Genomic DNA, 57,671 nt, shown 5'->3' with positions numbered 1-57,671 from the left:
TCAGGAGTTGCCCATGCAAGCCATTCGTCTTCGCCATCCGGCCGCCATCGCATCGCTGCAGTCGGTTGCATTGCCCGATCCGGGGCAACCTGCACGCGGTCAGATCCGCGTGCGCCTGCATGCCAGTTCGCTCAATTTTCATGATCTAGGCGTTGCGCTCGGGCAGATGCCGACCGCAGACGGGCGTATTCCGATGTCCGATGGCGCAGGTGTGGTGGAAGCGGTGGGGCCGGAGGTGGACGAGTTCGCGGTGGGCGATCATGTGGTCTCTACCTTCTTCCCGCAGTGGCTGGACGGCGAGCCGTTGCATGCCGGTTTTGCCACCACCCCGGGCGACGGCGTCGACGGCTATGCGCGCTCGGCGGTCGTCGCCGATGCGCAGGCATTCACCCATGCACCCCGCGGTTACAGCCACGCCGAGGCTGCGACGCTGACCACTGCCGGTGTCACCGCATGGCGGGCGCTTGCGGTCAATGGCCGGCTCAAGGCCGGCGACAGCGTGCTGGTTCTGGGCACCGGCGGCGTGTCGATCTTCGCGCTGCAATTTGCCAAGGCGATGGGAGCGCGCGTGATCGCCACATCCTCATCCGATGAGAAACTGGAGAAGGTGCGAGCGCTCGGTGCCGACCATCTCATCAACTATCGGCAGCATCCCGAATGGTCGGCGCAGGTCTTGGACATCACCGACGGGCGCGGGGTGGACCATGTGGTCGAGGTCGGCGGTCCGGGCACGTTGACGCAATCGATCCGTGCAGCGCGCGTGGGCGGGCACATCGCCTTGATCGGCGTTTTGACCGGTGCCGCTGGGCCGGTTCCGACTGCCGAAATGATGGGGCGCCAGCAACGCTTGCAAGGACTGGTCGTTGGCAGCCGCAGGCATCAACAGGACCTGGTGCGTGCACTCGACAGCTTGCCGCTGCGGCCGGTGATCGATCGCAGTTTTGCGCTGGATGAGATCGGTGACGCCTTCGCACTGCAGAAGGCCGGTAGGCATCTGGGCAAGATCACGCTGGAGTTCTGATCCAGCCTGCTGCACCGCGCGTCGGCGAAGCATTCGCACCGCCGACGCGCCAATTCACTCATCGACGTGTGCAAGGGCTGCCGCCTGCATGGCGCTGCTGGCGAGCACAACCAATGCTCCTCGGGTTCGTTCGCTGCTCGCCGTGACCAGTACGCGTGCACGCGCACTATTCCAGGAAACTGCTTGGCTGGCCCGTCCGACTCCAACGTCATCGGCGCATGGGCCGGTCCTCGCAGTGTTCATAGGCGTACGCAGCAACCATCGCCAATGCCGGTAAAGGCGGGCATTAGGATCCGGCCATACGCCGCTTCACGCCCACCCCCGCGGCCGCGCACTCACGCGCTTGTGACCGGCAGCGCTGCACATTTGTTGAGAACTGTAAAAGCCAGCATTGTTGGAGATGCCAGCCATGAGAGACATCAAGATGACCCGTCGCGAGGTATTGATCGCAGGAACGGCATCCGCAGCCAGCGTTGCCGCAACCCAATCGAGGGCGGCCACTGCGGCCACTGCGATGTCGCAGCGGCCGGCAGCCGAGCCTGCCAATGCATCCAGCCAGGTTGCTTTCGAGGTGAACGGCAAGCCGGTCACGCTGGACATTGGATAACCGCACCACCTTGCTGGATGCGCTGCGCGAACATCTGCATCTCACCGGCACCAAGAAGGGCTGCGATCATGGCCAGTGCGGCGCATGTACGGTGATCGTCGACGGGCAACGCATGAACGCGTGCCTGTCGCTGGCAGTGATGCACGAGGGCGCCAAGGTCACCACCATCGAAGGGCTGGGCACGCCGGACAAGCTGCACCCCATGCAGGCGGCGTTCGTCAAGCACGATGGCTACCAATGCGGCTACTGCACGCCCGGGCAGATCTGTTCGGCAGTGGCCGTGCTGGACGAGGTGAAACGCGGGATCCCCAGCCATGTCACCGAAGACCTCACCGGCAAGACCAGACTCACCACGCCCGAATTGCAGGAGCGCATGAGTGGCAATATCTGCCGTTGCGGTGCGTACTCCAACATCGTCGAAGCCATCAACGATGTTGCCGGGGGCCGCGCATGAAAGCCTTCAGCTACGAGCGGGCCAGCTCACCAGCCGATGCCGCGGCCAAGGCCGCGCGCCAGCCCGGTGCCAAGTTCATCGCAGGCGGGACCAATCTGCTCGATCTGATGAAGCTGCAGATCGAAACACCGTCGCATCTGATCGATGTCAACGGCCTGAGCCTGGATACCATCGACGCCACGCCGGAAGGTGGCCTGCGCATCGGTGCGCTGGTGCGCAATACCGACCTTGCGGCCGACCAGCGCGTGCGCCGCGATTACGCCGTGTTGTCGCGCGCATTGCTGGCCGGTGCCTCGGGACAACTGCGCAACCGGGCCACCACGGCAGGCAACCTGCTGCAACGGACGCGTTGTCCCTATTTCTACGACACCAACCAGCCGTGCAACAAGCGACTGCCTGGCAGCGGCTGCGCGGCCATCGGTGGCTATAACCGTCAACTGGCAGTGATTGGTGCCAGCGAGGCGTGCATCGCCACCCATCCCAGCGATATGGCCATTGCGATGCGCCTGCTCGATGCGGTGGTGGAAACGGTGCGCCCGGATGGCCAGACACGCGCCGTGGCCTTGTCCGAGTTCTATCGCGCACAGGGAACGACGCCACATGTGGAAACCGTGCTGGAGCGCGGCGAATTGATCACTGCCGTCACCTTGCCCAAGCCGCTCGGTGGCACGCATGTGTACCGCAAGGTGCGCGACCGTGCCTCGTACGCCTTCGCCCTGGTGTCGGTGGCCACCGTCGTCCAGCGCGATGGCAGCGCACGCGTCGCAGTCGGCGGCGTCGCGCACAAGCCATGGCGCAGCGAAGCCGCCGAAGCCAGATCGAAAGAGGGTGCCCGCGCCATTGCGTCCGTGCTGCTCGATGGTGCACGGCCCACCGAACACAACGCGTTCAAGGTGCCGCTGGTTGAGCGCACCTTGACCGCGATCCTGGCCGACACGAGGGCCTGATATGAAATTCGACACTCCCGCCGGTACCAATCCCATCGATCAGCTCACCGTCGTCGGCAAGCCTGTCGACCGTATCGACGGGCCACTCAAGACCACCGGGCAGGCGCCGTATGCCTACGAACATCACGACTTGCCGGGCCAAGCGGCTTACGGGCATGTGGTGGGCGCAGGCATCGCCAAGGGCACCATCCGCAGCATGGACCTGAGTGCGGCACGCAAGGCGCCGGGCGTGCTGGGCATCGTGACTGCGCAGAATGCCGGCAAGCTGCAAAAGGGCAAGTTCAACACCGCCAAGCTCTTGGGCGGTCCAGAGATCGCGCATTACCACCAGGCCATTGCAGTGGTGGTGGCGGAGACGTTCGAGCAGGCACGTGCGGCCGGGCAGTTGATCAAGGTCGATTACGGCCGTCACGTTGGCGCCTACGACCTGGAAAAGGCCCGCGCCGGCGCCACGGTGACCAAGAAGGACGACGCGCCCAACAGCAATGTCGGCAACTTCGACGCTGCCTTCGCTACGGCGCCAGTGCAACTGGATGCCGAATACCGCACGCCCGATCATTCGCACGCGATGATGGAGCCGCACGCTTCCATCGCGATGTGGGATGGCGACAAGCTCAGCGTGTGGACCTCCAATCAGATGATCAATTGGGGAGCCGGCGATCTGGCCAGGACGCTGGGCATTGCGCGCGAGAACGTGCGGATCATGTCGCCCTATGTCGGCGGTGGTTTCGGCGGCAAGCTGTTCCTGCGTGCCGATGCAGTGCTGGCATCGCTGGCCGCGCGTCAGGTTGGGCGTCCGGTCAAGGTGATGTTGCCGCGGCCGCTGATCGCCAATAACACCACCCACCGTCCGGCCACGCTGCAACGCATCCGGCTTGGTGCCGGGCGCGACGGCAAGCTGACGGCGATTGCGCATGAAAGCTGGTCGGGCGACTTGCCCGACGGCAGCCCGGAAATTGCCGCCGCGCAGACGCAATTGCTGTACGCCGGTGCTAACCGCCTGATCACGACCCGCCTGGCCGTGCTCGATCTGCCCGAAGGCAACGCCATGCGCGCGCCGGGCGAGGCACCGGGATTGATGGCGTTGGAAATCGCCATGGACGAGATGGCTGAAAAGCTCGACATGGACCCGGTCAAGTTTCGCATCGTCAACGACACCCAGGTGGACCCGGAAAATCCGCAGCGACCGTTCTCGCAGCGTCAGCTGGTCAAGTGCCTCGAAGATGGCGCAAGGCGATTCGAATGGTCCAAGCGCAAGGTCAAGCCGGCCAGCACGCGCGATGGTCGTTGGCTGGTCGGCATGGGCGTTGCGGCGGCATTTCGCAACGCGCCGGTCATGACCTCCGGCGCACGCATGCGGCTGGAACAGGGCGGCCGCGTGGTAGTGGAAACCGACATGACCGATATCGGAACCGGCTCCTACACCATCATTGCGCAGACCGCTGCGGAAATGCTTGGCGTCCCGCTCAACTGGGTCGATGTGCGCCTGGGCGATTCGAGCTTTCCGGCATCTGCAGGCTCCGGTGGGCAGTGGGGCGCGAACAGTTCTACCGCAGTCGTCTATGCAGCCGCAGTCAAATTGCGCGAAGCGGTGGCCAAGCAACTGGGCCTGGATCCGGCCAGTGCCGAATTTGCCGATGGCTATGTGCGTGCCGGCGGCACGCGCGTTGCGCTCGGCGATGCCGCGGCCAATGGCGCGCTGGTGGTGGAAGACAAGATCGAATTCGGCGACCTCAGCAAGACGCATCAGCTCTCCACGTTCGGCGCGCATTTCGTCGAAGTGGGCGTGGATATCGCAACCGCCGAAGTGCGCATCCGGCGTATGCTTGCCGTGTGCGCCGCGGGGCGCATCCTCAATCCCAAATCCGCACGCAGCCAGGTCATCGGCGGCATGACCATGGGCGCCGGCGCGGCACTGATGGAAGAGTTGGCAGTGGACAAACGCCTGGGCTTTTTCGTCAACCACGACCTGGCCGGCTATGAAGTGCCGGTGCATGCGGACATCCCGCATCAGGAGGTAGTGTTCCTGGAAGAAAGCGACCCGCTGTCGTCGCCGATGAAGGCCAAGGGCGTGGGTGAGCTGGGCATCTGCGGCGTGGCAGCAGCGATCGCCAATGCGGTCTACAACGCAACCGGCGTGCGTGTGCGCGACTACCCGGTGACCCTCGACAAACTGCTGCCGCATCTGCCCGAGATGCTGCGCGCGTGAGCGCAGTCGTTGCCCCGGTCACGCATGCACTGCCGGCGTGGCCGGCATGGCCGGGCTACGCGTTGCTCGACGATTTGCTGCCAACGCTGAGCGCATGGCAGCGCGCCGGGCAGCGCGTGGCGATGGCGACCTTGATCGATGTGCAGGGCTCCTCCCCACGGCCGTTGGGGAGCGAGATGGCCATCAGTGCCCACGGGAGCGTGGCAGGCTATGTCTCGGGCGGCTGCGTCGAAGCGGCGGTGGCGCATGAAGCCATGGCAGCGCTGCGCGATGGTCAGCCGCGCTGGCTGGATTATGGCGAAGGCAGCCAAGTGCTGGACATCCAACTCAGCTGCGGCGGGCGCATCGGCGTGTTGGTGTGGCCGGTGCCGGATCTAGGCGAGCACCTCGCACGTTGGCGTAACGCGCGCCAGCATCGGCGCGCATTTCATGTGGCCCTGGATCGTGCATCCGGCACGGTGCGGTACCTGGCACATGCACAGGACGCGCGTGCGGGCGAATTCGTACGCACCCATCGTCCGCCGCTACGGCTGGTGCTGGTTGGCGCCGACCCATCGCTACTGGCGCTGGTGTCGTTGGCCAGCCAGATGGGCATCGAAGTGCGCGTGTTGCGGCCGCATGGCCCGGGGGAACCGCCGCCGGGACTGGCGCCTGAGCACTACGACCGACGTGCGCTGGGCGATGCGCTGCAGGATCTGCATCTGGATGCCGACACCGCGCTGTACAGCCTGGCCCACGATGCCGAGATCGACCTACAGGTTGCGCGGCGCGGCTTGGCATCTCCCATAGCCTGCATCGGCATCCTCGGCAGCCGGCAGAAGCGCGAAGGTCGTCTACAGGCGCTGCTTGCGCTAGGGTATAGCGATGCCTCGCTCGCACGTCTGCGTTTGCCGGCGGGCTGGCGCATGGGACGCTCCTCGCCGCATACCATTGCGCTCGGCATCATCGCCGAAGCCACGCAAGCGGTGGCAGATCTGCAGGCCGTTACGGCAACCCGATAAGTCGCTGGCTGCTTCTGCCGCGTGCGTGAGTCACCAAGGCGCATTGCAGCCGGTCGAGTGAAACACGGCTGATGTCGAGCGCTATCGTTGCTGGCCCCCGACAGCACGCCGCAATCTGCATCGCCATTGACAGGCTTCGCCGATGTATGGACAGCGCACGCAAGGGGTAGTCACCCTGCACGCACAGCCGGCGCTCTAGGCTGCAGCTGTCTTCCATTCAAGCAGCACGTCGCCATGCCCCCTGTTCCGGATCGCCACGTCGACGCATCGGGTGATGCTGTGCGCCTTAGCTTCGTCGCCACCAGCCATTCCGCACGTGGTGACTACGTCGGAAAGCGCAACGCTCCCACCGTCTCGCAACCAGCACCGCACGCCGCTGCCGCCATGCCAGCAGCGTGCAGCACATGAGTGGCAATCACGCGGCACTGGTGCTGGGCGCCGGGGCAGGGCGCCGGCTTGGCCGCTCGAAGCAATTGCTGATGCGCGATGGCGAGCCGTTGCTGCGTCGCGCCGCACGCATTGCATTACTGACTGCGCCACGCCGCTGCGTGGTCGTGCTGGGTGCCGACGCCGACGCGTTGAGCGAAGTGTTGCAGGATCTGGATGTCGAAATACTCCGGCATCCCGATTGGTCCGAGGGCATGGGCTCCAGCCTGGCCGCGTTGCGCAGGCATGTGCAGGGCGACCCGGCGTTGCGACGCAGCCTGATCCTGGGGTGCGATCAGCCTGCGCTGGATGCCCCGCATTTGCGCTCCCTGCTGGAAGAAGCCGATCGCGCCGTCTCCGGATGCGCAACCAGTGGCTACAGCGGCGTGCGCGGCATTCCCGCGGTGGTCACGCATGCGGCCTGGGCGGATGTGCCATTGCAGGCCGATAGCGGCCTGCGCGGCCTGTTCGCCAGCCTGGACATGCAGAGCCTTGGGTGCGTCAGCGCCCCGGCGTTGGCGCTGGATATCGACACGCCGGCCGATCTGGCCACCGCGCGGCAGCGCGGCTGGGTCGATGCCGAGTGAGACGCCATGACGGGTACGCGCGCAAATCTCTGGCAGCCTGGCTCCCGACACGAGAACGCGGCGGCCGCACCGTAAGCGGCGGGCACTGTCACTGCAGGCACGCTGGCGTCATCGGTGCCGATCACTGACACCGCTCCAGGCGCGTTACCTGTGCTTTGCAGGCCGCAATCGACTTGCCCGGCCACCGCGTTCAACTCTGCAGCAGCCTTACGACCACAACACAACCGCCTCCCTGATCACCAACACATAGCCGATCACCATGGCGGTCTTGACCGAGAACTGGAATTTCCTGAGCAGATGCATGCAACCCCTCCCCAGAGGCCGTCTTCAAGAGCGACTGATCACCCACTGCGCATCGTCCACGCTCGTCTGACGATGACTGATGACGCGGTGTTCACCGGTCCTGACCGAATGTAGCGCTGGACGTGATGTGTGTCACGTAAGAATTTTCCTACCGCCCTGCCAGTGTCAGCCCGACGGCATTGGCATGCGTAAAAGAACATCCTGGCTATGCCGGACGCGGGGCCATTGGCTACTCTCCCGCGGCCCCTTGAGTAAGGGCACGCCGGCATACCGGACGAGAGAAGGCGTTCCCATTCCACGCGCACTGCGGCCATGCGCCCCGTGCGCCTCGCTCGACCGCTATGCGCACTGGCCGGAGGCCTGATGGACGAGTCTCGTTATGTCGTTCGCATCCATCCCACACAGGGCGGCTGGTGGGTGACCCGCCCGCACTGGTCGCCATTGCGGTATCTGCGCGAACAGGGCGCCCTGGACTTTGCCGAATTGATGGCAAAGCTGCACTGCCTGACCACCGGCCAGCCCAGCGGCGTGGTGGTCAACACCGGCGGCGGCGATCGGGTGGTGCGGCGCTACGGCTGAGGCCGTAAGGAACGCGGCCGCTGCTGCAGTACGTCATTGCCGACAGTGGCGGCTGTCCGCCGCTGTGCCGGGTTTGCGCAGAGGGCCGGGTCGGCTAGATTCAAGGCATCGGCCACCTTGGTCCGGTCCGCGCTCTGGCGGCTACTTTTCTGGATATCCGCCTGTCGTGAATGCTGCCGGTGCTGCGCTGATTCAAAACGATATTGTCGTGTTCGGCCTGATCGCCACCACCCTGGGCGCGGTGTTCTGGACATCCGCGCGCGAACAAGGGTTCTGGCGGCGTTTCTACGCGTTGGTACCGGCCTTGTTGCTGTGTTATTTGCTGCCAGGCATCTACAGCACGGCCGGTTTGATCGACGGTGCCAACACCCGGTTGTACAACCCGATCGCCCGTGACGTGCTGCTGCCTGCCGCGTTGATCCTGCTGACCCTGAGCATCGACCTGCGCGCGATCCTGCGGCTCGGCCCCAAGCTGGTAGCGATGTATCTGGCTGCATCGCTGAGCATCATGCTGGGTGCGGTGGTGGCGTTCTGGGTGATGCACTGGCTGCATCCGGCCACCGTGGCCGGCGATACCTGGGCCGGCATGGCAGCGCTGGCGGGCAGCTGGATCGGCGGCGGCGCCAACATGCTGGCGATGCGCGAAGTGTTCGATGTGGACGCAACCACGTTCGGTCAGTTCGCGGTGGTCGATGTCGGCGTGGGCTATGTGTGGATGGCGGCGCTGATCTTCCTGGCCGGCCGCGCGCGCAAGATCGACGCTCGCAGCGGTGCCGACACCCGGGCGCTGGATGCCTTGCGCGAGCGCATGGCGCGCTTCCAGGCCGAACATGCGCGTATTCCCAGCTTGGCCTACCTGATGGCGATCGTGGCGGTGGCATTCGGCGGTGTCGGCCTTGCACATGCCCTGGCCAATCCTCTCGCCGCGTGGTGCAAGGCGCAGTGGCATTGGGCCAGCCAGTTCAGTCTGGACACACCGTTCGTGTGGGTGGTGGTGCTGGCGACCAGCCTGGGCCTGCTGCTGAGCTTCACCCGCGCACGCACGCTGGAAGGCGCAGGCGCGTCCAAAATCGGCACCTTGCTGCTGTATTTCCTGATCGCCTGCATCGGCATGCAGATGGACCTGCTGGCGCTGCTGGACCGGCCATGGTTGTTGCTGCTCGGCCTGATCTGGATTGCCGTGCACATTGCCGTGTTATGGGGTCTTGGCCGGTTGTTGCGGGTGCCATTCTTCTACTTTGCGATCGGCTCGCAATCCAATATCGGCGGCCCAGCCTCCGCGCCGGTGGTCGCCTCGGCGTTTCACCCGGCACTGGCGCCGGTAGGTGTGTTGCTGGGCACGATGGGCTACGCCACCGGCACCTATCTGGCATATCTGGTCGGCATCACCTTGCGGGCGATGGCGGGCGCTGGATAACGCGCGTCGCGATCTGCAGCGCCACGATTAAGCGGCTGGGTGCGGTATCGCGCTGCCGCGCCATCGCCAGCGCGGCTGGGCGATGCTCGGCGTTGCGCTATGTCCCGCGCCAGGCACGCGGCTTCTGCGCACCGTTCGCAATTGGCTGACGATTCCTGTGACGCGGTGTCGGTGACGTCGCGCCGTGGTTCAAATGCGCGCGCCATTTCCCCAAACACCGTCCGCGGCGCGACGCCGACAGCGATCATGCGCAAGCCTTGACGCGCTGTCGCCAGCCGCGTGCGTTGACAAAGAGTGGCCCGCGGCACTGCACGGGCCACCGGAGCCTTACTGCTGAATCGCCCGACGCTGCTCTTCCTGCTGTTGCGGCGGCTGCTGGGTGTGTTGCTGATTGTGCTGTTGCAACTGGCTGACATTGGTCTGGGCCGGCTCGTTGGCTGCGGACGCCGTCTGCACGTGACTGCGCAGATGGGCTGGGTCGTCCATGCGGCCCTGCACCGCGATCAAGCTGTCGCCATCACGGTTGGGCACCAGGTGATCGATGCGCTGCAGGCCATCGTTGCCTGCACGCGCGGCCACGCTGGCAGCGGTATTGAGAAACGCGGTGTCGTCGCGCAGCCCCAGGCGGTCGCGTTGTCCATCCAGTTTCACTACCGCGTCGTTGAACAGCTGGCTGCCGGGCTGCAATGCGTTGCCGCGCGCCTGGTCCTGCAACTGCATGTCCTGCGCCTTCATCACCGAATCGATGCCGTGCAGATCCAGCCGATGCTTGAGCATCATGCCCGGCACCAGGCGCTGGCCGAAGGACAACGGGTCCGGCTCCGGCAGTTCGATCTGATGACCGGCCGCATTGGGCATGGCCCATTTGAGCGGGATGCTGTCTTCCTGCAGATGGGTCAGGATTTCGTTCTTGACGTGGTAGCCGCGAATCAATTCGCTATTGGCGTAGTCCTTGGCCGCCGATGCATCCAGACCTTGGCGCTCCAGCGTGCGGTCGTTGACGCCGGCGGCGTTATAGGTCACCGCCGGAATGTCGTTGACCATTGCCGATGCCGCGGCCAGGCCGCCACCCAGCGAATGCCCGCTGATCACCACCTGGTCGCCGAACGCCTGTTTGGCCTGGCTGCCGAGCTGGATCGCCGAAGCGTATTGCGCATCGTCCAAGCCCAGGCCCTGGCCGATGTTGTGCTTCCAGTCCTTGCCTTCGTCGGTGCCGCAGAAGCCCAGCACCACCTGCCCCTGATCATTGCGATAGAACGCGGCATCGAAGCCGCTCTTGGCGTCGTGCAGCAGGGCAGGGTCGATGCCTGCTTGCTGCAGCGCGCGGTCGTCCATGCGCGACCAGCCGTTGGGCAAGGCGGCAAAGGTTTCGGCGCCGCCTTCGCGCCGTTGGGCGGCGGTGGCGTAGAGGTCTTGCAGCATCGCGGGGAACTGGCGGTCCTCCGGGTGCGGTTGTTGCCCGCGCATCGATTCTGCGAACGGGGTGGAAGAAGAAGAGGATACTGACGGGCTCATGCGCGGCTCCTTGCGTTCGTCATGCGAAAAGCGCGCTTAGCGGCTGCTTTCCACGGGAATGTTGTGGGCGTTCAACCACGCGCGCACTTCCGACCTCACCTGCTGGCCGCTGGCATTGAGCAGGCGATCCGGCGTGGTGAAGAAATACGCCTGGAAAGTCTTCTGCTGGGAATTGCGCACCTCGGGATCGACACCGGCCTTGAGCAAGCTGAGCACTGCAGCGCTAGCTGCACCACTTTGCGCTGCAAGGTGCAGCAGGCTGTTGCCGGTGTGGTCCACGCGCTGTACATCCGCACCGGCCTTGATCAGCAAGTCGATCTGCGCATCGCGCTTGCTCTGCACCGCGCGAAACAGTGGCGTCCAGCCCGCACGCGCGCTGACGACATCGATCGGCGCCTTGTGCTGCAACAGGATCTGCAGATATTCCGGGTCCTGGGCCATGGCGGCCATGTGCACGACCGTTTCCTGGTCCATGCCGGGTAATGATGGATCTGCGCCTGCATCGAGCAATGCCGCCAAGGCGCGCGGCTGTTCGTTCCAGATGGCCCATTCGAGCAAGGTGACGTTTTGATCGCCATGCGCGGCGAGATCGACGGTAGGGGCGAGCGCCTTGATCTGGGCAACATCACCGTGCGCAATGGCTTTGGCGATATCGGTCAGGGCGGGGTCGCGGAAGGCGACGGTGTGGTCCTGCAGCGTAGCTGACATGGTGGTTTGCTCCTTGGCACCGGGCGAGGCGGTGCATGAGACCGCGAAGAACGAGGTCGCAAGAACGAGCAGGGTGGGGAATCGCGGTTGCATCGAAATCTCCTTCTCCTGATCGCATTCCTGATGACGCTGCGGCAAGTCCCGCCGTAGCGGGGCAGATCCTAGCAGCTGCAAACATCGCTTGCGGTAAGATTTCGTGACATGACGGCAGGGCGGGACGCATGTTCGGTGCCGCCCGTCCTGGCAGCGCGCATGCCGCGAGCGCCGACGGATCCATCGCCACAGCCGACGGTCCACCAGGGCCGGCATAATGGTGCTTTGCGAGCAGATGGGTGCAATGGCGTACGAGCTACTGATCAGTGACTGTGATGGCGTTCTTGTCGACAGCGAGATATTGGCCGACCGGGTAATGCGTGAGGCGCTGGCGTCTTTCGTGCCAAGCGAGCCGCTGGAACATCTGCTGGAAACCACCTTCGGTCAGACCACACGCGAGGTGTTGCGGCGGGTGGAAGAGCGCTTTGCGCTACGGTTGCCGGATACCTTGCTGGCGCAGATCCAGGTACGCAGCGAGGCATTGATCCAGGCGCAGGTGCAGCCAATCGCAGGCGTACGCGAGGCGTTGGAGCAGATTCCGCTGCCGTTGGCGGTCGCCTCCAACAGCCGGCGCCACAATGTGATTGCCTCGGTGGAACGGGCCGGGCTCACCGCACGTGCGGCGGGGCGTATCTTCAGTGCCGACATGGTGGAGCGGCCCAAGCCGGCGCCGGACGTGTATCTGCTGGCGGCACGTACCGCCGGGGTCGCACCGGAGCGTTGCCTGGTCATCGAAGACAGCCCGACCGGTGCAACGGCGGCCGTGACGGTCGGCATGCAGGTGTTGGGGTTTACCGGTGCAAGCCACATTCCACCGGGGCATGGCGATACCTTGCGCCGCATCGGTGTGCTCGAGGTGTTCGACAATATGCATGATTTGCCTGCGTTGTTTGCGCTGCTGGCACAAAAGCGCGCTGGGTAAGTCGATAGCTTGGTGAGTGGAGTGTGCGGTGTCCTCACCGCTTGCGCGACACGGAGTGGATCCGTCCATGGACGTTCCCGCGTGTCATTCATGCCGCCAAGGGCGCTGCAGGAAGCGCACAGAGCCGTAACGCAGCTGTGGATCTGCTGCACTGTCCGATCGCTTCAGGTAACAGTGATTCGAATCATGGTCCGGTTTAGATGCAGCCGAAAGCTGGCTAGTCGAATGTGCGGTGCCCTCACCGCTCGCGGGACACGCCGTTAACCCGTCCCTGGGAGCTCGATGGCGGCATCCATGCCGCCAACGGTCCCGCAATCGGCAAGGGCACCGCGCTGGATAGTCGGCTGGCGGCTAACTAAAAGCAGGCTCGCTGCGACGAACGGATCGCTGCACGTGTCGATTGATTGCTACTGCGAATCGCTTGGTCGTGACAGCAGATAATCGCTGCGACAGGACAACAAATGAGCTGACAGGTGATTCGGTCAATGGATCGCGCATGTATCGCTTGCGCCATGCACACCGACCAACTTGACGGGTCCTTGCCCGCCCACCGTCGCGGGAGCCTTGGCGGCATGGATGCCGCCACGGAGCTTACAGGGACGTACTTGCAGCATGTCCTGCGATGGTGGGCGGGCAAGGGCCCTGCAGCCAAACCGCAGATCGGTCGCTTTGCCCTAGATCAAGCACATCATCCATTCGCATAAAGAAAGCCGCACTATTGCATCCACATCAACGCAACAGGGCGCGATTCGCATCGCGCCCTGTTGCGTTTGTACTTCATTGATCAGCCAATCACTAATCACTAATCGCCAATCCGCCATTCAACAACACCGAAACCCACTCTTGCCGCCATACCGCGCATCCTGGCGCTCGCGAAAGAAGGCGGGGTAGTCCATCACCGGTTTGTCGGGATGTTTTTCCAGCATGTGGCGCACGTAGTTGTCGTAGTCGGGAATGCCGCAACACAGCCGCGCGGTCTGGATCAGGCGCCGCCAGATGCGGCGATGTGCCTGATAGTGACTGGCCAGGACGAGTTGCGTGCCCATTACAGGTCTGCCATCTGATGCGGCTGCAACGCCACGTACGGGGTTTCGCGGTCAGTGCGCTGCGGGTTGCGGCGTGCCGCCACGATCGTCTTGATCGAATAGATCAGGATCGAGCCGACCACGAACAGGAACAGCACGGTCAGCCCGGTGTTGACGTAGGCATTGGTGACGATCTGCTGCATTTGCGGCACCGTCTTGGCCGGCGCGGTAATGGTGTTGCTGGCGATGGCCGCCTGGAACTTGTGGGCCTGTGCCAGGAAGCCCTGCGCCGGGTTGCTGTCGAAGATCTTGATCAGCCCCGCATAGGTGGTGCACAGCAACAGCCACAGCGCCGGCACGATGGTGACCCACGCGTAGCGGTCGCGCTTCATCTTGAACAGCACCACCGTGCCCAGCATCAACGCGATCCCGGCCAGCATCTGGTTGGAGATGCCGAACAATGGCCACAAGGTCTGGATGCCGCCGAACGGATCGATCACGCCGGTGTAGAGCAGATAGCCCCACAGCGCCACGCAGCCGGCGGTGGCGATGATATTGGCGGTCCACGACTCGGTCTTCTTCAACGCCGGGATGAAGTTGCCCAGCAGGTCCTGCAGCATGAAGCGGCCGGCGCGCGTGCCGGCGTCCACTGCGGTCAGGATGAACAGTGCTTCGAACAGGATGGCGAAGTGATACCAGAACGCCATGGTGTCTTCGCCCGGCAGCAACTGGTGCAGGATCTGCGCGATGCCCACCGCCAGCGTAGGTGCACCGCCAGCGCGCGCCAGGATGCTGTGCTCGCCGATATCGCGTGCCGTGGCCTCGAGCACCTGCGGTGTGATCGAAAAGCCCCACTCGCTGATCTTGGCAGCGACTGCGACAGTGTCGGTGCCGACCAGCGAGGCGGGACTGTTCATGGCGAAGTAGATGCCCGGCTCGATGATCGACGCGGCCACCAGCGCCATGATCGCCACGAACGATTCCATCAGCATGCCGCCATAGCCGATGTAGCGCATGTGGCCTTCATTGGCGAGCAGCTTGGGCGTGGTGCCGGAAGCGATCAACGCATGGAAGCCGGAGACCGCGCCGCAGGCGATGGTGATGAACAGGAACGGGAAGATGCCGCCTTTCCACACCGGGCCATCGCCGGTGGAGGCGAATTGCGTGAGCGCCGGCATCTTCAGGTCCGGCATGACCACCAGGATGCCGATCGCCAGCGCCAGGATGGTGCCGATCTTGAGGAAGGTGGACAGGTAATCGCGCGGCGCCAGCAGCAGCCACACCGGCAATACCGAGGCGACGAAGCCGTAGCCGATCAGCATCCAGGTGATCTGCTTGGCGGTGAAGGTGAAGGCCGGACCCCAGGTCGGGTCAGCGGCGACCTTGCCGCCCAGCCAGATCGCGCCCAGCAGCAGGATCAACCCCACCACCGAGATCTCGCCGATCTTGCCGACGCGGATGTAGCGCATGTACACGCCCATCATGAGCGCGATGGGCATTGTCGCGATGACGGTGAACATGCCCCACGGGCTTTCTGCCAGCGCCTTGACCACCACCATCGCCAGCACGGCCAGGATGATGATCATGATCAGGAAGGCGCCGAACAGGGCGATGGTGCCGGGTACCTGGCCCATCTCCTCGCGCACCAGGTCGCCTAGCGAGCGGCCGTTGCGACGGCTGGACAGGAACAGCACCACGAAGTCCTGCACCGCACCGGCGAACACCACGCCGACCAACAGCCACAGCAGGCCGGGCAGGTAGCCCATCTGCGCGGCGAGCACCGGGCCGACCAGGGGGCCGGCGCCGGCGATGGCAGCAAAGTGGTGGCCGAACAGCACGTGCTTGTTGGTGGGCACGTAATCCAGGCCGTCGTTGTTGGCGACTGCCGGGGTGGCGCGGGTGATGTCCAGCTGCATCACCTTGTCGGCGATGAACAGGCTGTAGAACCGGTAGGCGATCAGGTAGATCGACACCGCCGCCACCACGATCCACAACGCGTTGATGTGTTCGCCACGCCGCAGCGCAACGGTGCCCAGGCAGAACGCGGCCAGCAGCGCCAACGCGCCCCAGGCCAGCTTCGAGAACCCTTTCATGCATGCCCCTCAGGAACGATTCGTTCAAGGGTCCACCCACGCCCGGCCGCGGTCAATGCCAGCCGGACGCAAGGGGGTAAAACTTTGGTCGTAGGGTGCCACGGTCACGGATCGGTTAGGGGCGCTGCCGCGCTGGCGGCGTTTGGAACGATCGGTTGCAATGGTTGCGGTTGGGCGGCGGCCCGCGCGCACCCATCATTGGCGCTTCGCCACAAAGCACAGGGACAAGCGATGAGCACCACGACCACCACAGCAGCGCACGTGCTGCGCACCATTCGCGGCATGCCGACCTCCGACGGGGCCGGGGTCAAGCTGACCCGCGTCATCGGCACGCAGCAGCTGCCGGAGCTGGACCCGTTTCTGATGCTGGACGAATTCGGCACCGACAAGGCCGAAGACTATCTGGCCGGTTTTCCCAGCCACCCGCATCGCGGTTTCGAGACCGTGACCTACATGCTCGACGGGCGCATGCGCCACAAGGACAACCACGGCAACGAAGGCCTGCTGACCCCGGGCAGCGTGCAGTGGATGACCGCCGGGCGCGGGCTGATCCATTCGGAAATGCCGGAGCAGGAATCCGGGCGCATGCGCGGCTTTCAGTTGTGGGTGAACCTGCCGGCGCGCGACAAGATGACCGACCCCAAATATCAGGAGTACGCACCCGACCACATTCCGGTGGCGCATCCGGCACCCGGCGTCACGGTCAAGGTGATTGCCGGTGCGGTGGGCGAGGTGGTCGGGCCGATCGTGCAACCTGCAACCAGCCCGGTGTACCTGGATATCGCGTTGGAACCGAACGTGGAATGGGAATATCAGCTGCCGAGCGGGCATAACGCGTTCGCGTATGCCTTCGAGGGCGCACTGACGGTGGGCGAGAGCGACACCGCGCGCGTGTTGCCGGCGCAGCAGCTGGCCGTGCTGGGCGGTGGGCAGCGCCTGCGCCTGCACGCCGGTGCCGACGGCGCGCAACTGATCCTGGTCGCGGGGCGCCCGCTCAACGAGCCGGTGATGCGGCATGGCCCGTTCGTGATGAACACCAAGCAGGAGCTGATGCAGGCCTTCGTCGATTTCCAGGAAGGCCGGTTTTGAACTGGCTCGCGCCCGACAGCAGGAGCCGGCAATGAGTGACCGGCCTGTCAGCGTGCGCACCGGCGCGGTGCCGTACACGGTCAGCATCCACGACGGACTGCACACCTGGAGCGGCGATACGCAGCTGGCCAATGGTGGCGGCGACGCCGGGCCGGATCCCGAGTCGCAGGTGTTGGGCGCACTGGGAGCGTGCACTGCCATCACGGTGTCGATGGTGGCCGCGCGCAAGCAGTGGCCGCTGACGGCGGTGCACGTGCATCTGCATTACACGCAGTGCGGCGCTGCCGGCACGGCGATCGCCCGCGAGGTGGTGCTTGACGGGGCGCTGGACGACGAGCAACGCGCACGGTTGATGGAAGTGGCCGACAAATGCCCGATCCATCGCCTGCTTACCGGCGAGGTGCGCATCCAGACTCGGTTGCAGGCGGCTGGCGGCGGTGGAGACACGGCGATTGGCGCGACTGACAGACGCTTGCCGGCGGTCCTTGAGTATGGTGAATGCGAAATCGGAATCGGAACGGGCGATCGGTCCGCGCCGATTCCGGGCGTACGCCGAGGGGAGCCGCTGCTCCAACGTGCGCAACCGTGAGCGTTCTCCCACGCGTCGCCGCCGCACGTGGTGTCCGCCAGAATCAAAACCGTTGAGCCGATGGACGTATCCGGCGCGCCTGGTGCACGTGCACGCCGCTGGTCGTCGCATTACGCGCGTCGGCGTGACACGCGTGGGGCACACGCATCGAGCGCGCAATGGTGATCTGCGGCGACACGCAAGCGGCAGATGTGGTCAGACCAATGCCTGCAGCGCGCCGGGCAGACCCCCGCGCTGCAAGGCTGTTGCAGCAGCAGTGCGCAGCGCTGCGTCAGCGCTGCAGCGCCAGGCTGGCCGGCTGCAGATCCATGTTCTGCACCATCGACTGCATCGAGGCGAGTTCTTCGGTGCTGGCGCCATCGATCCACAGCTGCGCGTAGCGCTTCTTGCCCAGTTCGACCACGGTGACGCGGCGCGATTCCGTACCCGGCATGTCGCGGCCGCCCAGATCGAGCTTGTACCAGTAGAAATCTTCCTGCTGGATCTGGCCCTTTTCGGCGCGGCGGTCGCGTGCCAACGTCATCGCCGGGTCGCGGGTAGTGAGCATCACTCCCACCACCTGGCGGCCATCTGCCGTCACGGCCTTGCAGACCAGGTAATCGGCACCGGCGAGCTCGTTCCATTGCAGGCCGGAGGCCGGTGGCAACGGCGGGCAGACTGGCGAGGTCTGGGCGTGGGCGGTGGCAGCGGCCAGCAGCAAGCTCAGGCCAACAAGGCAGGATGCAGACTTCATACACGATTCCCCGGCATTGGATGACGATGCGGGCGCGCTTATTTGGTGCCGTTGCAGTACCTCGAACTCCCCGCTCAAGGACTGCCGTCCACGCAACGCGCTCCGTCTACAAGGCCATCACTACCACAGTTTTGCGAATTAGCTCAAGTGATGTCGCACATGTGCCTGGCATCGCATGTGCAGCTTGGCACTTCCGTTACGAGACCTGGTGATCGCGCGTGTCGGTCCACTCGCGCAGCGCACGGTTTCAAGGGTAATTAACCGGTTTCGGGGCCGGTGACTCGGGCAGCGGAATGAACTCCTCGTCGTCGCCGGGAATGCTGCCGAAGCGGCCGGCTTGCCAGTCGTCCTTGGCCTGCTCGATGCGTTGCTTGGAACTGGACACGAAGTTCCACCATAGATGACGCGGCCCATCCAGCGGCTCGCCACCAAGCAGCATTGCCTTGAGCGGGGTCTTGGCGCGCAAGCGGCCACGGGCGCCGGGCGAGGGCACGATCAGGTGGCGAGCTGGCACATCGGCACCATCCAGCTGCGCCTCGCCTTCCAGGATGTACAGGGCGCGCTCGGCGTGCCCGGCGTCCAGATCGAGTTCGGCGTCGGGCGCCAGGTCCAGCGCCACATTCAGCGTGCCGCTGAACACCTGCACCGGCGATTCCTCACCGTACGCGCGGCCGGCAATCACGCGCAGCCACACGCCGTCGCGGCGCTGCTGCGGCAGGCTTGCCGCCGCGTGGTGATGGAACGCTGGCGCGGTCTCCTCGGCCGAGCGCGGCAAGGCGATCCAGGTCTGCATGCCGTGCAAGGCGTGTTGGCGTGCGCGCTCCGGGCCTGGCGTGCGTTCGGAATGGGCGATGCCGCGGCCGGCAGTCATCCAGTTGACGTCGCCAGGGCGGATCACCTGATCCGAGCCCAGCGTGTCGCGGTGGCCGATTTCTCCGGCCCACAGGAACGTGACCGTGGCCAGGCCGATGTGCGGATGTGGGCGTACATCGATGCCGTGATCCGGCTCCAGTACGGCTGGGCCCATGTGGTCGACGAACACGAATGGCCCGACGCTGCGCGCCTGCAGGGTGGGCACGGCGCGGCGCACTTCCAGTCCGCCGATGTCATGGACGCGTGGAGCGATCAGGGTGGTCATGCGCGGTCTCGCGGAGTGATGACGTGGGCACGAGCTTGGCATGCGCGGTGGCCGAGGCGGGCGCGTGGCGTAAAACGCAGTGTCCGAGTCATGGCGCTTCATGCGCGTCGGGCAATGCGCCATCGGTGTGGCGGCTGGCGCCGCACCGCGAACGCCATGCGGGCGTGGCATGGGCTAGCAGCGGCTCATGGCGAGAAAGCCCCGGTCCTTTGCAGGCCGGATGCGTTGCCAGCGTGGACATTGTTGGCGGCGAAGACGACTCATCCAGCGCTGCGGTCCGGGATCAGGCAGGCCGCAACATTGAGGCGCAGGCGTAGGCGCCATTCCCGTCCGCATGTCCAATCGGCAAGGCCCAAGGCGCTTGCGGCCACCATGGCCGGCCCGATCTTCCTCCGCGAGCGGCCGTGTCCAGACGTCGCCGCCGGTGCTGCCGCCAAGCATCGGTTGGCGAGGCTCTGGCAGCGGCGAAGTTGCAACACGAACGAAGTTGCATTGCGGGAAACGTACCGGCGCAACCTAGATGCGTCGTGCCAAGTCACGCGTGTCATCGCGCCATGAATAATAGCGGCGCTTGCACGCTCCACGAGCGTGTTGGCCTTCACTGCAGGCGTCTCAGATGCCGGATCGGCAACGGTCGCTTGCTGCGCATCGTCTGCGCTGCACACGTGGCGGCAACTCGCTCGCGCTTTCGCGTTTTACTCGATGCGTTTCAGATTCTCACTCCCAATCTGAGGACTTACCTTCATGGTCTCATCGATCTCAGGAAAGAAAACCAGATCGCTGCTCTTCTTGGTCATGGCGGCGTCGGTGCCATCCCTTGGTAGTGCCCAGAGCGTCCAGCATGCCGTCAACAGCCGCATCATCAGTGTGGCCGCCGGTGTCCGCTCGCTGGCCTTCTCGGCGAATGGAAAGACGGTTGCCTGCTATGCGGTCTACGCCAACAGGAGCGTCGCAGGGCCGACCCTCAACAGTGCGGTCAACTATCAGGTGGTTTCTTCTTCTTCCTCATGCAGGGATCAGCCCTACGCAGTCGGGTATTCCGTGAACTTCCAGCCCCCATCCAACAAGAACATGGTTTTCTTCCGGATCGACGGTGCCGGTCGCATCGCCATCACTGAAAACTGATTGGTCGCCTTAGCGCCGTGTCAGTGTGACCGCCCGTGCATGCGGCGCCTGACGCGGCTTGAACGCCTGCTCACAGCAGCTGAGCGGGGTAGGCTGCCGGCACCGTCACCTCGCCGCGGCGCGAGGCCAGCCGGTCGGCCAGGCGTGTGGGCTCGGGCAGGCGATAGGTGCGCAACGTGCGCAGGGTCCAGTCCAGTGCGCCTTGCATCGACACGCGATGGCCGGGCGAGACAATCAATGGATTGCAGCGCGGTTTGCTGCGCAGCGCCCAGCCGATCTGCGCACCGCCCAGCAGGATCGGCGTGTGGTCGCCGCGTTCGGGCCCAGGCTCGGCGAAGCTGCCGGCCAGGCGCTGCTTGGCGATGCCGATGCACGGCAGGCCGGTCACCACGCCGAAGTGCGCTGCGATGCCAAGCTTGCGTGGATGCGCGATGCCCTGGCCATCGATGAACACCAGGTCCGGCGTGCGCGACAGCAGCGCCAGGGCCTGCAGCAATGCCGGCAATTCGCGAAAACTGAGCAGGCCAGGGACATAGGGCATCGAGGTCGGCACGCGCGCGATGTGCGTTTCCAGCGGCAGCAACGTCTGCGCATCCAGCAACACGGCGGCCGCGCGGGTGGTCTGGCCATCGTCTTCGAAACCGACATCGAACCCTGCAAGCAACTGCGGCGTGGCGCTCACTGCGTCGTCGAGCACCACGCGCTGCGCCAGTTGCTGTTGCAACTGTCGCGCCTGGATCACGCTGCCGTCCCAACCGGCGAAGACGGGGTCGTTGGTCTGCATTGCCAAAGCATCGCGCGCGGCATGTGGCGATCTCGTGCACGCCTGCGATGCACGCGCTGCCGCTACAATCGCAGGCTGATCGGCCCCCAATCGGAGAACCGTAGTGACCCGCAAACTCGTACTGCTGCGCCATGGCCAGAGCCAATGGAATCTGGACAACCGTTTCACCGGCTGGGTGGATGTGGAACTGACCGACCAGGGCCGCCAGGAAGCTGTGGCAGCCGGCAGGCTGATGAAGGACGAAGGGCTGCAGTTCGATGTCGCCCACACCTCGGTGCTCAAGCGCGCCATCCACACGCTGCAGGGCGCGTTGAAGGAGCTTGACCAGGACTGGTTGCCGGTGTCCAAGAGCTGGCGCCTCAACGAGCGCCACTACGGTGGCCTGCAAGGCCTGGACAAGGCCGAAACCGCGGCCAAGCACGGCGAGGAGCAGGTCAAGATCTGGCGCCGTTCGTACGACATCCCGCCGCCGGCGATGGACGTCAACGACCCGGGCCACCCGTGCCACGACCGTCGCTACGCCACCCTCGACCGCAATGCGCTGCCGGGGACCGAGTCGCTGGCGACCACGCTGGTGCGCGTGTTGCCGTATTGGCACGACGCGATTGCGCCGCAGTTGAAGGCCGGGCAGACCGTGCTGGTGACCGCGCACGGCAATTCGCTGCGTGCGCTCTACAAGTACCTCAACGATGTCTCCAATGAGCAGATCCTGGAGCTCAACATCCCTACCGGCATCCCGTTGCTGTTCGAGCTGGACGACAACTTGCAGGTGCGCAGCTTCCGTTACCTGGGCGACCCGGAAGCGGCCAAGCGCGCGGCCGAAGCAGTAGCCAACCAGGGCAAGGCGAAGTAATCGCCGCTGGCGCTTGCAGCGCTGCGTGCGGTGCGCGCAGCGCGAGTTCTTGCGCGCACGCGGCTGCAAGCGGCTGCATGCGGTGGTGAATGGACGCGGTGCGAGGGGGCGATGCGCGCTCCGCCGAGTGCAGGCGAGACACGATGTCAGGCAAACGTGGAACCCGGCAGATGACTGCCGTTTATTGTCGCGCGTATCTGGTGACGCTTGGCATGCTGCTGGCCGGCGGCCCCGCCTTTGTCGCTTTGGCTGCCAGCGACATCTCCGGTGCGGGGGCTGGGGCTGGCGCTGCTGATCTGCGCAATGGGCGTACTACTGCTGGGGATTGGCGTCGCTGGGCCGTCGCGACAGATGGAAGCGTGCGCCGATGCGGCGTCGGGGCACGAGGTCGCCCTGGTGCTGATGGCGTTGGCGTATCCGGTGTACCTGTTGATGGCGCCGTTCTACGCGCGGCCTTGAGCGCATGCGATGGCGCGAGCTGCGCCGGTGTGGGTGGAAACAGCGCGCCGCGGTGTCGATGACAGACGCGCACGTGGTGTACTGATGCAATGGACTTTCATACGGCACGGCGTCGCAGGTTATGTTGCAGTGCCGCTGCACTGATGTGGTCTGGCCGGTTGCGCCGCGACTGACGGGGAGGCGGGCGCCTGCTGCGCGGTCCTTCGCCAGCGCTTGCCGACCGGATGTTGACTTTTTTCGATCGCGCCTGCGCGGTCAGCCCTTGGAGAATTCAATGAAGTTGCGCAAGTTAGCCCCGCTATCGCTCGCGGTCGCCATCGTGGTCGCGCTGTCTGCGTGCGGTGCCTCCGACGACACTGCCAAGGTGGCGCCCGCCGCACCGCGGGCGGTACCGACCAAGGTGGACGTGTCCAAGCTCGATGCGCCGATCGTGGCGTTCAGCAGCGGCGATCTGGACCCGAGCATCGCCGCGTGTGAGGACCTCAACGGGTTCGTCAACGCCAGGTGGCTCAAGGCCAACCCGGTGCCGTCCGATCGCACCAGCTGGGGCAGCTTTGAGGTGCTGGCCGAGCGCTCGCTGACCATCCAGCACGCGCTGGTGGAGCAACTGGCGCGCGGCAACCTGTCGGCCGGTTCGGTGGATGCCAAGCTCGCCGACCTGTGGCGGACCGGCTCGGATGAAGCGGCGATCGACAAAGCCGGCATTACGCCGCTGCAGCCGCAATTGAAGGACATCGAGGCATTGACCGATGCGCCGGCCATTGCCGCCTGGTTGCGCAACAGTTATGCGCAAGGCCAGGGTGTGGTGTTTTCGTTCGGTGCCAATGCCGACTACAAGAATTCCGAGCAGATGATCGCCTACGCAGGGCAGGGCGGTCTGGGCTTGCCCGAAAAGGGCTATTACACCGATCCGGCGCAGGCAAAGATTCGCGAGCAGTACGTGGCCTACATCGCGCGGATGCTGGAGCTGTCGGGCATCCCGGCACCGCAGGCGGCTGCCCAGGCCAAGGCGGTGATGGCGTTCGAGACGCGCCTGGCCAATGCGTCGTTGTCGCGTATCGAACTGCGCGACCCGGCCAAGCGCTACAACCCGGTCGATGTGGCCGGCGCCAACGCCATCACGCCGCACTTCGACTGGAAGGCGTTCTTCGCGGCGCTCAAGGTGCCGGCCGGCACCTTCTCGCTGAGCCAGCCGGGCTATTTCGCCGAGCTCGATGCGATGCTGGCCGATACGCCGGTCGATACCTGGAAAGCGTATCTGCGCTTCCACACGGTGGACGAAGCGGCGCCGTACCTGGCCAAGCCGTTCGAGCAGGCCAATTTCGATTTCTACGCCAAGACCCTGCGCGGCCAGCAGGACATGCTGCCGCGCTGGAAGCGCACCTTGAATGCGGTCAACGAGGCGATGGGCGAGGCCTTGGGCCAGCTGTACGTGCAATCCGCATTTCCGGCCGAATCGAAGCAGCAGATGCAGCAACTGGTGCAGAATCTATCGGCGGCGCTCAAGGCGCGGCTGGAAAAGCTCGACTGGATGAGCGCGGAAACCAAACAGCGCGCACTGGAAAAATGGGCCAGCTTCACTCCCAAGATCGGTTACCCGGACCAGTGGCGCGATTGGTCGGGTCTTCAGACGCGTGGCGACGGCTTTCTTGCCAACATGCAGGCCGCACAGGCATTCAACTACCGCTACATGCTGGACAAGATCGGCAAGCCGGTCGACAAGCGCGAGTGGCATATGACCCCGCAGACGGTGAACGCGTACTACAACGCCACGCGTAACGAGATCGTGTTTCCGGCCGCGATCCTGCAGCCGCCGTTCTTCGATCCCAAGGCCGATCCGGCCTTGAACTACGGTGGCATCGGCGCGGTGATCGGGCACGAAATGATGCACGGCTACGACGATTCCGGTAGCCAGTTCGATGCCAAGGGCAACTTCGATAGCTGGTGGACCGAGGCAGACCGCAAGCTGTTCACCGAGCGCACCGACCAGCTGGTGGCCCAGTTCGATGGCTATGAAGCGATCAAGGGTGTGCACGTCAAAGGCAAGCTGACGCTGGGCGAGAACATCGGCGACCTGGGCGGTCTGACCGTGGCTTACGATGCCTTGCAAATGGCATTGCAGGAGCAGCCGGTCGCCAACAAGCAGATCGATGGCTATTCGCAGGACCAGCGGTTCTTCATGAACTGGGCCACGGTGTGGCGCCGCAACTTCACCGATGGCGAATTGCGCGTGCGCCTGAACACCGACCCGCACGCGCCGGCGAATTTCCGCGCCAACGGTGCGCCGTCGAACATGCCGGCGTTTGCGCAGGCCTTCCAGTGCAAGCCCGGCGATACGATGGTACGGGGCGACAAGGAGCGCGTGACCATCTGGTAAGCGACGTGGGCGCGCGCTGGTGTTTCGGCAGCTCGCGCGCCACGCTGCTGATGACGCCATACACCGTATCGCTCGCCTTGTGCGGCACGTGGTACTGCGCGTGCTCGCCTCCGGGACACCCGCCTGTTGCTTGCCGGAATTGTCGAGGTTGCTTGTGGCGGCGTCTGCACACCGGTCTGCCCGCGTGGGCTCTACACTGCCGCGCTGCGAATCGCGGAATCGGCAGTGACAAAGCGGAAATTTTTCAAATGGTTCGGCGTTGCGCTGCTGGTGCTGGTGCTGGCCAGTGCGTTAGCGCTGTACGGCTACGGGCGCTTTGCCGACCGCCAACGCGGGCCGGTCAGTCACGTGCTGCCTGCCAAGGCGGCGACAACGCCCATCGACAAGGTGGTGGCGCCATTGCAACAGGCGCATGCCGGTCAGACCGGCATGGTGATCCTGCCGGACAACGTCGATGCGTTTGCGGTACGTGCGCTCACCGCGCGTGCGGCCGGGCGCAGCCTGGATCTGCAGTACTACATCTGGCACGCCGATTTCACCGGCAACCTGCTGCACAACGAGTTGCTGCGCGCGGCCGATCGCGGGGTGCGCGTGCGGTTGCTGCTGGACGACATGAATATCCATGGCAGCGATTCGGTGCTGGCCGCCCTGGATAGCCATCCGCTGATCGAGATTCGCCTGTTCAACCCGACCCGCGCGCGCGAAGGCACCTTGATGCGCGGCGTGGAGATGGTGCTGCGCATGTTCAGCATCAACCGCCGCATGCACAACAAGGCCTGGATTGCCGATGGCCGCATCGCGGTGGTGGGTGGGCGCAACGTGGGCGACGAATATTTCGATGCGGCGCGCGACACCAATTTCATGGATATGGATGCGGCGCTGATGGGGCCAGCGGTGGGCCAGGCCGAGCAGGTATTCGATGCGTACTGGAATAGCCCCAATGCCTTGCCGCTGTCTGCGCTGGTTACCGCAAAACCGCAGGCACTGGAGGCCTTGCGTGGCAGCCTGGACGCCGGCATGGCATCGGTGCGCGCGCATCCGTATGTGGAGCGGCTCAAGCGCTCTCCAAGCGTGCGCGAACTGATGCAGGGCGACCGCCCGGTGCACTGGGTGTCGCAAGCGCGTATCGTCTCCGACCCGCCGGAAAAAGCCGAAGGTGCGCCGCCGCAAGCCGACTGGATGACGCCAGTGCTGATCGGCGAAATGGCGCACGCACAGCGCGGGCTGAAAGTGATTTCGCCGTATTTCGTGCCGGGCGACGAGGGCATGCGCTGGATCGGCAATCTGCGCCAGCGCAACGTGCGCGTGAGCATTCTGACCAATTCGCTGGCAGCCAACGACGTGGTGGCAGTGCACAGCGGTTACGCCGGTTATCGCGTGCCGCTCCTGCAGCAGGGCGTGCGCCTGCATGAGCTCAAGCCGATGGGCAAGCCGGACGGCAGCCTGTTCGGTTCCAGCGGCGCCAGCTTGCATACCAAGGCGTTTGTCGTGGACGACAGCAGCGGTTTCATCGGCTCGTTCAACCTGGACCCGCGTTCGATGAACCTCAATACCGAAATGGGCCTGTTGTTCAACGACCGTGTGGTCACCGCGGAGCTGGAGCGCCTGTACAACCACAAGGTCAGTGCGCCGGTGAGTTACCGCGTGACCCTGGACCAGGGCGAACTGCGTTGGCACGATGATGCCGCGCAGCCGCCCGAGGTGTGGTCGCGCGAGCCGGCCGCGAGCGTGTGGCGACGTGGTGCAGCAACGGTGATGGGCTGGCTGCCGCTTGAGTCGCAGCTGTAGGTCCGCTCAGGGTGTTGCCCTCATCCGCCCTTCGGGCACTTTCTCCCGCAGACCGGAGAAGGGAATGTGGAGATCTTCATGGACGGAAGAGATGCGCGCGTCGATCCTGCGCAGCGCAGTGGTTGCGTTGGAACAGACGCAGTGGTTGTGCCCAGCACAGGCACTGGCTCTGTCGAGCAGATGCGCAGGGTCTGTCGCGCAGAAGGTGCAGTGGTTCTGGCAGCACGTTTGGCGCGCGACGTGGACGTCTGTCGCGTTATTGCAGCTGCGTCACGATCTCGCGCGCCATCGCGCCCAGCGGCAGGATACGGTCCGCGCCGCCGCGCTTGATCGCTTCCTTGGGCATGCCGAACACGATGCTGGTGTGTTCGTCCTGCGCGACCGTGCGTGCGCCGGCCTGGCGCATTTCCAGCAGGCCGGCGGCACCATCGTCGCCCATGCCGGTCATGATGATGCCCAGCGCATTGCTGCCGGCCGCGCGCGCGGCCGAGCGGAACAGTACATCGACCGACGGGCGATGCCGGTTGACCGGTGGTCCTTCCAGCACTTCGACGAAATACTGCGCGCCGCTGCGACGCAGCAGCAGATGTTTGCCGCCGGGGGCGATCAATGCGCGGCCCGGCATCACGCGGTCGTTGTTGGCGGCTTCCTTGACGGCGATCTGGCACAGGCCGTTCAGACGTGCGGCGAAGGCAGCGGTGAATTTCTCCGGCATGTGCTGCACGATCACGATGCCCGGGCAGACGCGCGGCAGTGCCGTGAGCACTTCTTCCAGGGCATGGGTGCCGCCGGTGGAGGTGCCGATCGCGACGATGCGTTCGGTGGTCTGCGCCAGCGCACGCCCGCTTTGCGCCGGCAGGATGACATCTGCTGTGTGCTTGACCTCCGCTTCCAGCGGCGCGGCAGTCACGCGCGCGGCCAGCCGCTTGACGTTGGCGCGCGCGGCGCTGCGCACGGTCGCCACCAGTTCGTCGGCAGAGTCGGTGAGAAATTGCTTCAGACCCAGGCGGGGTTTGGTCACCACCGCCACCGCGCCGGCGGCCAGCGCATCCATGGTGACGCGCGCGCCTTTTTCGGTGAGCGTGGAGCAGATCACCACCGGCGTGGGCCGCTCGCTCATGATCTTGCGCAGGAAGGTGATGCCGTCCATGCGCGGCATTTCCACGTCGAGCACGATCACATCCGGCCAGTGCTGGCGCATTTTTTCGATCGCCAGCAGCGGGTCCGCGGCGGTGGCGATGACGTCGATGCCGGGCGCGTCGTTGAGCACGCCCACCAGCACCTGGCGCACCACTGCCGAATCGTCGACCACCATGGCCTTGATGGGAGTGGGGTTGGCGGCGGGGCGATGGAGCGCTGTCGACACGGTGAACCCCTGGGTCATGCCTTGCGGAAAATCGAGGGTGCCACCTGGACCAGATCGATGTCGAGTTCGCTCAGGCTTTCCGAATGGCCGATGCAGAAGTGCCCGCCCGACTTGAGGTTGGACAGCACGCGCAGGATCACTTCGCGCTTGGTCTGGCCATTGAAATAGATCATCACATTGCGCAGGAAAATCGCATCGAAGCTGCCCAGTGCCGGCAACGCGGCATTGAGATTGGCGTGCACGAACTGCACGCGCTCGCGCAGTCGCCGCTCCACCAGCAAGGTGCCGTCGTACTCGCCCTGGCCACGCAGGCAGTAGCGTTTGAGATAGGCCTGCGGGATGCCGTCGATACGTTGCAGCGCGTAATGGCCGGTGCGTGCCTTGGCCAGCACGCGGGTGCTGATGTCGCTGCCTACCACTTCGAACGGGCGGCCCTGCAAGGTGTCGTCCAGCACCATGGCCATGCTGTAGGCTTCTTCGCCGCTGGAACTGGCAGCGCTCCAGCAGCGGAACGGCAGCCCGCCACGGTGTTCGCCGGCCAGCTTGCGCAGCAGCTCGAAATGCTTGGGCTCGCGGAAGAAATAGGTTTCGTTGGTGGTGAGCAGGTCGATCGCGGTCTGGATTTCCCTGCGGTCCTGGCGGCTTTCCAACAGCTGCAGGTACTGCGTGTAGGTGCTGAACTGATGTTCGCGCAGACGCTTGCCCAGGCGGCCGCACAGCATCGCCTTCTTGCCGGAGGAAATGGTAATGCCGGCCGCTTCGAAGATGAAGCGCTGGAAGCGGCCGAACTCCTGTTCGGTGATGGCGGTTGCTGTGCTCATTGGCTCAGGCCACGTCCGCATCGCTGTGGAACGTGCTGTCGCTCAGGCGTGCGATGCGCACGGCGTGTTCGCGCCACCACTCCGACAGCATCGGCCCGGGCATCGGCGATGCCATCAGATAGCCTTGTGCCAGATCGCAGCCAAGTTCGCGCAGCAGCCGCCAGTCGTCGGGCGTTTCCACGCCTTCCGCCACGGCGGTGAGTTCGAGCCGATGCGCCAGTTCCAGCGTGGATTCGAGCACGGTGCGCTGGCTGCGGCTGCGATGCGCCGCATGCACGAAGCTGCGGTCCAGCTTGAGTTCGGTGAAGGGAATGCTGGCCAGGCGCTGCAGCGAGGAGAAGCCGGTGCCGTAGTCGTCGATGGACAGGCCGAACCCGTGCAGGCGCAAACGCGCCAGCATGCTCAGCGCATTGGCCGGCTCCACGATGGCGCTTTCGGTGAGCTCCAGTACCAGATCGGCCGGGCTTAGGCCGTTCTCGCCCAGCTTGGTGCATAGCTCTTCGAGGAAATGGTCCTCGCCCAGCAGCCGGGGCGAGAGGTTCAGGGCCAGGCTCAGGTCGAGCCCTTCGGCGCGCCAGTCCACCAATTGCGCGATGGCCTTGTCGATGACCTGCTGCGTCAACGCGTGGATCAAGCCTTCGCGTTCGGCCAGCGGAATGAAACGGTCCGGGCCGATCATGTCGCCTTGCGGTCGGCGCCAACGTGCGAGCGCTTCCACGCCACGCAGGCGGCCGTCCTTCAGATCGAGCTTGGGTTGGTAGGCCACGCGGATCTCGCCGCGGCGCATGGCGCGATCCAGCCGCGAGGCGGCGGCGCCACCGCTGGACATCAGCGGCGAAATCGCCACCGGCGCGAACGCCGGTGCGTCGGCGGCCGGCTCCGGTTCGCACTCCAGTACGGTGGCCAGATCCTGCAGGTTCATCGGCTTTTCGATGCCGCCGAGCACGCGCACGCCGGCACTGCGGCTGAGTTGCATCACCGCATCGATCAAGGCACCGCCGCGTTGCGATACCACGACTACCGGCACGCTGTATTTGCCGCGCGCCAGGGCGTCGAGCAACTGCACACCGTCCATGCCCGGCATTTCCAGATCCACCAGCAGCAACGATGGCGCCTGGGCGCGCGTCAGCCACTCCAGGGCCGCGTTTCCGTCGACGGCACCGTCGACCACGCTTGCGCCGAGCTGGCGACATAGCGCCATGGCGTGTTCGCGCTGGACCACGCTGTCGTCCACGACCAGGACCGGGCCGGCCAGCGTGCAGTTGCAGGAGAGAAGGGCGGGGCGCATGGGAGTCCTTGAGTGCATGCGTGAGGTCAGGCCGCCAGCTCGGCGGCCGGCAGCTGGGCGAGCGTGTCGTTGCCCAGCACGGCATCGGCATCGAGCAGGATCACGAAGCGCTCGCCGATCTTGCCCATGGCGTGGATGAAGTCGCGCGCGATGCCGGCGCCGAAGCTGGGCGTGTCGACGATGTCGGAGGGCGCAATTTCCAGCACTTCGCTGACCGCATCCACCAATAGCCCAAGCACCTGATGCAGCTCACCATGCGCGATCTCCACGATCACGATGCAGCTGCGCTTGGTGATCGCGCTGGCGTTGCGGCCGAAACGTTGCTGCAGGTCGACCACCGGCACCACCGCGCCGCGCAGATTGATCACCCCGCGCAGCGCCGGCGGCATCATCGGCACATCGGTCGGCACGCGGTATTCGATGATTTCCTTGATGCCCAGGATGCCCAGGCCGAACATCTCCCGGCCCAGCAGAAAGGTCAGGTATTGCTGCGGTGCCGTCGATGACGGCATCTGGTGGTTGGTTGCGGGGCGCGCTTGCATCGTCGGCTCCTCAGAAGCTGGCGAATTGCGATTCGTCGATCGCATCGGCGGTGGCGGCCAACGCACTGATCTGGCGCACGTTGGTGCGTCGTGGCGGCGCGCTGTTCACAGTGGCAGGCGCATGCGCTGCGATCCTGCGCGGTCCTGGCCTGCGGCTGCCCGATGCGGCGCCACGGCTGCCATTGCCCAGCCGGAAGAAGCCCATCAGCTGCTGCAGCTGTTCGGCCTGCGCGCTCATCTCTTCCGAGGTGGCGGCCAGTTCTTCGGCATTGGCGGCGGCCGATTGGGTGGTCTGGTTCAACTGGCCCACCGCAGTATTGATCTGGCTGACGCCGGCGGTCTGTTCTTCGGAAGCGGCGGCGATTTCCTGCACCAGGTCGGAGGTGCGGCGGATCGAAGGCACCATCTCGCCGAGCACGCGGCCGGCGCTTTCGGCCAGTTCCACGCTGGATTCAGCCACTTCGCCGATTTCCTGCGCAGCGATCTGGCTGCGTTCGGCCAGCTTGCGCACTTCGGCGGCCACCACCGCAAAGCCCTTGCCGTGTTCGCCGGCGCGCGCCGCTTCGATGGCGGCATTGAGCGCCAGCAGGTTGGTCTGATACGCAATGTCGTCGATGATGCCGATCTTCTTGGCGATGTCCTTCATCGCCACCACGGTGGCGCGCACGGTATCGCCGCCGTCGGCCGCTTCGCTGGCCGCCTTGGCCGCCATGCTGTCGGTAACGCGCGCGTTTTCGGTGTTCTGTGCGATGGAGGCGGTCATCTGCTCCAGCGAGGCGCTGGTTTCTTCCACACCGGCCGCCTGTTCGCTGGCGGCCTGGGCCAGCGCCTGCGCGGTGGCGCTGACCTCTTCCGACGCACTGGCCAGGTTTTCGGCATTGCGGTTGACCTCATCGACGATCTCGGTCAGACGGCTCATGGTGGTGTTGACGTAGCGCTGCATGTCGGCGAATGCGCCTTCGTAGCGGCCTTCCACGGTGTGGGTGAGGTCGCCTTCGGCCATCGCGCCCATGACCTGGATCACTTCGGAAATGCTGCGCAGATTGCCGCGCGCGCGCTCCACGGTGTCGTTGATGAAGGCCTTCTTGCCCGGCAGCTGCGCCAGCGGTGCATCGAAGTTGCCGCGGCCGAATTCGGCCACCACGCCCATCGCCAGTTTCTTGACCGCGATATGCGCACCCACCATCTGGTTGATGCCCAGCGCCATGCTGCGGAAGTCGCCATCGAAGCGGCTGCTGTCGATGACCACGTCGATGTCGCCGGCCTCGTGTTCGTCCGACATGTGGTTGATCTCGGCGATCAGGCCGGTGAGGTTGCCGCGCACCTGTTCGATGGTGTCGTTGATGAAGCGCTTCTTGCCCGGCAGCAACGGCAGGTGTGCGGTGAAGTTGCCGCGGCCGAATTCGCTGACGCAGGCAATGGCCTGTTTCTTGACCGCGATATGGCTGGCCACCATCGCGTTGATGCCTTCGGCCATGCGACGGAAATCGCCGGTGAAGCGCTGGGTGTCGATGACCACATCGATATCGCCGGCATCGTGCTCGGCCGACATGCGATTGACCTCTGCGACCATGCCGGTGAGGTTGCCGCGGATCTGGTCCACCACCTCGTTGATGAAGGCCTTCTTGCCCGGCAGGCGCTCGAGTTCGGCGGAAAAATTGCCGCGACCGAACTCGGCCACGCACGCCATCGCCTGCTTTTTTACCGCGATATGGCTGGCCACCATGCGGTTGATGCCATCGCCCATGGTGCGGAAATCGCCATCGAAGCGCGCCACATCGATGCGCGCGTCGATCTCGCCGGCATCGTGTTCGCGCGAAACGCGGTTGATTTCCTCGTTGACGTGGCGGATGCCGCTCTGCACCTTGCGCAGCCCGCGCAGGACATCGCTGGCCTGGTCGTCGCGCACTTGCGGCAGCGCCACGTCGAAGTTGCCGCGCGAGAACGCGTCCAGCGTGGTGGTGGCCATCTCCAGCGACGCGCTGGCGATACGGATTGCCCAGACCAGCAAGGCACCGCTGATCAATGCTGCAACGATGCTGGTGCCCAGCAAGGCTGCGTGCGAGAGCGTCAGCGCAACGCCGGCGACGACCGCGACGACGGGCAGGGCGACGGCAAGCGCGGCGGTGAACCACAACTGCGTAGCGATCGGGAGACGGTGTGACATGACGGTAGCTTCCTGGGGTCAGGTAACGACAAACGATGGTTCGGGCCGGAGCGATGGCGCGGGCGTTCAGGCCGCCAGCGCGTCCTGGTTGGGATGCAACTGCTGAATCAGGCTGGGCACATCCAGAATCAGTGCGACATCGCCGCTTCCCAGAATGCTCGAGCCGCTGATGCCTTTGACCTGCGCGAACACCTTGGACAGCGGCTTGATCACCGTCTGCCATTCGCCGAGCAGGGTGTCCACCACCAGGCCGAAGCGCTGCGCGCCCTGTCGGATCACCACGATGCTTTCGCGCGAGGGCGTCTTGCCGCCCAGCGCGAACAGTTCGCGCAGGCGCACGTACGGCAACACGCTGCCGCGCAGGTCGATGTAATCGCTGGTGTAGTCGGGCGTGAACTCCACGCACTCTTCGACCACATCCAGCGGCACCACGAAGACCGATTTGCCCACTCCGACCTGGAAGCCGTTGATGATGGCCAGCGTCAGCGGCAGGCGTACCGAGATGGTGGTGCCCACGCCGGCGGCGCTGTCGATCTCGACCGTGCCGCGCAGTGCGGTGATGTTGCGCTTGACCACGTCCATGCCCACGCCGCGTCCGGACAGATTGGTGACCTTTTCGGCAGTGGAAAAACCCGGTTCGAAGATCATCGCGAATACGTCGCGGTCGCTGAGCTGGCGGCCGGGTTCGATCAGGCCGCGTTCGAGCGCCTTGGCCAGGATGCGGTCGCGGTTCAAGCCGCCGCCGTCGTCGGTGATCTGGATGACGATGCTGCCGGAGTCGTGATATGCGTTGAGCCCGACGGTGCCGCGCGCAGGCTTGCCGCGCGCCACGCGCACGTCCGCCGGCTCGATGCCGTGGTCCATCGCATTGCGCACCAGATGGGTGAGCGGGTCGCCGATCTTTTCCACCACCGACTTGTCCAGTTCGGTGTCTTCGCCGGCTACCACCAGCGCGATGTCCTTGCCCAGTTCGCGCGCCACATCGTGCACCACGCGCTGGAAGCGGCTGAAGGTGCCGCCGATCTTGACCATGCGTAGCTGCAGCGCACTTTCGCGCACGTCTTCGACCAGGCCAGCCAGGATCGAGGCCGATTCCAGTAGCTGCGCATCGCCGGTGCGTTGCGCATTGGCGTTGGTGCTGGAGACGGCAATGATGAGTTCGCCGACCAGATCGATCATGCGATCGAGCTTGTCGGCGTCCACGCGGATGGAACGCGCGTCGGCGTTGCGCGCGGCAGCGTCCGGCGCGGCGCGGCCTGGCGCCGAAGCGGCGCTGGGTACTGCAGCAAGCGGCTTGTTCGGCACGGGGCTGGCTGCCGCTTCGGCAGTGAGCAATTCAGCGGCATCGGATGGCGCCGGAACCGACACGATCTCCAGATCGCAATCTTCGCGGACGAATTCGAACACCTCTTCGATGGCGGCGCGGTCGGCATCGCTGCGCAGCAGGATCTGGAAGCCCAGGTAATTAGCTTCCGGATCCAGGTCGTCGAATGCCGGCAGTTGGCTGATATCGGTGTTGATCGATTCGACCGAACCCAGGCTGCGCAGGTTGCGAATCAGCTTGAGCGGCGAATTGCCAAAACGCAGTGCGTCGGCAAACAGTTTCAGGGTGATGCGCCAGTAACCGCTCTGCTTTTCCGGTGCGCCTTGCGCAACGGCGGTTGCAGTGACGCCGCAGGCGCTGCGTTGCAGATACGTCTGCAGTTGCGCCAGCAGCGGCTCGGCTTCGGCGGCCAGTGCGACCGGGTCGGCGTGGCTCGGGTCTGCGGCGGTTTCCACCAATGCATGGATATGGTCGCAGCACACCAGCAGCAGCCCGATCAGTTCCGAGCTCAAGCTCAACGCTTCGTCGCGTACCAGATCCAGCACGCTTTCCACCACATGGGTGAAGCCGACCAGCTGCGGCAGATCGAACAGGCCACCGGAGCCCTTGATGGTGTGCGCGGCGCGGAAGATGGCATTGACCGCATCCGGCGACGGTTCGCCGCGCTCGGCTTCGAGCAGGTGACGTTCCATGTCTTCGAGCAGGTCCCGGCTCTCGGCCAGGAAGGTCTGCATCAGCTGGTTCATGTCCATGCGCGCGTCGCCAGTCCGTTAGTTAATTCGTTCGCCCAGGCCTGCAACCGCATGCGGGTACAGGGCCTCGAGCAGGCCGAGCAGCTCGATGACATCGACCACTGCGCGGCTGGAATCGGTCAGCGAGAACGGGCGGCCATCGGCCTGGATCGCCTGCTTGGTGGCCAGCAACAATTGCAGACCGGTGGTATCGATCTCGCTGACGGCGGCCAGGTCCAGATGCAATCCACCCGGATGCAGCAGGGCCGGCTGCAGCAACGGCTTGAGCTCGGCCGCGCGACGAATGGTCATCTCGCCTTCCAGGGCAAGGGTCAGCGGCGCGGGTAGATCGGACAATGGCGTGTTCATTGGTGCCTCAAGCGGTGCGATGGCGCACGGGTGCGTGCCATGGCCTGGGAAGGTCGCGACCGCCTGGACGAGTGTGCGCAGCGCTGCACACGGTCCATGCCGGTCTATGCAGGTATCGGCGCCTTCCGGAAATATTTAGGCAAAATTCAGTGCGATGATGGATTTGCGAAACCCGTCACCGACTGTGGATTAATTGCTCAGCTTTGTCGGAAGCAGGCTCAGGGGGGGGGGACTGTCCAGGCCTTTGCCCGTTGGACAGGTGGCCCCGGCCCTGCACGACGTGGCGGGCGCGGTTCCGGCTTGCTCGCGCGCGCAAACCACCGGTGGACTCTCTGTCCGCGCCGCATGCGCAGGGCTGGCTGCGGCAGTGATGACCGGCAAGCGCGATCAGTCAGGGGATTGCCCGCCTGCCTGCTCGCTCTTCACGTGCGATGGTCTCGCTCGGCGTGGTCGCCGCTACCGGCGCGGCAGTGCGTCAGCCCGGTGACAATGCCGCCAACAAGCCGCGTGCCGCATTGAAACGGTCGGCGCCTTCGGGCATCGGCAGCTTGATGCGCAGTTTGTCGGGGCCGTCCATCGTGTAGATCTTCGGCTGTTTCTGGATCATCTGGATGATGGTCATCGGGTCGATCGCCGGCTTGGCCGCGAACACCAGCCGCCCGCCGTTTTCGCCCAGATCCAGCTTGCGTACGCCCAATGCGTTGGCCTGCAGCTTGAGCTCGGCAATGGCGAACAGATGCTTGACCGGGTCCGGCAGCAGGCCGAAGCGGTCGATCATCTCCACCTGCAGTTCGCGTAGCGCATCGGTGTCGCGTGCGCTGGAAATGCGCTTGTACAAGGTCAGGCGCGTATGCACGTCGGGCAGATAATCCTCGGGAATCAGCGAGGCCACATGCAGCTCGACGTCGGCGCCGCGCACTTCTTCGCCGGCATCCAGGTCGGGCAGCTTGCCCTGGCGGATGCTGCGCACTGCGCGCTCGAGCAGTTCGGTATACAGGCTGAAACCGACCTCGGCCATCTGGCCGCTCTGGTCTTCGCCCAGCAATTCGCCGGCGCCGCGGATTTCCAGATCGTGCGTGGCCAGGGTGAAGCCGGCGCCGAGCTCGTCCATCGAGGCGATCGCTTCCAGGCGCTTTTCTGCATCGGAGGTCATCGAGCGCCGGTCCGGCACCACCAGGTACGCGTAGGCGCGGTGATGCGAGCGACCCACGCGGCCGCGCAACTGATGCAGCTGCGCCAGGCCGAAGCGGTCGGCGCGATTGATGATGATGGTGTTGGCATTGGGAATGTCGATGCCCGATTCGATGATCGTGGTCGACAGCAACACATTGAAGCGCTGCTTCTGGAAATCCAGCATCACCCGTTCCAGCTCGCGCTCGGGCATCTGCCCGTGCGCGATGCCGATGCGCGCTTCCGGCACCAGCTCGGACAGATCGCGCTGCATGCGCACGATGCTTTCCACATCGTTATGCAGGAAATACAGCTGCCCGCCGCGACTGAGTTCGCGCTGGAAGGCTTCGCGCAGCAGGGTGTTGTCCCACGCGGTAATGAAGGTCTGCACCGCCAGACGGTTCGGCGGCGGGGTCGCGATGATCGACAGATCGCGCAGGCCGGCCATGGCCATGTTGAGCGTGCGCGGGATCGGTGTGGCGGTGAGCGTGAGCAGATGCACGTTGGCACGCATCGCCTTGAGCGCTTCTTTCTGCCGCACGCCGAAGCGTTGTTCTTCGTCGACGACCACCAGCCCGAGATCCTTGAACTTCACGTCCGGCTGCAACAACCGGTGCGTGCCGATGATCACGTCGATGTCGCCGCTGGCGACCTTTTCCAGTTCTGCCTTGATTTCCTTGGTGCTCTTGAAGCGCGACAGCACTTCCACCTTCATCGGGTAATCGGCGAACCGGTCGCGGAAATTGCGGTAATGCTGTTCGGCCAGCAACGTGGTCGGCACCAGCACGGCGACCTGCTTGCCGGCGCTGGCGGCGGCGAAGGCGGCGCGCACCGCAACCTCGGTCTTGCCGAAACCGACGTCGCCGCAGACCACCCGGTCCATCGGCTGGCTGCTGCCCAGATCGCGCAGCGTCGCATCGATGGCGGCAAGCTGGTCGCCGGTTTCTTCGAACGGAAATCCGGCCGCGAACGGCTCGTACATCGCCCGGTCCACCTGCAACGCCAGACCCGCGCGCGCGCGTCGGCGCGCCTGGATTTCCAGCAATTCGGCGGCGACGTCGCGGACCTTTTCGGCCGCCTTGCGCTTGGCCTTGGTCCATTGCTCGCCGCCCAGTGAGTGCAGCGGCGCGGTCTCGGCCGAGGCGCCGGAATACCGGCTGATCAGGTGCAGCTGCGCCACCGGCACATACAGCCGGTCGCCCTTGGCGTATTCGATTTCCAGGAACTCGCCGGGCATGCCGCCGGCATCAAGCACGATCAGGCCGCGGTAGCGGCCCACGCCGTGGTCCTCGTGCACGATCGGCGCGCCTTCGGACAGCTCGCCCAGATCGCGGATGATCGCTTCCGGCTCGCGTCCGACCCGGCGCGCGCGGCGCGGCTGGTTGGCCCGTTCCGGGAACAGCTGGCGTTCGGTCAGCAGCGCAATCTGCGGCTGATCCAGTGCAAAGCCGTCTTCCAGCGGCGCCACGGTAATGCCGAACCGCAGCGTCCCGGCCAGGAAGGCCGGCACATCGGCGACCAGCTCCGGCTTCAACTGCGCGGCGGCCAGCACCTCCATCAAGGCTTCGCGGCGGCCGGCCGAATCGGCAGCGACCAGCACGCGGCCCGGGTAATGGCTCAGGAACGATGCCAGCGCCCGACCGGCCGGCGCGTCTTTGGCAGCCACCGGCAGTGGCGGCAACGCTTGGTCGCCGAGCGGGGCTGCCTCATCGATGCGCGCATGATCGCTGGCCCACACTTCGATACGCGCCAGCTTGTTGAGCCGCTCGCGCAGCGCATCCGGCGATTGATACAACTCGTCCGGCGGCAGCAGCGGGCGCTCGACATCATGGCGGCGCTGTTCGTAGCGGTTCTGCGCTTGCGCCCAGAAGGTATCGGCGGCGTTGGACACGCCGGTGGCGATCACCGGCAGCACGCGCTTGTCCAGATAATCGAAGAGTGTTGCGGTCTTGGCGAAGAACATCGGCAGGTAATACTCGATGCCCGACGGCGCCAGCCCGGATTTCAGGTCCTGGTACAGCGCGCTGCGCCGGGTATCCACGTCGAAGCGTTCGCGCAGGCAGGCCAGCACGCGCTCCACGCTGGCATCGTCCATCGGCACTTCGCGGCCCGGCAGCATCTTGACCGCGTCCACCTTGTCCAGCGAGCGTTGCGATTCCGGGTCGAACACGCGGATCGAATCGATGTCCTCATCCAGCAGCTCGACGCGCAATGGCGTGTCCGCGCCCATCGGAAACACGTCCAGCAGGCCGCCGCGCACCGCGAGATCGCCCGGGTCCATCACCTGCGGCACGTTGCGGTAGCCGGCGCTTTCCAGGCGGCGCTTTTCCGCATCCAGATCCAGCCGCTGGCCAACGGTGAGATCGAAGCTGCCACCGACGATGTAGCTCAGCGGCGCCAACTGCTGCAGCAAGGTCTGCACCGGCACGATCACCACGCCGCAGGTCAGGCCGGGCAGGCGGTGCAGGGCGGCCAGCCGCTGGCTGATGATTTCCGGGTGCGGGCTGAACTGGTCGTAGGGCAGGGTTTCCCAATCGGGAAACGGCACCACCGGCAGCGCCGCTTGCTCGCCGAGCAAGGCATGCAGGTCGGCTTCGATCTGGTGCGCGCTCTGGTTATCGCGCGCGATGACCAGCAGCGGGCCGGCATGCGCCTCGGCTGCCCGCGCAATCGACCATGCCAGCGCAGTCGGAGAGGACGGGGCGCGCCAGTAGGCGCGGAGCTGGCCAGACCTGGGCAGCGGCGGAGAGGGGAAGGTAGGCGACGGCATCAGCCGGCGATTTTATCAGAGCCCCCGCTGCGGCCGGTCCATCTGGTGTGAAAGGCCACCTCGGGCGGGCGCCGCGGGAGAGGGCATGACCTCATCCGTGCGGGCCTGGAACGTCCAACGCCGCTGGTCGAGTGCATGGCAGCTCATGGTACGAAGGCGGTGCGGCTTCCCGCCTGGGCGCTGCAAGCGGGTCGCGTCCCAAGTCATATAGCCAGCGAACATTGCCTGTCGCCTGCACTGACACGCCGACCATCTCGATTGGTCCTTGCCGGGCCACCGTCGCGGGACCCTTGGCGGCATGGATGCCGCCACGGAGCTTACAAGGACGTACTTGCACGTGTCCTGCGATGGTGGACCGGCAAGGACCCTGCAGAGACTCGCAGCGTCGTTGAGCGCGCGGTGCCCTTACCGTTCGCCGGACACGCCGTCACTCCATCCATGCCGCCAACGGTCCCGCAATCGATGAGGACACCGCACTAGACGGTTGGCGGGCGGCCCAATGAGAGCGGCTCATCGCACGTACAAGGATTTACTGGCAGCGCAGCCAGCGATGGTTGGTGGACAAAGGCAATTGAGTAATCCTCAGCAAGCCGACACGCAGCCGCTTTCAACGAATCTCAGATCCCGAATCCCCAATCCCCGCCCCTCAGGCATCCAACTCGAGAACCATCCGCACCAGCTCCGGCGACTCCGGATGCGCCTGCGGCTTGAAGCCCAGCGATTCTGCCAACTGCAGCATCGGCACATTGCTTTGCAGCACATCGCCAAACAGGCAATCCAGGTACTTGCGCCGCGCCCACTTGACCAGCTTGCGCATCAGCTGCCGTCCCAGCCCCTGGCCGGCGACGAAGCTGCTGACCAGGATGGTGTATTCGGCCTGGCGGGTGCCCGGTACCAGCGCGGCGCGCGCGACCGCGCCGACCAGCGCTTCGCCGGGCGGCAGTTGTTCGGCGGCGACCAGCACGATCTCGCTCTTGGGATTGGGATGGGTCAGGCGCTGCACCATCTCCGGGGTGATTTCGGTGGAGGAGCGCACAAAGCGCGCGCGAATTTCCTCCGGTCCCAACAGGCTGAAAGCTCCCTGCAGCGGCGGACCATCCTCGGGACGGATCGGGCGAAGCAGAAGGGTACGGCCATTGGGCAGGCTGAAGTTTTCATGCCAGGGAGGCATGCGATTGCGAATGGCCATGACCGGTGTTCCTTAAAGATCGGAAGATTCTGGCACCAGCCCGGCGCGCAACCGTGAATGAATCCGGTGTGCCGCCGGGGGCCGATAGGAGGTGGCAGTGCTTCCCACACCACTGTAACGAGCGGTGCCGTGAGCCGGTCGTGAGCGTGATGGGGCGCGCATTGCGGAAGCCGAGCGCAAGCAGCGGGGCCGCCGGAAGGCCTTTGTCACCCGGCCTGGCTTCCCGAGACATGCGTATCCGGTGCAGCGCCCGCTTGTCTGCGCTGCGCTGAAGGTGCTCGCGACAACGGCTATGTCGCCGACGCGGCGCGCGCGGCCCTGGCCATTGCAGCGGTGCAACGACAACGCCGGCCTACCCACCACGATGGGGAGGCGCACACCTCTGCCGGCTCAGCCGTCCTGGCGCAGCCACTCCAGCCGGGTCGAGGCGCCGGGCTCGCCGAGATGCTGCTTGAGCACCGGCAACGCCGGCGCCAGCACCTGGTCGAACTGCCAGGGCGCGTTGACGATCAGCAGCCCGCTGCCGGTCAGGCGCAGCGGCGAGTCGTCCGGGCGCACCTGCAGCTCGGTAACCAGCACCGACTTGGCCGGCAGCGCGGCGGCCTTGCGCATGAACGGCTGCAGGCTGCGGCGCAGCTTGATCGGGTACCACACCATGCAGATCGCCTGTGGCCAGCGCGCCAGCGCCTCGCGCACGCTGTGGATGATCTGCGGGTATTCGGCGTCCTGCGATTCGTAGGGCGGGTCGATCAGCACCAGCCCGCGGCCGATCTTGGTTTCGCCAGCCCGCGGCGGCAGGAAGGCGCGGATTGCCGCGTAGCCGTCGCCGGCGTGCACGCGTACCCGGCTGTCCCTGGCGAACAGGGCCTTGAGCGCCTCGGCTTCGTCGGTCTGCAGTTCGCAAAATGCCATGCGGTCCTGCTCGCGCAGCGCTTGCGCAGCCAGCAGCGGCGAGCCGGGGTAGTAGTTGAGCTGGATGCCGGCGGTGGGGCGGGTGGGCTTCTGGCCGGGCGTGGCGTGGCGAGCCGCGGACTGGTTGTCGGCCTGCACTGCGCGCAGATAGCGCTCGACCACCTCGGGCAAGCTGGCTTCTGCCATCAGCCGCATCACGCCAGCATCGGCCTCGTTGGTCTTGCGGCTCTCTTCGCCACCGAGTTGGTAGCGGCCGCGCCCGGCGTGGGTATCGAGCACGAAGAACGGGGTGTCCTTGCGCTTGAGGGTGTCGATCAGGGCAAGCAGGGCGATGTGCTTGAGCACGTCGGCATGGTTGCCGGCATGGAAGGCGTGGCGATAGTTCATCGCGGCAGTGTAGAGGCTGCGGCGCGATTTGTTGCCGCCCATTGCGGGCGACGCAGCGCAAGCGCACGGTGGCGACATCCAGAGGCTGCGCGATGCCGCGAGCAATGCGGCGTGTGCATCACGTCGTGCCACGCCATGCGTGGACCACCTCGACCTTTAGGTCTGTAGGCCGTGCCCGCATGCCGGTATGCTGCGCGGCATGTCCGAGTCTGCCGCCCGCGTGCTCGTCGTCGAAGACGAAGCCGCCATTGCCGATACCGTGCTCTACGCGCTGCGCAGCGAAGGCTACGCGCCCGAGCATTGCCTGCTGGGGCGCGATGCGCTGACGCGTCTGCGCGCCGATCCGGCCGATGTGGTGGTCCTCGACGTGGGCCTGCCGGACATCAACGGGTTCGAGGTGTGCCGCACGTTGCGCAGTTTCAGCGAGGTGCCGGTGATCTTCCTGACCGCGCGCAACGACGAGATCGACCGCGTGCTCGGCCTGGAGCTGGGCGCCGACGATTACATGGCCAAGCCGTTCTCGCCGCGCGAGCTGGTGGCGCGCGTGCGTGCGCGCCTGCGCCGACGCCATGCGGGCGCGGCGGCCGAATCGGGCTGGCAGCCGCACGGCGCGTTTGCGATCGACCGCGAGGGCAGCCGCATCCGCTACGGCGAGACCCTGCTGCCGCTGACACGCTACGAATACGCCCTGCTGGCAGCATTGTTGCAGCGCCCTGGGGCGATCCTGAGCCGTACGCAGCTGATGGACCGCGGCTGGGACGCCAGCGCCGACAGTGCCGACCGCACCGTCGACACCCACATCAAGACGCTGCGCGGCAAGCTGCGCCTGGCCGGCGTGCCGGCCGACCCGATCCGCACCCACCGTGGCCTTGGCTACGCGCTGGAAGTGTAGGCATGCGCCGGCACTTCCTTGGTGAACTGAGCCAGGCCGCGGGCTGACATGCGGCTTGGTCTCAAGCTGTTTCTGGGCTTCTTCCTGATCGTGGGCCTGGCCGCGTTCTTCGTGATGCGCGTGTTCGTCAACGAGGTCAAGCCGGGGGTGCGCCAGGCGATGGAATCCACGCTGGTGGATGCGGCCAACGTGCTGGCAGAAGTCGCCAGTAGCGAGTTGGCTGCCGGCACGCTTGCCGATGGCCGCTTCGCGCGCAACGTGGCCAGGGCCCAGCAGCGCGACCCCAAGGCATGGGTATGGCGCTTTCGCAAGAACACCGTGGATTACCGCGTGACCGTCACCGATGCGCGCGGCGTGGTGGTGTTCGATTCGCTGGGCCGCGATGTGGGCCGCGACAACTCGCGCTGGAACGATGTCTACCGCACGTTGCGCGGCGAATATGGCGCACGTTCCAGCCCGGAGACCGATGGCGACCCTGCCGCCACGGTGATGCACGTGGCTGCGCCAATCTACGCACCGGATGACCCCAGCCAACTGATCGGCGTGCTGACCCTGGCACAGCCCAATCGCAGCATCGACCCGTTTATCGAAGCCAGCCAGCGCAACATCCTGCAGCGCGGCGCCTGGTTGATCGGCATTTCCGCGTTGATCGGCATCTGGATGACCTGGTGGTTGATGCGCGGCATCGGCCGGCTCAATCGCTATGCGCAGGCGGTGAGCGCCGGCATCCCGGTACCGCCGCCCAAACCGCGTGGCGATGAAATCGGCGATCTGGGCCAGGCGCTGGAGAGCATGCGCCGCAAGCTGGAAGGCAAGGCGTACGTGGAGCAGTACGTGCAGTCGCTGACGCACGAGATGAAAAGCCCGCTGGCGGCCATTCGCGGTGCATCGGAGTTGTTGACTGAGCCATTGCCGGAAGCCGACCGCCAGCATTTCGTTGCCACCATCCGCGCGCAGGAACATCGGCTGACCGAAACCATCGACAAGCTGCTGGCACTGGCCGAGGTGGAGCAGCACGGCTGGCTGCAGAAGCGCGAGCGCATCGGTATCGATGGGCTGCTGCAGGCTGCTGCGGACGCGGTGGCGCTGCGCGCGGCGGCGGCGGGCGTATCTGTGGAGGTGGATGCGGGGGCGGGGACGTTAGGCGATCACCACGTACTTGGCGATGGTTTTCTGCTGAGACAGGCACTGATCAATCTGCTCGAAAACGCCATCGCGTTTTCGCCGCAAGACAGCCATGTTCGCCTGCATGCGCGGCAGCACGATGGACATTGGGAGTTGGGGGTCGAAGACCGTGGCAGTGGCGTGCCCGATTACGCGCTCGAGCGCGTCTTCGAGCGGTTCTATTCGCTGGCACGCCCGCAGACCGGCCAGCGCAGCTCCGGTCTTGGCTTGCCGTTCGTGCGCGAGGTTGCGCGCCTGCATGGCGGGGACGTGGCGCTGGGCAATCGCGACGGCGGCGGTGCGCGTGCGGTGTTGCGCCTGCCGATCGGCTGAGTCGCCGGGCAGGCAGTTGTCGCGGTTGGCTGGCGCGTGTGGCAGCCGTGCGTTCAAGGCTGCGGCATGCGCCAGAGCACATGCCGCGCCTGCGTCAATGGCAGCGTACGGCGCGTGGTTGCGCTGCCCTAGTACGCCACGTCGGCGACGATCACATCCTTGGCGACCTTCGACCAGGACAGTTTGCCGAAGCCCTTGTAGCCCCATTCGGTGCCCCAGCTGTTTTCCACGATCAGTCCTTCGCTGTCGTAGCCCAGCGCGATCACGGCATGCCCACCCAGAATCGGCGTCTTGACGTCGTAATCGAACTGGTTCTTGGTGGTCAGGTCTTCAAAGCCCTGGCGCACATAGAAGCCAATCGCCACCGGCGTGGAAGAGGCAAGGGCGAGCTTGATCTGTTGGATCAGGGCGCTTCCCCCATTGCCATTGCCCGAATACAGCACGGTGTAATGGCGATACGGCGTCGGGTTCTTGGCAGCGTTGGCCCTGTCGGCGGCAGTGGGTTGGTGTTTCCAGTCGTAGTTGCCCTACGAATAGTGCTGCTCGGTGTCGATGCCCTGCGCAAGCGCGATCTCCAGCGGCGCTTCCAGGGTGGAGCCTTCATCCACGCCGCCGTTGACCTGGCTGTACAGGTACATCGGGGCAAAGCGCGTCTGGGCCTGTTTGTTGGCATTGGCATACCAACCGGTCAGGGTATGAGCGGTCGCCCATGACGCGCAGGCATCGACCTGCCCTTGGTCGCCCGGCGTGATCGCCCATGCAGTCAGGTCGACACTGGCAGGCAGCGGTGTGCTCACGCTCTCGGTACCGAACAGCGGAGTGACAGGCTGCATCAACGACGAAGGCTTCAGGCCCATGCCGTGCCCTGCCGCCTGCGCGGTGGCAGCGGTCAGGCTCAGGGCGGCGAGCAGGCAAAGGGCGAGCGAACGGTGCGTGTTCATGGAAGACGGCTCCAGGTTGAGAGATGAATGCAGTCGTGCGCAGGTGCCGAATCACTGCCGAGTGGGCGTGCGGCCATGACAGCGCTGATGCAGCGCATGCGGCTCAGGACCGCATCGAACAACAGCGAACTGGAAGCCGCGACCAAACAAGAACGAGGGATTGGAGGCTGCGCACCTGCCCGTGCATCGTTACGCGTGAAGGCGAGGCGTGCGGCGGCAAGGCGAAGTGCTGCCGATCAAACAGAAGCCTGTGTTGGGTACGGGTGGCACTTTGCCGCGGTGAAAACCGTATTTCGTCAATGCGTCACAGTGCCGGTCGCCAACTGTCCGGGGCGCGCACTTCACCTTCGCTTCAAATTCGCCTCAAACCGCCAACACCGGCGCAGCGCACCCTGGCCACCTCCCAAGATGAGGATGGCCGATGAAATCCCTGAAACTGTTATTGCGGTTCGCCACCATCGGTGGGCTGATCCTGCTGTTGCTGATTCCGTTGCTGCTGATCCGTGGCGCGGTGCAGGACCGCGCGCGCTACCGCGACGAGGCGGTGGAGCGGGTGGCGCAGAGCAAGGCCGGCGAGCAGCAGTTCATCGCGCCGGTGCGGGTACTGCCGTATACCGAAGACGTGCAGGTCACCGAGCCGGACGAGCAGGGCAACCAGCGCAAGGTCTGGCGCAAGCGCGAAGGGACGCTGCTGCAAACGCCGCGTCGCCTGAAACTCAGCGGCGAGATGGTGCCCTCGGTGCGCGAGGTGGGCTTGTACCGGGTGCAGGTGTATTCCTGGAAGGCCACCTTGCATGCCGAATACGACCCCTTCGACTACGCGGCTGCGCCGACCCGTGTGTATGGCCAGCCGTACCTGGCAATCGGTATGTCCGACGTGCGCGGGTTGGTGGGCACGCCGCGGTTGCAGGTCGATGGCCGCACGTTGGCGCTGGAGAGCGGTGCAGGCGCACTGGCCGACCGTTCGGCGGGCATCCATGCCCAACTGGGTCAGCTGGCCGACACGGTCGCCGGCCGGCTGCAGGACGGCAACGTGGTGGACATGCAGTTCGTGCTGGACGGCACGCGCCGGCTGGCCATCGCGCCGATCGCCGACAACAACGAGATCGCCCTGCGCTCGACCTGGCAGCACCCGTCCTTCGGCGGCCGCTTCCTGCCGAATGCGCCGAGCATCGGACCGAAGGGCTTCGATGCGAGTTGGTCGCTGTCGTCGCTGGCCACCGGTGCGCAGACGCAGTTGCAGTCCAGTCATGCGGCGCTGGATACGCTGGAAGTGCGCCTGGTCGACCCGGTGGACGTGTATACCCAGGCCGACCGCGCCAGCAAGTACGGCATCTTGTTCGTGGTGCTGACCTTCGTGGCCTTCGTGCTGTTCGAGTTGATCAAGCGCCTGCCGATCCACCCCTTGCAGTACCTGTTGGTGGGCCTGGCGCTGGCGATCTTCTTCCTGCTGCTCAGCCTTTCCGAACACATCGCGTTCTGGCAGGCCTATCTGGTGTCGGCGGCGGCGTGTATCGGCCTGCAGTCCTTCTATCTGTCCGGCGTGTTGCGCAGTTGGATCCGTGCGGCTGGCTTTTCGGTGATGCTCACCGCCTTGTACGCGGTGCTCTACAGCCTGTTGATCTCCGAGGACAACGCGCTGCTGATGGGATCGTTGCTGCTGTTCGGCATCCTGGCCAGCATCATGTGGGTCACCCGCAAGCTCGATTGGTACGAGCTTGGCAACAGCCTGCGCTGAGGCCGGCATGCTGGCGCAGGCACAATTGCACCGGCGCGCGCAGCGTTTGCTGCCCGCCGGCATCGACACGGTGGCGCTGCTTCCCGCAGCACTGCCGCACGCTTGGGAAAGCTCGGCGTTGTCGGCCCTGCCGCTGAACCGCGACAGGCGCCGCGGGGTGGTGGGCCTGCAGCTGCACGCACGCACCGCGCAGCACCTGCGCATCGGCGGGTATGCGTTCTTGCAGGCGGCAGCGCAGCACACCCGCGCCGGCAACCCATGGGCACGCAGCTATGGACCGTGGCAACGGCTGAGCAATGGCAGCTACTGGGCACGCAGCACCGATGCGCTGCTGGGGGTACTGCTGGCCACCGACGAAGCGGCGGTGTGGTTGCTGTGGCAACAGCCGCAGCCCCGCGTTTGGCACCACGGTCATTGGCTGCGTTGAAGCATGGCGTTGCAGCCACGTCTTGCTGGCTTACCATGGCCGGCATGACTGGCTCCTCGCTGATGGTGGAAACGGTGCGCGGCACGCAGGTGCTGCCGTATCTGGATGCGGTGGCGCAGCTGCGCATCAACGTGTTCGGCACCTGGCCGTATCTGTACCAAGGCGATGCCGCATACGAGCGCGACTATCTGGCGGCCTATGCGGCATCGCCAGAGAGCGTCTTCGTGCTGGCGCGCGATGGCGGTGCGGTGATCGGTGCATCGACCGGTTTGCCGCTGCTCGACGATAGCGACGCGTTCCACGCACCGTTTCGTGCGGCCGGCATCGATCCGGCCAGCGTGTTCTATTTTGGCGAATCGGTGCTGCTGCCGGCGTATCGCGGGCAAGGGATCGGTCATGCATTCTTCGACCGGCGCGAAGCGCATGCACGCGCGCTGGGCCGCTTTGCATTGGCCGCGTTCTGTTCGGTGGAACGGGCGCCCGACGACCCGCGCAAGCCAGCCGATTACCGCCCCAACGATGCGTTCTGGCGCAAACGTGGCTACGCCCCGCAGCCGGGCATGCGGGTGCACCTGCACTGGGCGGAGTTGCAACATGGCGAGATCGACCACAGCTTGTGTGTGTGGACACGTGCGCTGCCGCGGTGAGCGCGGCTGGCGCCCTACGGCCACTGACAAGCGTCGCGAGCAGTCTGCACGGTCGCTGCACACTGCATTCGCTGGCCGGTCTGATTGCTTCGCTACCTCGATCCAATAACCCAAAGGCCGCCAGATGAAAATTGCCGTTGCCAAATACCCCATCGGCAAGCCTGTCGATTTCGCCGCGTTTGCGGCACGCCAATCGGCCCTGATCGCCGAAGCCGCCGCAGCCGGTGCGCGGGTGGTGGTGCTGCCCGAATATCTGTCGCTGGAGCTGGGCGCAACGTTCGACACGCCTATTTCTGCCGGTCTGCCCGAATCGCTGGCAGCCATCCAGGCGCTACGCGCGCCGTGGCTGGAGCTGTTTGCCGGCTTGGCGCAGGAACATCGGTTGCACCTGATTGCCGGCAGTTTTCTGCTGGATATTGGCAATGGCCGTTACCGCAATCGCAGCGACTGGTTCACCCCGGAGGGCCTGCATGGCTGGCAGGACAAGTTGCAGCTCACCGGCTTCGAGAAGGCCACCGGGCTGATCGAGCCGGGCGATGCAGTGAAGGTGTTCGAACTGGACGGCATTCGCGCCGCGATCGCGATCTGCTACGACAGCGAGTTCCCGCTGCCGGTGCGTGCGCAATACGAGGCCGGTGCGCGGTTGTTGATCGTGCCCAGTTGCACCGACACCGCCGCCGGCGCCATGCGCGTGCGTGTCGGCTGCCTGGCGCGCGCGCTGGAAAATCGCATGTTCGTCGCGCAGTCGGTGACTGCGGGCGACGCGCCGTGGAGCCCGGCGTTGGACATCAATACCGGCGAGGCGGCGGTGTTTGCGCCGATGGATGTCGGCTTCCCCGCCGATGGCGTGCTGGCGCAGACGCAGGGCCAGACAGTGTGGGCACTGGCCGAATTGGATTTCGCGGCGTTCGAGGCCAGCCGCGCGCAGGCGCAGGTGGCCAACGACCGCGATTGGCCGGGGCAGTTGGCGCCCGATGTGACGCGTGCCAAGCTGGTTGCGTTCGGTTGATCCCTCGTCCCAGGTGCCCATGGCCAAGAAAACCCTGATTCCGCATAGCGTCCGGCTTGAATTCGCGCCCGGTGCGCTGGTGCACAGCAATCTGTCCGGCGCCGCCTTCACCGACGATTGGCTGTGGGTGGCCGGCGACGAAGCCTGCGCGGTGGACCGGCTGCGCAAGCTCGACCCCGTACAGCGCGAGACGCTGCGCTTCGGTCAAGGGCAGAGCTTTGCGTTGGCGGACCTGCTGGATCTGCCGGGAGAAGACGGCGAGGAGGCGGATCTGGAAGGTATGGGCCTGTCGGACGGATTTTTGTGGGTCATCGGTTCGCATGGCAGCAAACGCAAGAACGCCAAGCGCGGCCGCGACGACGCCGAAAACGCCAAACGCCTGACCAAGTTGAAGCTCGATGCCAATCGCCGCCTGCTGGCCTGCCTGCCCATCGACTATGCGCAAGACGGCACCCCGCAGCTGGTACGCGAAGCGGCCGACGGCCGCCGTGCGCTGCGCCTCAAGGGTGACGCCAAGCACAACCAGCTCACCGACCTGCTCGCCGACGACCCGCATTTCGGTCCGTTCCTGAAGATCCCCGGCAAGGACAATGGCTTCGATATCGAAGGCATCGTGGTCGATGGCCAACGCTTGCTATTGGGCCTGCGTGGGCCGGTGCTGCGTGGCTGGACGGCACTGCTGGAGATCCAGGTGCAAGCCCACGGCGACCACCTGCGCCTGGTTCCGCTGGACGAGGACGGCACCCTGCTGCGCAAGCACTTCCTGCAACTGGGCGGGCTGGGCGTACGCGACCTGCATTATTCCGGCGACGATCTGTATCTGTTGGCCGGACCAACCATGGTGCTGAACGGCGAAATCCGCCTGTTCAAATGGCCGGATGCGCGCACCGTGCTGGCCGCCAACCGCGCACCGGTGCGCTTTCAGCACGACCTGCTGGAATCGGCAGTGCTGCCGCATGGCAAGGACTGCGACCGCGCCGAGGCCATCTGCAACCTGCCCAGGCAACTGGCCGGCACGATTCCCACCTGGCTGGTGCTGTACGACGCTCCGGGCACGGCGCGTCGCGGCGGCGATTGCGTGGTGTACGGCGACCTGCTGCGCAACCGCTGAGCCACGGGCCGGGCAGGGTCACGCTGCGCAAGGTAAAATCGGGCGACTCCCGTTTTGCCGAGCGCTCCATGACCTGCCGCACCCGTTTCGCTCCCAGCCCCACCGGTTACCTGCACATCGGCGGCGCCCGCACCGCCCTGTATTGCTGGCTGGAGGCACGCCACCGCGGCGGGCAGTTCGTGCTGCGCATCGAAGACACCGACCGCGAGCGCAGCACCCAGGCGGCCATCGACGCCATCCTGGAAGCGATGGAGTGGCTGGGCCTGGGTTACGACGAAGGTCCGATCTACCAGACCCAGCGCATTGCCCGCTATCAAGAGGTTGCCGAGCAGTTGCTCGCGCAGGGCAAGGCGTATTACGCCTACGAAACCCGCGAAGAACTCGACGCCATGCGCGAGGCCGCCATGGCCAGGCAGGAAAAGCCGCGCTACAACGGCGCCACCCGCGAGCAGAACCTGCCGTATCGCGACGACCCCAATCGCGTCATCCGTTTCAAGAATCCCGTCGGCGGCACGGTGGTGTTCGACGACCTGATCAAGGGGCGCATCGAGATCGCCAACAGCGAGCTCGACGACATGGTGATCTTCCGCCCGGACGGGTTTCCCACCTACAACTTTGCAGTGGTGGTGGACGACTGGGACATGGGCATCACCGAGGTCATCCGCGGCGACGACCATATCAACAACACTCCGCGCCAGATCAATATCTATGAGGCACTGGGCGCACCGGTACCCAAGTTCGCGCACATGCCGATGATCCTGGACGAGCAGGGCGCCAAGCTGTCCAAGCGCACCGGCGCGGCCGACGTCATGCAGTACAAGGACGCCGGCTATCTGCCGCATGCATTGATCAATTATCTGGCGCGCCTGGGCTGGTCGCATGGCGACCAGGAGCTGTTCACCCAGCAGGAATTGCTGGACCTGTTCGACGTCAAGGACGTCAATTCCAAGGCCGCGCGCCTGGACATGGCCAAGCTCGGCTGGGTCAATCAGCATTATCTGAAGACCGACGACCCGGCCAGCATCGCCCCGCAGTTGGAGTACCAGCTTGCCAAGCTCGGGGTGGACATCGCTGCCGGCCCGGCCGCCGCCGATGTGGTGGTGGCGTTGCGCGAGCGCGTGCAGACCTTGAAGGAAATGGCCGAAAAAGCCGTGGTCTGGTACCGGCCGCTGGAAACCTATGACGAAGCGGCGGTGATGAAACACCTCAAGCTGGGCGCCGAGGTGCCGCTGGGCAAGGCGCGCGAGTTGCTGGCTGCGGTGGAGACGTGGAGCGTGGAGAGCGTCTCGGCGGCGCTGCACGACGCTGCTGCCGCGTTGGAACTGGGCATGGGCAAGATCGCCCAGCCGCTGCGCGTGGCCATCACCGGCACCCAGGTCAGCCCGGACATTTCGCAAACGGTGTACTTGGCCGGACGCGAGGGTGCCTTGAAACGCATCGATGCGGCACTCATCAAGATTGGAGCGGCCTGACGCCGGAGCCTGTATGACCAAGCATACCCACGCCCAAGACCTCGCCTGTACCGCACCGCATCACCACGTCGACGACGCCAACGGTTTCGTGCGCGCGGTGGAGCGTGCCTGCAGCGAACGCGGCCTGCGGCTGACGCCGATCCGCGCCAACGTGCTGCGGCTGATCGCCGACGCCGGCAAGCCGGTCAAGGCCTACGAACTGCTGGACTGGGTGCGCGAAGGCAAGGGCGTGGGCGCCGACGCCCCGCCCACGGTGTACCGCGCGCTCGATTTCCTGATGGCCAACGGCTTCGTGCACAAGCTCGAATCGGTCAATGCGTTCGTCGCCTGCCACCACCCCAACAGCGCCCAACACTCGGTGCCGTTCCTGATCTGCGACCGCTGCCACAGCGCGGTGGAGCTGGAAGATCGCGACGTGGTGTCGCAACTGGAAGCCCGCGCCAAGGCGCTCGGGTTCCAGCCGCAGGCACAGACGCTGGAAGTGCACGGCCTGTGCGCGAAATGCGCAGTGGCCGAGTGATCAGCGCCTAGGTCGCGCGTACACGCGGCCTGTTCCAAGGCGCTGGTGGCGCGATGCCCGGGTGGCAGCCTGCTTGCGATGGCAGCGTGTTGAAGCGCAATCGCAATACCGTCAATCGCAACCCCGCTCAATCGCCGCAGCGGCATGCTTGCGCCAACAATGTAGCATCGCTGCCTGGTCGAATCATGCGGTGATGACGACGCTGCCTTCTAGCCAGCGGGGCGGCGGCGTGGTTTAGACGTCTAAGTGGCTGCAGGCTTGGCGTCTGTACGTGCACTGCGCGTCCTCGCGCAGTGCAATGCAGTGACCTCGCAAGGGGCGTCACGCCGCTTTGCCGGCCTTGCCGCCATACGCGGCCAGAAACGTCTGCACCGCACGTCGCGTCGCGTCGTGCAGGAACTCGGGCGCGGGGTCCTTGAGTGCGCCAAACAGGCAGGGCATCAAGGTTTCCGATTCCAGCAAGGCAGCGTACTGGTGGGCGGCAAGCAGGGTGTCTTCGCAATGGAGCAGGCCGCAATCCACCTGTGCCTGCAGGTATTCGGCAAAGCGCTGGATGCCTTCCTCCTGCCCGGCGCTGAAATACAGCGCGCCGACCGCCGATCTGCCGGATACCCCGATGATGGTCTGCCAACTGGTGATATTGGGCGGGGCGCACAGGAACCGCAGCACATCCTCGCCGAAGCGCTGCAGTGCCTCATCGACCGGGCCGCTGCTTTGCGAAAGCGCATGCAGCAACGGATCGAAATAGCGGTCCGACATGTCCTTGGTAACGGCCACGAACAGCTCTTCCTTGGACGGGAAATAGCCATATAGCGTGCGCTTGGAGCCACCCACGCGGGTGGCGATCTGCGACATCGACGCGCCTTCGAAGCCCAGTTCGAGGAAGACCTCGCTGGCCGCCTGGACGATGGCCTCGCGCTTTTCTTCGGTTCTGACCCGCATCAGGTTCTCCCAATAATTCATAAGTATACCGACTGGGCAGAAATGCTTGACGGTTCCGGACGCGCTTATTAGGATACCAAACCGTACCGTTTAGATTTAATCATCACACCTCCGTTGGAGACTGCCCGTGCGTCCTCATGCCCCGTTTCGCCTGTCGTTGCTTACTGTTGCTGTTGCCGTTGCCGCCACCGCCCTGCTCAGCGCCTGCGGCAGCCCGCCGGGAGGCCCGCCGCCGGAGGAAGGCACCCCGGAAATGGGTGTGCTGACCGTGAAGCAGCAACCGGTGACGCTCACTACCGAGTTGCCTGGGCGCACCGTCCCGTACCTGATCTCCGAAATTCGCCCGCAAGTGGGAGGCATCATCCAGTCGCGCCAGTTCACCGAAGGCGGCGACGTCAAGGCTGGCCAGACCCTGTACCAGATCGATCCGGCCCAGTACCGCGCCAGCTATGCCAGCGCGCAGGCATCCCTGGCCAAGGCCGAGGCAACCCTGCGCACCGCGCAGCTCAAGGCCGAGCGTTACAAGGAGCTGGCGCAGATCAAGGCGATCAGCCAGCAGGAAGGTGACGACACCGATGCCGCGCTAGGCCAGGCCAAGGCCGACGTGGCAGCCGGCAAGGCGAGCGTGGAGACCGCGCGCATCAACCTGGCGTTTGCGCGGCTTGACGCACCGATCTCCGGACGCATCGGCCGCTCCAGCGTGACCCCGGGTGCGCTGGTGACCGCCAACCAGGCCACTGCGCTGACCACCATCCAGCAGCTGGACCCGATCTACATCGACGTCACCCAGCCCAGCAGTGCGGTGTTGCGCCTGCGGCAGGCGATGGCACGCGGCGATCTGGAACAAGCCGGCGACGGTGCGGCCAAGGTGTCGCTGCTGCTGGAAGACGGCAGCACCTACCCGCTGCAGGGGCACCTGGCGTTCTCCGACGTGACTGTCGACCAGAACACCGGCTCGATCACCCTGCGCGCGGTCTTCCCCAATCCGAACGCCGAGCTGTTGCCGGGCATGTACGTGCGCGCGGTGCTGCAGGAAGGCGTCAAGGAGCGGGGCGTGCTGGTGCCGCAACAGGCGGTGTCGCGCAACGGCGCCGGCAGACCCACCGCCTTTGTCGTCGGCGCCGACCACAAGCTGCAGTTGCGTGTGCTGGAAACCGACCGCGAGGTGGGCGACCAGTGGCTGGTGCGCAGCGGCCTGAAGCCCGGCGAGCAAGTGGTCGTCGAAGGCGCGTCGCGCGCACGCGATGGCATCGTGGTCAAGACCGTGCCGTGGCAGCCCAAGGCCACGCCCGCTGCCGGGAATGCTGCCGGTCCTTCTGCCCCGACCGCACCGCGTGCGGCCAACTGAGGCGGGATCACGTCATGGCACGTTTCTTTATCGATCGTCCAATCTTCGCCTGGGTGTTGGCCATCATCGTGATGCTGGCCGGCATCCTCTCCATCGCCACCTTGCCGATTGCGCAATATCCCGCCATCGCACCGCCGGCTGTCGCCATCACCGCCAACTACCCGGGCGCCTCGGCGCAGACGCTGGAAGACACCGTCACCCAGGTCATCGAGCAGAAGATGAAGGGGCTGGATCACCTCAGCTACATGGCGTCCACCAGCGAATCCAGCGGGGCGGTGACCATCACCCTGACCTTCGAAAACGGCACCGACCCCGACACCGCGCAGGTGCAGGTGCAGAACAAGTTGTCGCTGGCCACGCCGTTGTTGCCGCAGGAAGTGCAGCAGCAGGGCGTCACGGTGACCAAGTCGGCCACCAACTTCCTCAACGTGCTGGCCTTTACGTCCGAAGACGGCAGCATGAGCGATTCGGACCTGTCCGATTACGTGGCCGCCAATGTGCAGGAAACCATCAGCCGCGTCGAAGGCGTGGGTGACACCACCTTGTTCGGTTCGCAGTACGCGATGCGGGTGTGGATGGACCCCAACAAGCTGAGCAATTTCAGCCTCACGCCCGTGGATGTGCGCAACGCGATCCAGGCGCAGAACGCGCAGATTTCCGCCGGCCAGTTGGGCGCGTTGCCGGCGGTGGCCAACCAGCAGCTCAACGCCACCATCACTGCACAGACCCGGCTAAAGACCGCCGAGCAATTCGAAAACATCCTGCTACGCACGCAGTCCGATGGCTCGCAGGTGCGCTTGCGCGATGTGGCGCGGATCGAGCTTGGCAGCGAAAGCTACAACACGGTGGGCCGTTACAACGGCAGGCCGGCGGCCGGTCTGGCGATCAAGCTGGCCACCGGGGCCAATGCGCTGGATACGGTGCGCGCGATCGATAAAAGCCTGGAAGAGCAGGAAAAGTTCTTCCCGCCCGGCATGAAGGTGCAAAAGCCGTACGACACCACCCCGTTCGTGCGCATCTCCATCGAGCAGGTCGTGCACACGCTGGTGGAGGCGGTGGTGCTGGTGTTCCTGGTGATGTACCTGTTCCTGCAGAACTTCCGCGCCACCTTGATCCCGACCATTGCGGTGCCGGTGGTGCTGCTGGGCACCTTCGGTGTGCTTGCGGCGTTCGGCTTCACCATCAATACCTTGACCATGTTCGCGATGGTGCTGGCGATCGGTTTGCTGGTGGACGATGCGATCGTGGTGGTGGAAAACGTCGAACGCGTGATGGGCGAGGAACAGTTGTCGCCCAAGGACGCCACGCGTAAATCGATGGACCAGATTTCCGGCGCATTGATCGGCGTGGCGCTGGTGCTTGCGGCAGTGTTCGTGCCGATGGCGTTTTTCAGCGGATCCACCGGCGTGATCTACCGGCAGTTCTCGATCACGATCGTCTCGGCGATGACCTTGTCGGTACTGGTGGCGATGATCCTGACCCCGGCCTTGTGCGCCACCTTGCTCAAGCCCGTGCACAAGGGTCATGGCCTGGCGACCACCGGGTTCTTCGGTTGGTTCAACCGCCTGTTCGATCGCGGCAACACCGGCTACCAGGGCGTGGTGCGGCACATGCTCGGCAAGGGCTGGCGCTACATGCTCGCCTACGCGGCGTTGCTGGCCTTGGTGGTGTTCGGATTCATGAAGTTGCCGGTGGGATTCCTGCCGGACGAAGACCAGGGCACCTTGTTCGTGCTGGTGCAGTTGCCGCCCGGTGCCACCAATGCGCGCACCAGCGATGTGCTCAAGCAGGTGGAGCATCATTTCCTGGTCGACCAGAAGGATTCGGTTGCCGGTGTCTTCGCCGTGACCGGTTTCAGTTTTGCCGGTAGCGGCCAGAACGTGGGCTTTGCCTTCGTCAAGTTGCGGCCTTGGGACGAGCGCACCGGCAAGGGCCAGAGCGTCACCGACGTGGCGGCCAAGGCCGGGGCATTTTTTGCCGGTATCCGCGATGCCAAGGTGTTTGCGTTCGCACCGCCTGCGGTGTCGGAGTTGGGTAATGCCACCGGCTTCGATCTGATGCTGCAGGACCGTGCCAATCTGGGTCACGCAGCGTTGATGCAGGCGCGTAATCAATTGTTGGCCGAACTGTCGCAGGACAAGCGTCTGGTGGCGGTACGTCCGAACGGCCAGGAAGACACGCCCGAGTTCAAGCTGGAAATCGATCCGCACAAGGCACAGGCGATGGGCGTGTCGATCTCCGACATCAACGACACCTTTTCCAGCGCGTGGGGCAGCACCTACGTCAACGACTTCATCGACAAGGGCCGGGTCAAGAAGGTGATGCTGCAGGCCGATGCGCCATACCGCATGAACCCGCAGGACATCGACCATTGGTTCGTGCGCAACAGCGCTGGCACCATGGTGCCGTTCAATGCCTTCGCCACGGCAAGCTGGCAATCCGGGTCGCCGCGCCTGGAGCGTTACAACAGCGTGCCGTCGATGGAGATCTTGGGCATGGCGTTGCCGGGTGCGGCCTCCAGTGGCGAGGCGATGCAGATCGTCGAAGCCGCAGCCGCCAAGCTGCCACCGGGCATCGGCTTCGAGTGGACCGGATTGTCGCGGCAGGAAAAAGCCTCGTCCGGCCAGACCGGCCTGTTGTACAGCGTCTCGATCCTGATCGTGTTCCTGTGCCTGGCCGCGTTGTACGAAAGCTGGGCGATTCCATTCTCGGTGATTCTGGTGGTGCCGCTGGGCGTGTTCGGCACGCTGCTGGCGGCCATGCTGACCTGGAAAATGAACGATGTGTACTTCCAGGTGGGCTTGCTCACCACCATTGGCCTGGCATCGAAGAACGCGATCTTGATCGTGGAGTTCGCAAGGGAATTGCACGAGAGCGGCAAGAGCCTGGTGGCCGCAGCACTGGAAGCGGCGCGCATGCGCTTGCGGCCGATCCTGATGACCTCGTTGGCCTTCATCCTCGGCGTGGTGCCGCTGGTATTGACCAGCGGTGCCGGCGCCGGCGCGCAGCACGCGCTGGGCACGGCCGTGATCGGCGGCATGGTCTCCGGCACGGTGCTGGCGATCTTCTTCGTGCCGCTGTTCTTCGTGCTGGTGTGCGGCCTGTTCCAGCGCCGTGCACAACCTGCCTCGCCCGCACCGCAACCCACAGGACACTGACATGACCGCGATTCGCATGACTCTTTGCGCGCTTGGCGTGGCCAGCGTGCTTTCCGGTTGCACGCTGATGCCGCGCTACACGCGGCCCGAC

General features: G+C 65.3%; 43 protein-coding genes and 4 pseudogenes (1 of these 47 cut by a window edge). 28 read left to right on the top strand and 19 right to left on the bottom strand.

Translation table 11 applies throughout. The features are described 5' to 3' along the window. The first annotated feature begins 13 nt into the window (after positions 1–13). From J7360_RS08325 to J7360_RS08290, 8 genes and pseudogenes are all read left to right on the top strand, one after another. Positions 14–1,021 carry an NAD(P)-dependent alcohol dehydrogenase gene (locus tag J7360_RS08325; RefSeq protein WP_057662349.1) on the top strand — a complete coding sequence of 336 codons (1,008 nt, stop codon included), beginning with the start codon at positions 14–16 and terminating at the stop codon, positions 1,019–1,021. 514 nt (positions 1,022–1,535) lie between these two features. Then, positions 1,536–2,082, top strand: a pseudogene (gene paoA / locus J7360_RS08320) (aldehyde dehydrogenase iron-sulfur subunit PaoA). Further along, entirely contained in the window at positions 2,079–3,029 is a 951-nt protein-coding gene (locus tag J7360_RS08315) for a xanthine dehydrogenase family protein subunit M (protein ID WP_209033642.1), read from the top strand. The pseudogene paoA and the gene J7360_RS08315 overlap by 4 nt, the downstream one beginning before the upstream one ends. A gap of 1 nt (position 3,030) precedes the next feature. After that, positions 3,031–5,238: an aldehyde oxidoreductase molybdenum-binding subunit PaoC gene (gene paoC / locus J7360_RS08310; RefSeq protein ID WP_057662356.1), complete on the top strand. Its 2,208-nt coding sequence runs from the start codon at positions 3,031–3,033 to the stop codon at positions 5,236–5,238. Beyond that, positions 5,235–6,239 (top strand): XdhC family protein, encoded by a 1,005-nt coding sequence (locus J7360_RS08305; protein ID WP_057662361.1) that lies wholly within the window; start codon positions 5,235–5,237, stop codon positions 6,237–6,239. The genes paoC and J7360_RS08305 overlap by 4 nt, the downstream gene beginning before the upstream one ends. A gap of 404 nt (positions 6,240–6,643) precedes the next feature. Then, the gene (locus J7360_RS08300; RefSeq protein WP_057662367.1) at positions 6,644–7,252 is read left to right on the top strand and encodes a nucleotidyltransferase family protein; all 609 of its coding nucleotides are present in this window, start codon (positions 6,644–6,646) and stop codon (positions 7,250–7,252) included. Between the two features lie 666 nt (positions 7,253–7,918). Beyond that, positions 7,919–8,134 (top strand): hypothetical protein, encoded by a 216-nt coding sequence (locus J7360_RS08295; RefSeq protein ID WP_057662370.1) that lies wholly within the window; start codon positions 7,919–7,921, stop codon positions 8,132–8,134. Between the two features lie 166 nt (positions 8,135–8,300). Further along, complete coding sequence (locus J7360_RS08290; RefSeq protein ID WP_057662373.1) at positions 8,301–9,551, top strand: DUF819 family protein; 1,251 nt, start codon at positions 8,301–8,303, stop codon at positions 9,549–9,551. A 327-nt stretch (positions 9,552–9,878) separates the two neighbouring features. On the opposite strand, the gene J7360_RS08285 is transcribed toward J7360_RS08290, so the two are convergent. After that, positions 9,879–11,066: an XVIPCD domain-containing protein gene (locus J7360_RS08285; protein WP_057662376.1), complete on the bottom strand. Its 1,188-nt coding sequence runs from the start codon at positions 11,064–11,066 to the stop codon at positions 9,879–9,881. Between the two features lie 36 nt (positions 11,067–11,102). Beyond that, positions 11,103–11,912 carry an ankyrin repeat domain-containing protein gene (locus J7360_RS08280; protein WP_176215042.1) on the bottom strand — a complete coding sequence of 270 codons (810 nt, stop codon included), beginning with the start codon at positions 11,910–11,912 and terminating at the stop codon, positions 11,103–11,105. A 172-nt stretch (positions 11,913–12,084) separates the two neighbouring features. Between J7360_RS08280 and J7360_RS08275 the strand changes: the two genes are divergently transcribed. Beyond that, the gene (locus tag J7360_RS08275) at positions 12,085–12,789 is read left to right on the top strand and encodes an HAD family hydrolase (protein ID WP_057662378.1); all 705 of its coding nucleotides are present in this window, start codon (positions 12,085–12,087) and stop codon (positions 12,787–12,789) included. Between the two features lie 821 nt (positions 12,790–13,610). Here J7360_RS08275 and J7360_RS08270 read toward each other — a convergent pair. Both J7360_RS08270 and J7360_RS08265 read right to left on the bottom strand, forming a co-directional pair. After that, on the bottom strand, positions 13,611–13,835 hold the full coding sequence (locus tag J7360_RS08270; protein ID WP_003488133.1) for a CstA-like transporter-associated (seleno)protein: 225 nt from the start codon (positions 13,833–13,835) through the stop codon (positions 13,611–13,613). Beyond that, the gene (locus tag J7360_RS08265) at positions 13,835–15,907 is read right to left on the bottom strand and encodes a carbon starvation CstA family protein (protein WP_209033640.1); all 2,073 of its coding nucleotides are present in this window, start codon (positions 15,905–15,907) and stop codon (positions 13,835–13,837) included. The genes J7360_RS08270 and J7360_RS08265 overlap by 1 nt, the downstream gene beginning before the upstream one ends. 231 nt (positions 15,908–16,138) lie before the next feature. On the opposite strand from J7360_RS08265, the gene J7360_RS08260 reads away from it, so the two are divergent. Further along, positions 16,139–16,996, top strand: coding sequence for a pirin family protein (locus tag J7360_RS08260; RefSeq protein ID WP_003488129.1), 858 nt, complete (start codon positions 16,139–16,141; stop codon positions 16,994–16,996). A 31-nt stretch (positions 16,997–17,027) separates the two neighbouring features. Beyond that, positions 17,028–17,450: pseudogene (locus J7360_RS08255) on the top strand (OsmC family protein); the annotation flags it as partial. Positions 17,451–17,856: 406 nt separating this feature from the next. Here the strand turns inward: J7360_RS08255 and J7360_RS08250 are convergent. Next, positions 17,857–18,318, bottom strand: coding sequence for a hypothetical protein (locus tag J7360_RS08250; RefSeq protein WP_007963829.1), 462 nt, complete (start codon positions 18,316–18,318; stop codon positions 17,857–17,859). Positions 18,319–18,565: 247 nt separating this feature from the next. Beyond that, the gene (locus J7360_RS08245; protein WP_007963831.1) at positions 18,566–19,456 is read right to left on the bottom strand and encodes a pirin family protein; all 891 of its coding nucleotides are present in this window, start codon (positions 19,454–19,456) and stop codon (positions 18,566–18,568) included. A gap of 744 nt (positions 19,457–20,200) precedes the next feature. On the opposite strand from J7360_RS08245, the gene J7360_RS08240 reads away from it, so the two are divergent. Then, positions 20,201–20,581 (top strand): hypothetical protein, encoded by a 381-nt coding sequence (locus J7360_RS08240; RefSeq protein WP_022558897.1) that lies wholly within the window; start codon positions 20,201–20,203, stop codon positions 20,579–20,581. A 70-nt stretch (positions 20,582–20,651) separates the two neighbouring features. Here the strand turns inward: J7360_RS08240 and nfi are convergent, their stop codons facing one another. After that, positions 20,652–21,365, bottom strand: coding sequence for a deoxyribonuclease V (nfi, locus tag J7360_RS08235; protein WP_057662384.1), 714 nt, complete (start codon positions 21,363–21,365; stop codon positions 20,652–20,654). A 103-nt stretch (positions 21,366–21,468) separates the two neighbouring features. Between nfi and gpmA the strand changes: the two genes are divergently transcribed. The 4 genes and pseudogenes from gpmA (at position 21,469) to J7360_RS08215 (ending at position 26,842) form a co-directional block, all read left to right on the top strand. Next, positions 21,469–22,218: a 2,3-diphosphoglycerate-dependent phosphoglycerate mutase gene (gene gpmA / locus J7360_RS08230; protein WP_007971667.1), complete on the top strand. Its 750-nt coding sequence runs from the start codon at positions 21,469–21,471 to the stop codon at positions 22,216–22,218. 143 nt (positions 22,219–22,361) lie between these two features. Next, positions 22,362–22,677 (top strand): annotated as a pseudogene (locus J7360_RS08225) (hypothetical protein). Between the two features lie 274 nt (positions 22,678–22,951). Further along, positions 22,952–25,054 carry a M13-type metalloendopeptidase gene (locus tag J7360_RS08220; RefSeq protein ID WP_022558900.1) on the top strand — a complete coding sequence of 701 codons (2,103 nt, stop codon included), beginning with the start codon at positions 22,952–22,954 and terminating at the stop codon, positions 25,052–25,054. A gap of 225 nt (positions 25,055–25,279) precedes the next feature. Further along, positions 25,280–26,842 carry a phospholipase D family protein gene (locus tag J7360_RS08215; RefSeq protein ID WP_042675090.1) on the top strand — a complete coding sequence of 521 codons (1,563 nt, stop codon included), beginning with the start codon at positions 25,280–25,282 and terminating at the stop codon, positions 26,840–26,842. A gap of 256 nt (positions 26,843–27,098) precedes the next feature. On the opposite strand, the gene J7360_RS08210 is transcribed toward J7360_RS08215, so the two are convergent. The 10 genes from J7360_RS08210 to rlmJ form a co-directional block, all read right to left on the bottom strand. After that, positions 27,099–28,226, bottom strand: coding sequence for a chemotaxis response regulator protein-glutamate methylesterase (locus J7360_RS08210; protein WP_209033638.1), 1,128 nt, complete (start codon positions 28,224–28,226; stop codon positions 27,099–27,101). Then, the gene (locus J7360_RS08205) at positions 28,223–29,029 is read right to left on the bottom strand and encodes a protein-glutamate O-methyltransferase CheR (protein ID WP_003488107.1); all 807 of its coding nucleotides are present in this window, start codon (positions 29,027–29,029) and stop codon (positions 28,223–28,225) included. The genes J7360_RS08210 and J7360_RS08205 overlap by 4 nt, the downstream gene beginning before the upstream one ends. A 4-nt stretch (positions 29,030–29,033) precedes the next feature. Next, positions 29,034–30,317 (bottom strand): EAL domain-containing response regulator, encoded by a 1,284-nt coding sequence (locus J7360_RS08200; RefSeq protein ID WP_007971661.1) that lies wholly within the window; start codon positions 30,315–30,317, stop codon positions 29,034–29,036. A gap of 26 nt (positions 30,318–30,343) precedes the next feature. Further along, positions 30,344–30,859: a chemotaxis protein CheW gene (locus J7360_RS08195; RefSeq protein ID WP_005913227.1), complete on the bottom strand. Its 516-nt coding sequence runs from the start codon at positions 30,857–30,859 to the stop codon at positions 30,344–30,346. A 10-nt stretch (positions 30,860–30,869) separates the two neighbouring features. After that, entirely contained in the window at positions 30,870–33,026 is a 2,157-nt protein-coding gene (locus J7360_RS08190; protein ID WP_057662391.1) for a methyl-accepting chemotaxis protein, read from the bottom strand. Between the two features lie 66 nt (positions 33,027–33,092). After that, the gene (locus J7360_RS08185; protein ID WP_022558904.1) at positions 33,093–35,102 is read right to left on the bottom strand and encodes a chemotaxis protein CheA; all 2,010 of its coding nucleotides are present in this window, start codon (positions 35,100–35,102) and stop codon (positions 33,093–33,095) included. 18 nt (positions 35,103–35,120) lie between these two features. Beyond that, entirely contained in the window at positions 35,121–35,450 is a 330-nt protein-coding gene (locus tag J7360_RS08180) for an STAS domain-containing protein (protein WP_209033636.1), read from the bottom strand. A gap of 475 nt (positions 35,451–35,925) precedes the next feature. After that, positions 35,926–39,390, bottom strand: coding sequence for a transcription-repair coupling factor (gene mfd, locus J7360_RS08175; protein WP_209033634.1), 3,465 nt, complete (start codon positions 39,388–39,390; stop codon positions 35,926–35,928). 646 nt (positions 39,391–40,036) lie between these two features. Next, positions 40,037–40,579 carry a GNAT family N-acetyltransferase gene (locus J7360_RS08170; RefSeq protein WP_003488532.1) on the bottom strand — a complete coding sequence of 181 codons (543 nt, stop codon included), beginning with the start codon at positions 40,577–40,579 and terminating at the stop codon, positions 40,037–40,039. A gap of 390 nt (positions 40,580–40,969) precedes the next feature. Further along, complete coding sequence (gene rlmJ, locus J7360_RS08165) at positions 40,970–41,878, bottom strand: 23S rRNA (adenine(2030)-N(6))-methyltransferase RlmJ (protein ID WP_057659985.1); 909 nt, start codon at positions 41,876–41,878, stop codon at positions 40,970–40,972. A 187-nt stretch (positions 41,879–42,065) separates the two neighbouring features. On the opposite strand from rlmJ, the gene creB reads away from it, so the two are divergent. Both creB and creC read left to right on the top strand, forming a co-directional pair. Beyond that, positions 42,066–42,770 carry a two-component system response regulator CreB gene (gene creB / locus J7360_RS08160; RefSeq protein ID WP_007962840.1) on the top strand — a complete coding sequence of 235 codons (705 nt, stop codon included), beginning with the start codon at positions 42,066–42,068 and terminating at the stop codon, positions 42,768–42,770. 48 nt (positions 42,771–42,818) lie between these two features. Then, positions 42,819–44,267, top strand: a complete 1,449-nt coding sequence (gene creC, locus J7360_RS08155) for a two-component system sensor histidine kinase CreC (protein ID WP_057659962.1) — start codon at positions 42,819–42,821, stop codon at positions 44,265–44,267. Between the two features lie 128 nt (positions 44,268–44,395). On the opposite strand, the pseudogene J7360_RS08150 reads toward creC, so the two are convergent. Then, a pseudogene (locus J7360_RS08150) lies at positions 44,396–45,208 on the bottom strand (C1 family peptidase). Positions 45,209–45,629: 421 nt separating this feature from the next. Here J7360_RS08150 and creD point away from each other — a divergent pair. The 7 genes from creD (at position 45,630) to J7360_RS08115 (ending at position 52,132) form a co-directional block, all read left to right on the top strand. Further along, the gene (creD, locus tag J7360_RS08145) at positions 45,630–46,946 is read left to right on the top strand and encodes a cell envelope integrity protein CreD (RefSeq protein ID WP_209033632.1); all 1,317 of its coding nucleotides are present in this window, start codon (positions 45,630–45,632) and stop codon (positions 46,944–46,946) included. A gap of 7 nt (positions 46,947–46,953) precedes the next feature. Further along, complete coding sequence (locus J7360_RS08140) at positions 46,954–47,373, top strand: hypothetical protein (protein ID WP_007962836.1); 420 nt, start codon at positions 46,954–46,956, stop codon at positions 47,371–47,373. After that, positions 47,370–48,020, top strand: a complete 651-nt coding sequence (locus tag J7360_RS08135; RefSeq protein ID WP_176214996.1) for a GNAT family N-acetyltransferase — start codon at positions 47,370–47,372, stop codon at positions 48,018–48,020. Before J7360_RS08140 ends, J7360_RS08135 begins: the two co-directional genes overlap by 4 nt. 124 nt (positions 48,021–48,144) lie before the next feature. Continuing rightward, positions 48,145–49,029, top strand: a complete 885-nt coding sequence (locus J7360_RS08130; protein WP_057659960.1) for a carbon-nitrogen hydrolase family protein — start codon at positions 48,145–48,147, stop codon at positions 49,027–49,029. Between the two features lie 19 nt (positions 49,030–49,048). Then, on the top strand, positions 49,049–50,140 hold the full coding sequence (locus J7360_RS08125) for a DUF3616 domain-containing protein (RefSeq protein ID WP_057659958.1): 1,092 nt from the start codon (positions 49,049–49,051) through the stop codon (positions 50,138–50,140). Positions 50,141–50,208: 68 nt separating this feature from the next. After that, a complete protein-coding gene (gene gltX / locus J7360_RS08120; RefSeq protein ID WP_057659956.1) occupies positions 50,209–51,612 on the top strand; it encodes a glutamate--tRNA ligase in 1,404 nt (467 codons plus the stop codon). Positions 51,613–51,625: 13 nt separating this feature from the next. Next, on the top strand, positions 51,626–52,132 hold the full coding sequence (locus tag J7360_RS08115) for a transcriptional repressor (protein WP_017157169.1): 507 nt from the start codon (positions 51,626–51,628) through the stop codon (positions 52,130–52,132). A gap of 321 nt (positions 52,133–52,453) precedes the next feature. Here J7360_RS08115 and J7360_RS08110 read toward each other — a convergent pair whose 3' ends face one another. Next, a complete protein-coding gene (locus tag J7360_RS08110; RefSeq protein WP_209033630.1) occupies positions 52,454–53,095 on the bottom strand; it encodes a TetR/AcrR family transcriptional regulator C-terminal domain-containing protein in 642 nt (213 codons plus the stop codon). 106 nt (positions 53,096–53,201) lie between these two features. Here J7360_RS08110 and J7360_RS08105 point away from each other — a divergent pair, with 106 nt between their 5' ends. The 3 genes in view from J7360_RS08105 to J7360_RS08095 are tightly spaced (at most 14 nt apart) and all read left to right on the top strand, a layout consistent with a single transcriptional unit that may run on beyond the window. Further along, on the top strand, positions 53,202–54,422 hold the full coding sequence (locus J7360_RS08105; protein ID WP_209033628.1) for an efflux RND transporter periplasmic adaptor subunit: 1,221 nt from the start codon (positions 53,202–53,204) through the stop codon (positions 54,420–54,422). Positions 54,423–54,436: 14 nt separating this feature from the next. Then, positions 54,437–57,580: an efflux RND transporter permease subunit gene (locus tag J7360_RS08100; RefSeq protein WP_057659950.1), complete on the top strand. Its 3,144-nt coding sequence runs from the start codon at positions 54,437–54,439 to the stop codon at positions 57,578–57,580. A 1-nt stretch (position 57,581) separates the two neighbouring features. Then, positions 57,582–57,671, top strand: partial view of an efflux transporter outer membrane subunit gene (locus J7360_RS08095; RefSeq protein WP_057659947.1) — the 5' end (the start) only. The gene runs 1,416 nt beyond the window's last position; 90 of the gene's 1,506 nt are visible here — the first part of the coding sequence; the start codon lies at positions 57,582–57,584; its stop codon lies beyond the right edge, outside the window.

This window comes from Xanthomonas sp. D-99 (assembly GCF_017746145.1).
GTDB lineage: Bacteria > Pseudomonadota > Gammaproteobacteria > Xanthomonadales > Xanthomonadaceae > Xanthomonas > Xanthomonas cissicola.
The sequence above is the reverse complement of the archived record's forward strand: the minus strand, read 5'-3'. Positions and strand labels throughout refer to the sequence as shown.

What these genes read in the sequence shown, in the direction of transcription:
- J7360_RS08325 (WP_057662349.1), top strand. Translation starts at nt 14, where the DNA reads ATGCAAGCCATTCGTCTTCGCCATCCGGCCGCCATCGCATCGCTGCAG.
- J7360_RS08315 (WP_209033642.1), top strand. Translation starts at nt 2,079, where the DNA reads ATGAAAGCCTTCAGCTACGAGCGGGCCAGCTCACCAGCCGATGCCGCG.
- paoC (WP_057662356.1), top strand. Translation starts at nt 3,031, where the DNA reads ATGAAATTCGACACTCCCGCCGGTACCAATCCCATCGATCAGCTCACC.
- J7360_RS08300 (WP_057662367.1), top strand. Translation starts at nt 6,644, where the DNA reads ATGAGTGGCAATCACGCGGCACTGGTGCTGGGCGCCGGGGCAGGGCGC.
- J7360_RS08295 (WP_057662370.1), top strand. Translation starts at nt 7,919, where the DNA reads ATGGACGAGTCTCGTTATGTCGTTCGCATCCATCCCACACAGGGCGGC.
- J7360_RS08285 (WP_057662376.1), bottom strand. Translation starts at nt 11,066, where the DNA reads ATGAGCCCGTCAGTATCCTCTTCTTCTTCCACCCCGTTCGCAGAATCG.
- J7360_RS08275 (WP_057662378.1), top strand. Translation starts at nt 12,085, where the DNA reads ATGGTGCTTTGCGAGCAGATGGGTGCAATGGCGTACGAGCTACTGATC.
- J7360_RS08270 (WP_003488133.1), bottom strand. Translation starts at nt 13,835, where the DNA reads ATGGGCACGCAACTCGTCCTGGCCAGTCACTATCAGGCACATCGCCGC.
- J7360_RS08265 (WP_209033640.1), bottom strand. Translation starts at nt 15,907, where the DNA reads ATGAAAGGGTTCTCGAAGCTGGCCTGGGGCGCGTTGGCGCTGCTGGCC.
- J7360_RS08260 (WP_003488129.1), top strand. Translation starts at nt 16,139, where the DNA reads ATGAGCACCACGACCACCACAGCAGCGCACGTGCTGCGCACCATTCGC.
- J7360_RS08250 (WP_007963829.1), bottom strand. Translation starts at nt 18,318, where the DNA reads ATGAAGTCTGCATCCTGCCTTGTTGGCCTGAGCTTGCTGCTGGCCGCT.
- J7360_RS08245 (WP_007963831.1), bottom strand. Translation starts at nt 19,456, where the DNA reads ATGACCACCCTGATCGCTCCACGCGTCCATGACATCGGCGGACTGGAA.
- J7360_RS08240 (WP_022558897.1), top strand. Translation starts at nt 20,201, where the DNA reads ATGGTCTCATCGATCTCAGGAAAGAAAACCAGATCGCTGCTCTTCTTG.
- nfi (WP_057662384.1), bottom strand. Translation starts at nt 21,365, where the DNA reads ATGCAGACCAACGACCCCGTCTTCGCCGGTTGGGACGGCAGCGTGATC.
- J7360_RS08220 (WP_022558900.1), top strand. Translation starts at nt 22,952, where the DNA reads ATGAAGTTGCGCAAGTTAGCCCCGCTATCGCTCGCGGTCGCCATCGTG.
- J7360_RS08210 (WP_209033638.1), bottom strand. Translation starts at nt 28,226, where the DNA reads ATGACCCAGGGGTTCACCGTGTCGACAGCGCTCCATCGCCCCGCCGCC.
- J7360_RS08205 (WP_003488107.1), bottom strand. Translation starts at nt 29,029, where the DNA reads ATGAGCACAGCAACCGCCATCACCGAACAGGAGTTCGGCCGCTTCCAG.
- J7360_RS08200 (WP_007971661.1), bottom strand. Translation starts at nt 30,317, where the DNA reads ATGCGCCCCGCCCTTCTCTCCTGCAACTGCACGCTGGCCGGCCCGGTC.
- J7360_RS08195 (WP_005913227.1), bottom strand. Translation starts at nt 30,859, where the DNA reads ATGCAAGCGCGCCCCGCAACCAACCACCAGATGCCGTCATCGACGGCA.
- J7360_RS08190 (WP_057662391.1), bottom strand. Translation starts at nt 33,026, where the DNA reads ATGTCACACCGTCTCCCGATCGCTACGCAGTTGTGGTTCACCGCCGCG.
- J7360_RS08185 (WP_022558904.1), bottom strand. Translation starts at nt 35,102, where the DNA reads ATGGACATGAACCAGCTGATGCAGACCTTCCTGGCCGAGAGCCGGGAC.
- J7360_RS08180 (WP_209033636.1), bottom strand. Translation starts at nt 35,450, where the DNA reads ATGAACACGCCATTGTCCGATCTACCCGCGCCGCTGACCCTTGCCCTG.
- mfd (WP_209033634.1), bottom strand. Translation starts at nt 39,390, where the DNA reads ATGCCGTCGCCTACCTTCCCCTCTCCGCCGCTGCCCAGGTCTGGCCAG.
- J7360_RS08170 (WP_003488532.1), bottom strand. Translation starts at nt 40,579, where the DNA reads ATGGCCATTCGCAATCGCATGCCTCCCTGGCATGAAAACTTCAGCCTG.
- rlmJ (WP_057659985.1), bottom strand. Translation starts at nt 41,878, where the DNA reads ATGAACTATCGCCACGCCTTCCATGCCGGCAACCATGCCGACGTGCTC.
- creB (WP_007962840.1), top strand. Translation starts at nt 42,066, where the DNA reads ATGCTGCGCGGCATGTCCGAGTCTGCCGCCCGCGTGCTCGTCGTCGAA.
- creC (WP_057659962.1), top strand. Translation starts at nt 42,819, where the DNA reads ATGCGGCTTGGTCTCAAGCTGTTTCTGGGCTTCTTCCTGATCGTGGGC.
- creD (WP_209033632.1), top strand. Translation starts at nt 45,630, where the DNA reads ATGAAATCCCTGAAACTGTTATTGCGGTTCGCCACCATCGGTGGGCTG.
- J7360_RS08140 (WP_007962836.1), top strand. Translation starts at nt 46,954, where the DNA reads ATGCTGGCGCAGGCACAATTGCACCGGCGCGCGCAGCGTTTGCTGCCC.
- J7360_RS08130 (WP_057659960.1), top strand. Translation starts at nt 48,145, where the DNA reads ATGAAAATTGCCGTTGCCAAATACCCCATCGGCAAGCCTGTCGATTTC.
- J7360_RS08125 (WP_057659958.1), top strand. Translation starts at nt 49,049, where the DNA reads ATGGCCAAGAAAACCCTGATTCCGCATAGCGTCCGGCTTGAATTCGCG.
- gltX (WP_057659956.1), top strand. Translation starts at nt 50,209, where the DNA reads ATGACCTGCCGCACCCGTTTCGCTCCCAGCCCCACCGGTTACCTGCAC.
- J7360_RS08115 (WP_017157169.1), top strand. Translation starts at nt 51,626, where the DNA reads ATGACCAAGCATACCCACGCCCAAGACCTCGCCTGTACCGCACCGCAT.
- J7360_RS08110 (WP_209033630.1), bottom strand. Translation starts at nt 53,095, where the DNA reads ATGAATTATTGGGAGAACCTGATGCGGGTCAGAACCGAAGAAAAGCGC.
- J7360_RS08100 (WP_057659950.1), top strand. Translation starts at nt 54,437, where the DNA reads ATGGCACGTTTCTTTATCGATCGTCCAATCTTCGCCTGGGTGTTGGCC.